The sequence below is a fragment of the Gibbsiella greigii genome (assembly GCF_039540155.1).
Lineage (GTDB): Bacteria > Pseudomonadota > Gammaproteobacteria > Enterobacterales > Enterobacteriaceae > Gibbsiella > Gibbsiella quercinecans.
Genome location: NZ_BAABEM010000003.1, coordinates 115,344 through 173,014 on the forward strand (window position 1 = coordinate 115,344; position 57,671 = coordinate 173,014).

The 57,671-nt window shown below is 56.3% G+C and carries 47 protein-coding genes, 6 tRNA genes, 1 other RNA gene and 2 pseudogenes; 25 read left to right on the top strand and 31 right to left on the bottom strand.

The window, feature by feature from the left end:
* Positions 1 to 165 precede the first annotated feature (165 nt).
* Entirely contained in the window at positions 166 to 1,482 is a 1,317-nt protein-coding gene (gene gntT / locus AC559G_RS00565; RefSeq protein WP_498910476.1) for a gluconate transporter, read from the top strand.
* A gap of 98 nt (positions 1,483 to 1,580) precedes the next feature.
* Here the strand turns inward: gntT and AC559G_RS00570 are convergent, their stop codons facing one another.
* On the bottom strand, positions 1,581 to 2,174 hold the full coding sequence (locus AC559G_RS00570) for a YhgN family NAAT transporter (protein ID WP_165907083.1): 594 nt from the start codon (positions 2,172 to 2,174) through the stop codon (positions 1,581 to 1,583).
* Positions 2,175 to 2,346: 172 nt separating this feature from the next.
* Here AC559G_RS00570 and asd point away from each other — a divergent pair, with 172 nt between their 5' ends.
* From asd to glgP, 6 genes are all read left to right on the top strand, one after another.
* Positions 2,347 to 3,453 (top strand): aspartate-semialdehyde dehydrogenase, encoded by a 1,107-nt coding sequence (gene asd, locus AC559G_RS00575; protein WP_279028148.1) that lies wholly within the window; start codon positions 2,347 to 2,349, stop codon positions 3,451 to 3,453.
* Positions 3,454 to 3,944: 491 nt separating this feature from the next.
* A complete protein-coding gene (glgB, locus tag AC559G_RS00580) occupies positions 3,945 to 6,131 on the top strand; it encodes a 1,4-alpha-glucan-branching protein (protein WP_498910479.1) in 2,187 nt (728 codons plus the stop codon).
* A complete protein-coding gene (gene glgX / locus AC559G_RS00585; protein WP_498910481.1) occupies positions 6,131 to 8,110 on the top strand; it encodes a glycogen-debranching protein in 1,980 nt (659 codons plus the stop codon). The genes glgB and glgX overlap by 1 nt, the downstream gene beginning before the upstream one ends.
* Positions 8,111 to 8,123: 13 nt before the next feature.
* Positions 8,124 to 9,401: a glucose-1-phosphate adenylyltransferase gene (glgC, locus tag AC559G_RS00590; protein ID WP_095846696.1), complete on the top strand. Its 1,278-nt coding sequence runs from the start codon at positions 8,124 to 8,126 to the stop codon at positions 9,399 to 9,401.
* Between the two features lie 62 nt (positions 9,402 to 9,463).
* Positions 9,464 to 10,897: a glycogen synthase GlgA gene (gene glgA, locus AC559G_RS00595; protein ID WP_095846695.1), complete on the top strand. Its 1,434-nt coding sequence runs from the start codon at positions 9,464 to 9,466 to the stop codon at positions 10,895 to 10,897.
* 25 nt (positions 10,898 to 10,922) lie between these two features.
* Positions 10,923 to 13,370 (top strand): glycogen phosphorylase, encoded by a 2,448-nt coding sequence (gene glgP, locus AC559G_RS00600; protein ID WP_095846694.1) that lies wholly within the window; start codon positions 10,923 to 10,925, stop codon positions 13,368 to 13,370.
* A 51-nt stretch (positions 13,371 to 13,421) separates the two neighbouring features.
* Here glgP and glpD read toward each other — a convergent pair whose 3' ends face one another.
* Positions 13,422 to 14,930 carry a glycerol-3-phosphate dehydrogenase gene (gene glpD / locus AC559G_RS00605; protein WP_498910484.1) on the bottom strand — a complete coding sequence of 503 codons (1,509 nt, stop codon included), beginning with the start codon at positions 14,928 to 14,930 and terminating at the stop codon, positions 13,422 to 13,424.
* Positions 14,931 to 15,247: 317 nt separating this feature from the next.
* Between glpD and AC559G_RS00610 the strand changes: the two are divergent.
* A pseudogene (locus AC559G_RS00610) lies at positions 15,248 to 15,472 on the top strand (HTH-type transcriptional regulator UlaR); the annotation flags it as partial.
* A 43-nt stretch (positions 15,473 to 15,515) separates the two neighbouring features.
* Here the strand turns inward: AC559G_RS00610 and AC559G_RS00615 are convergent.
* Positions 15,516 to 16,478 (bottom strand): Rpn family recombination-promoting nuclease/putative transposase, encoded by a 963-nt coding sequence (locus AC559G_RS00615; protein WP_498910486.1) that lies wholly within the window; start codon positions 16,476 to 16,478, stop codon positions 15,516 to 15,518.
* Positions 16,479 to 16,712: 234 nt separating this feature from the next.
* Here AC559G_RS00615 and glpE point away from each other — a divergent pair, with 234 nt between their 5' ends.
* Complete coding sequence (glpE, locus tag AC559G_RS00620) at positions 16,713 to 17,039, top strand: thiosulfate sulfurtransferase GlpE (protein WP_438596990.1); 327 nt, start codon at positions 16,713 to 16,715, stop codon at positions 17,037 to 17,039.
* Between the two features lie 33 nt (positions 17,040 to 17,072).
* Here the strand turns inward: glpE and AC559G_RS00625 are convergent, their stop codons facing one another.
* The 4 genes from AC559G_RS00625 to rbsK all read right to left on the bottom strand — a co-directional run bounded on the left by AC559G_RS00625 (position 17,073) and on the right by rbsK (position 21,130).
* Positions 17,073 to 18,380 carry an MFS transporter gene (locus AC559G_RS00625; RefSeq protein WP_498910544.1) on the bottom strand — a complete coding sequence of 436 codons (1,308 nt, stop codon included), beginning with the start codon at positions 18,378 to 18,380 and terminating at the stop codon, positions 17,073 to 17,075.
* Positions 18,380 to 18,859 (bottom strand): NanQ anomerase/TabA/YiaL family protein, encoded by a 480-nt coding sequence (locus tag AC559G_RS00630; protein WP_095846683.1) that lies wholly within the window; start codon positions 18,857 to 18,859, stop codon positions 18,380 to 18,382. Before AC559G_RS00630 ends, AC559G_RS00625 begins: the two co-directional genes overlap by 1 nt.
* A gap of 85 nt (positions 18,860 to 18,944) precedes the next feature.
* On the bottom strand, positions 18,945 to 19,868 hold the full coding sequence (locus AC559G_RS00635) for a dihydrodipicolinate synthase family protein (RefSeq protein ID WP_498910489.1): 924 nt from the start codon (positions 19,866 to 19,868) through the stop codon (positions 18,945 to 18,947).
* Between the two features lie 50 nt (positions 19,869 to 19,918).
* Positions 19,919 to 21,130, bottom strand: coding sequence for a PfkB family carbohydrate kinase (gene rbsK / locus AC559G_RS00640; protein ID WP_498910491.1), 1,212 nt, complete (start codon positions 21,128 to 21,130; stop codon positions 19,919 to 19,921).
* Positions 21,131 to 21,425: 295 nt separating this feature from the next.
* Between rbsK and glpG the strand changes: the two genes are divergently transcribed.
* On the top strand, positions 21,426 to 22,262 hold the full coding sequence (gene glpG, locus AC559G_RS00645; protein WP_462614736.1) for a rhomboid family intramembrane serine protease GlpG: 837 nt from the start codon (positions 21,426 to 21,428) through the stop codon (positions 22,260 to 22,262).
* Between the two features lie 59 nt (positions 22,263 to 22,321).
* A complete protein-coding gene (locus AC559G_RS00650) occupies positions 22,322 to 23,080 on the top strand; it encodes a DeoR/GlpR family transcriptional regulator (protein WP_095846680.1) in 759 nt (252 codons plus the stop codon).
* Between the two features lie 39 nt (positions 23,081 to 23,119).
* Here AC559G_RS00650 and rsmJ read toward each other — a convergent pair whose 3' ends face one another.
* The 3 genes from rsmJ to AC559G_RS00665 form a co-directional block, all read right to left on the bottom strand.
* A complete protein-coding gene (gene rsmJ / locus AC559G_RS00655; protein ID WP_416261227.1) occupies positions 23,120 to 23,866 on the bottom strand; it encodes a 16S rRNA (guanine(1516)-N(2))-methyltransferase RsmJ in 747 nt (248 codons plus the stop codon).
* Between the two features lie 8 nt (positions 23,867 to 23,874).
* A complete protein-coding gene (gene prlC, locus AC559G_RS00660) occupies positions 23,875 to 25,917 on the bottom strand; it encodes a M3 family metallopeptidase (protein WP_498910494.1) in 2,043 nt (680 codons plus the stop codon).
* 115 nt (positions 25,918 to 26,032) lie between these two features.
* Positions 26,033 to 26,497, bottom strand: coding sequence for an HIT family protein (locus AC559G_RS00665; protein ID WP_438596985.1), 465 nt, complete (start codon positions 26,495 to 26,497; stop codon positions 26,033 to 26,035).
* A 121-nt stretch (positions 26,498 to 26,618) separates the two neighbouring features.
* Between AC559G_RS00665 and AC559G_RS00670 the strand changes: the two genes are divergently transcribed.
* The 5 genes from AC559G_RS00670 to AC559G_RS00690 all read left to right on the top strand — a co-directional run bounded on the left by AC559G_RS00670 (position 26,619) and on the right by AC559G_RS00690 (position 32,516).
* Entirely contained in the window at positions 26,619 to 27,461 is an 843-nt protein-coding gene (locus AC559G_RS00670; RefSeq protein WP_438596984.1) for a 23S rRNA (adenine(2030)-N(6))-methyltransferase RlmJ, read from the top strand.
* A 159-nt stretch (positions 27,462 to 27,620) separates the two neighbouring features.
* Positions 27,621 to 28,973: a glutathione-disulfide reductase gene (gene gorA / locus AC559G_RS00675; RefSeq protein ID WP_462614737.1), complete on the top strand. Its 1,353-nt coding sequence runs from the start codon at positions 27,621 to 27,623 to the stop codon at positions 28,971 to 28,973.
* Between the two features lie 227 nt (positions 28,974 to 29,200).
* On the top strand, positions 29,201 to 30,244 hold the full coding sequence (locus tag AC559G_RS00680; RefSeq protein ID WP_498910497.1) for a glycosyltransferase family 9 protein: 1,044 nt from the start codon (positions 29,201 to 29,203) through the stop codon (positions 30,242 to 30,244).
* Positions 30,244 to 30,738, top strand: coding sequence for a putative pterin-binding protein (locus AC559G_RS00685; RefSeq protein WP_279025427.1), 495 nt, complete (start codon positions 30,244 to 30,246; stop codon positions 30,736 to 30,738). Before AC559G_RS00680 ends, AC559G_RS00685 begins: the two co-directional genes overlap by 1 nt.
* Positions 30,735 to 32,516 (top strand): ATP-binding response regulator, encoded by a 1,782-nt coding sequence (locus tag AC559G_RS00690; protein WP_498910499.1) that lies wholly within the window; start codon positions 30,735 to 30,737, stop codon positions 32,514 to 32,516. Before AC559G_RS00685 ends, AC559G_RS00690 begins: the two co-directional genes overlap by 4 nt.
* Here the strand turns inward: AC559G_RS00690 and AC559G_RS00695 are convergent.
* Complete coding sequence (locus tag AC559G_RS00695; RefSeq protein ID WP_498910501.1) at positions 32,506 to 33,360, bottom strand: helix-turn-helix domain-containing protein; 855 nt, start codon at positions 33,358 to 33,360, stop codon at positions 32,506 to 32,508. The two genes, AC559G_RS00690 and AC559G_RS00695, sit on opposite strands and share 11 nt — an antisense overlap.
* 453 nt (positions 33,361 to 33,813) lie before the next feature.
* Positions 33,814 to 34,356, bottom strand: coding sequence for a TetR/AcrR family transcriptional regulator (locus AC559G_RS00700; protein WP_498910546.1), 543 nt, complete (start codon positions 34,354 to 34,356; stop codon positions 33,814 to 33,816).
* Positions 34,357 to 34,740: 384 nt separating this feature from the next.
* On the opposite strand from AC559G_RS00700, the gene AC559G_RS00705 reads away from it, so the two are divergent.
* On the top strand, positions 34,741 to 35,958 hold the full coding sequence (locus tag AC559G_RS00705; protein ID WP_498910503.1) for a Tm-1-like ATP-binding domain-containing protein: 1,218 nt from the start codon (positions 34,741 to 34,743) through the stop codon (positions 35,956 to 35,958).
* A gap of 65 nt (positions 35,959 to 36,023) precedes the next feature.
* Here the strand turns inward: AC559G_RS00705 and spy are convergent, their stop codons facing one another.
* Entirely contained in the window at positions 36,024 to 36,518 is a 495-nt protein-coding gene (spy, locus tag AC559G_RS00710) for an ATP-independent periplasmic protein-refolding chaperone (RefSeq protein WP_498910505.1), read from the bottom strand.
* 372 nt (positions 36,519 to 36,890) lie between these two features.
* Here spy and yhjD point away from each other — a divergent pair, with 372 nt between their 5' ends.
* The 5 genes from yhjD to kdgK all read left to right on the top strand — a co-directional run bounded on the left by yhjD (position 36,891) and on the right by kdgK (position 41,878).
* The gene (yhjD, locus tag AC559G_RS00715; RefSeq protein ID WP_498910507.1) at positions 36,891 to 37,898 is read left to right on the top strand and encodes a YhjD family protein; all 1,008 of its coding nucleotides are present in this window, start codon (positions 36,891 to 36,893) and stop codon (positions 37,896 to 37,898) included.
* Positions 37,899 to 38,227: 329 nt separating this feature from the next.
* On the top strand, positions 38,228 to 39,550 hold the full coding sequence (locus AC559G_RS00720) for an MFS transporter (RefSeq protein WP_498910509.1): 1,323 nt from the start codon (positions 38,228 to 38,230) through the stop codon (positions 39,548 to 39,550).
* A 163-nt stretch (positions 39,551 to 39,713) separates the two neighbouring features.
* Positions 39,714 to 40,481 carry a CDP-diacylglycerol pyrophosphatase gene (locus tag AC559G_RS00725; RefSeq protein WP_498910511.1) on the top strand — a complete coding sequence of 256 codons (768 nt, stop codon included), beginning with the start codon at positions 39,714 to 39,716 and terminating at the stop codon, positions 40,479 to 40,481.
* An 86-nt stretch (positions 40,482 to 40,567) separates the two neighbouring features.
* Positions 40,568 to 40,780, top strand: coding sequence for a tautomerase family protein (locus AC559G_RS00730; protein ID WP_498910513.1), 213 nt, complete (start codon positions 40,568 to 40,570; stop codon positions 40,778 to 40,780).
* A gap of 150 nt (positions 40,781 to 40,930) precedes the next feature.
* Entirely contained in the window at positions 40,931 to 41,878 is a 948-nt protein-coding gene (kdgK, locus tag AC559G_RS00735; RefSeq protein WP_498910515.1) for a sugar kinase, read from the top strand.
* Positions 41,879 to 41,926: 48 nt separating this feature from the next.
* Here the strand turns inward: kdgK and ilvC are convergent, their stop codons facing one another.
* Entirely contained in the window at positions 41,927 to 43,402 is a 1,476-nt protein-coding gene (ilvC, locus tag AC559G_RS00740) for an NADP-dependent ketol-acid reductoisomerase (RefSeq protein WP_498910517.1), read from the bottom strand.
* Between the two features lie 181 nt (positions 43,403 to 43,583).
* On the opposite strand from ilvC, the gene ilvY reads away from it, so the two are divergent.
* On the top strand, positions 43,584 to 44,471 hold the full coding sequence (gene ilvY, locus AC559G_RS00745; protein ID WP_095849019.1) for an HTH-type transcriptional activator IlvY: 888 nt from the start codon (positions 43,584 to 43,586) through the stop codon (positions 44,469 to 44,471).
* On the opposite strand, the gene AC559G_RS00750 is transcribed toward ilvY, so the two are convergent.
* From AC559G_RS00750 to AC559G_RS00785, 8 genes are all read right to left on the bottom strand, one after another.
* On the bottom strand, positions 44,466 to 45,167 hold the full coding sequence (locus AC559G_RS00750; protein WP_095846661.1) for a DUF2461 domain-containing protein: 702 nt from the start codon (positions 45,165 to 45,167) through the stop codon (positions 44,466 to 44,468). The genes ilvY and AC559G_RS00750 overlap by 6 nt on opposite strands.
* Before the next feature lie 9 nt (positions 45,168 to 45,176).
* Positions 45,177 to 46,721 carry a threonine ammonia-lyase gene (gene ilvA, locus AC559G_RS00755; RefSeq protein ID WP_498910519.1) on the bottom strand — a complete coding sequence of 515 codons (1,545 nt, stop codon included), beginning with the start codon at positions 46,719 to 46,721 and terminating at the stop codon, positions 45,177 to 45,179.
* 2 nt (positions 46,722 to 46,723) lie between these two features.
* Positions 46,724 to 48,574, bottom strand: a complete 1,851-nt coding sequence (ilvD, locus tag AC559G_RS00760; RefSeq protein WP_438597171.1) for a dihydroxy-acid dehydratase — start codon at positions 48,572 to 48,574, stop codon at positions 46,724 to 46,726.
* Between the two features lie 80 nt (positions 48,575 to 48,654).
* Complete coding sequence (locus tag AC559G_RS00765; RefSeq protein WP_498910522.1) at positions 48,655 to 49,581, bottom strand: branched-chain amino acid aminotransferase; 927 nt, start codon at positions 49,579 to 49,581, stop codon at positions 48,655 to 48,657.
* Between the two features lie 20 nt (positions 49,582 to 49,601).
* Positions 49,602 to 49,859, bottom strand: coding sequence for an acetolactate synthase 2 small subunit (ilvM, locus tag AC559G_RS00770; RefSeq protein ID WP_498910524.1), 258 nt, complete (start codon positions 49,857 to 49,859; stop codon positions 49,602 to 49,604).
* On the bottom strand, positions 49,856 to 51,502 hold the full coding sequence (ilvG, locus tag AC559G_RS00775; RefSeq protein ID WP_498910526.1) for an acetolactate synthase 2 catalytic subunit: 1,647 nt from the start codon (positions 51,500 to 51,502) through the stop codon (positions 49,856 to 49,858). Before ilvG ends, ilvM begins: the two co-directional genes overlap by 4 nt.
* A gap of 143 nt (positions 51,503 to 51,645) precedes the next feature.
* Entirely contained in the window at positions 51,646 to 51,744 is a 99-nt protein-coding gene (ilvL, locus tag AC559G_RS00780; RefSeq protein WP_095849018.1) for an ilv operon leader peptide, read from the bottom strand.
* 133 nt (positions 51,745 to 51,877) lie between these two features.
* Positions 51,878 to 53,110, bottom strand: coding sequence for an MFS transporter (locus tag AC559G_RS00785; protein ID WP_121555827.1), 1,233 nt, complete (start codon positions 53,108 to 53,110; stop codon positions 51,878 to 51,880).
* A 348-nt stretch (positions 53,111 to 53,458) separates the two neighbouring features.
* Between AC559G_RS00785 and AC559G_RS00790 the strand changes: the two genes are divergently transcribed.
* Entirely contained in the window at positions 53,459 to 54,982 is a 1,524-nt protein-coding gene (locus AC559G_RS00790; protein WP_498910528.1) for a YifB family Mg chelatase-like AAA ATPase, read from the top strand.
* 25 nt (positions 54,983 to 55,007) lie between these two features.
* On the opposite strand, the gene AC559G_RS00795 is transcribed toward AC559G_RS00790, so the two are convergent.
* Complete coding sequence (locus AC559G_RS00795; RefSeq protein WP_438597166.1) at positions 55,008 to 55,346, bottom strand: MaoP family protein; 339 nt, start codon at positions 55,344 to 55,346, stop codon at positions 55,008 to 55,010.
* 119 nt (positions 55,347 to 55,465) lie between these two features.
* Here AC559G_RS00795 and hdfR point away from each other — a divergent pair, with 119 nt between their 5' ends.
* Positions 55,466 to 56,296, top strand: a complete 831-nt coding sequence (gene hdfR / locus AC559G_RS00800) for an HTH-type transcriptional regulator HdfR (RefSeq protein ID WP_462616383.1) — start codon at positions 55,466 to 55,468, stop codon at positions 56,294 to 56,296.
* Positions 56,297 to 56,515: 219 nt separating this feature from the next.
* On the opposite strand, the gene AC559G_RS00805 is transcribed toward hdfR, so the two are convergent.
* From AC559G_RS00805 to AC559G_RS00840, 8 genes and pseudogenes are all read right to left on the bottom strand, one after another.
* Positions 56,516 to 56,591 (bottom strand) — tRNA-Trp (locus AC559G_RS00805).
* Between the two features lie 8 nt (positions 56,592 to 56,599).
* Positions 56,600 to 56,676 (bottom strand) — tRNA-Asp (locus AC559G_RS00810).
* Between the two features lie 48 nt (positions 56,677 to 56,724).
* Positions 56,725 to 56,826: pseudogene (locus tag AC559G_RS00815) on the bottom strand (GTP-binding protein); the annotation flags it as partial.
* A 110-nt stretch (positions 56,827 to 56,936) separates the two neighbouring features.
* Positions 56,937 to 57,012, bottom strand: a tRNA-Thr gene (locus tag AC559G_RS00820).
* Between the two features lie 6 nt (positions 57,013 to 57,018).
* Positions 57,019 to 57,093: transfer RNA gene (locus tag AC559G_RS00825), tRNA-Gly, on the bottom strand.
* A 196-nt stretch (positions 57,094 to 57,289) separates the two neighbouring features.
* Positions 57,290 to 57,414: non-coding RNA, RtT sRNA (locus AC559G_RS00830), on the bottom strand.
* A 41-nt stretch (positions 57,415 to 57,455) separates the two neighbouring features.
* Positions 57,456 to 57,540, bottom strand: a tRNA-Tyr gene (locus AC559G_RS00835).
* Between the two features lie 26 nt (positions 57,541 to 57,566).
* Positions 57,567 to 57,642, bottom strand: a tRNA-Thr gene (locus AC559G_RS00840).
* Between the last annotated feature and the right edge of the window lie 29 nt (positions 57,643 to 57,671).

Sequence of the window (57,671 nt, forward strand, 5' to 3'; positions counted from 1 at the left end):
GGAGATGTGATTATTGTCACAAAGGATAGATCACCCGAGATAAGAATTTTGTACCCCATCGCCCTCATGCTCTCTTGGCATCAGATGAGGGCGCCAATATAGAGCAAACACCCTGTTCGCCACAGTATCGCAAACAGGCTAAGCAGTAAAAATTGGAGAAAAATTATGCCATTAGTGATTGTTGCCGTCGGCGTAGCGCTACTGTTACTGCTGATGATCCGCTTTAAGCTGAACGGCTTTATCTCTTTGGTACTGGTTGCCCTGGCGGTTGGTATCATGCAAGGCATGCCGGTAGACAAAGTCATTGCCTCCATTAAGGCCGGCGTTGGCGGCACGCTTGGGAGCCTGGCATTGATCATGGGCTTCGGCGCCATGCTCGGCAAGCTGTTGGCGGACTGCGGCGGCGCGCAACGCATCGCCACCACGTTGATCGATAAGTTCGGCAAAAAAAATATTCAGTGGGCAGTGGTGCTGACCGGTTTCACCGTCGGCTTTGCGCTGTTCTATGAAGTGGGTTTTGTGCTGCTGCTACCGCTGGTGTTTACCATTGCCGCTTCCGCCCGTATCCCGCTGCTGTATGTTGGGGTGCCGATGGCCGCCGCCCTGTCCGTGACCCACGGCTTTCTGCCGCCGCACCCAGGGCCAACGGCCATCGCCACCATCTTCCACGCGGACATGGGGCTAACCCTGTTGTACGGCACCATATTGGCGATCCCCACCGTTATTCTGGCCGGGCCGGTTTATGCCCGTTTCCTGAAAGGAATTGATAAACCGGTACCGGAAGGTCTGTATAACCCGAAAACCTTCACCGAAGAAGAGATGCCGAGCTTTGGCGTCAGCGTGGCAACCGCGCTGGTGCCGGTCATCCTGATGGCAATGCGCGCCATCGCGGAGATGGTGTTGCCGAAGGGCCATGCGGTGCTGCCTTACGCCGAGTTTTTTGGCGATCCGGTGATGGCAACGTTGATCTCGGTGCTGATTGCCATCTTTACCTTTGGCCTGAACCGTGGCCGCACCATGGATGAAGTGATGGGCACCATTACCGATTCGATAAAAATCATTGCCATGATGCTGTTGATCATCGGCGGTGGCGGCGCCTTCAAACAGGTGCTGGTCGATAGCGGCGTGGAGCAATACATTGCCGGCATGATGCACGGCAGCAATGTATCGCCGCTGCTGATGGCCTGGTCGATTGCCGCGGTGTTGCGTATTGCGCTGGGCTCGGCGACCGTGGCGGCGATTACCGCCGGCGGCATTGCCGCCCCGCTGATCGCTACCACCGGCGTAAGTCCGGAGCTGATGGTGATTGCGGTCGGTTCCGGCAGCGTGATTTTCTCGCACGTGAACGATCCGGGCTTCTGGCTGTTCAAGGAGTATTTCAACCTGACCATTGTTGAAACCATCAAATCCTGGTCAGCGCTGGAAACCATTATCTCCGTCTGCGGCCTGATCGGCTGCCTGCTGCTGGAAAGGCTGATCTAACCCCAAACAGGCGAGTGTACCGGCAACCTCGCCTGAACATCACATGACTCTGCACGCCAAGGCGCGGTATGCCGCGCCTGTTTTCACATTGGCTACCGCTACAGCTTGAGGTAGGCGCGCACCCCATCCAGAAACATTTGGGTGGACAGCATCACCAGAATCAACCCCATCAGCCTTTCCAGGGCGCTCACGCCCTTGCTGCCCAACAAACGCAAAAACAGGTTCGACAGCAGCAGAATGGTGGCTGAAATCCCCCAGGCAATCAGCAATGCCGCCACCAGGTGCGGCAATTGGTTCGGATACTGGTGTGAAAGCAACATCAACGCCGCCAAAATAGAAGGCCCGGCCACCAGCGGGATCGCCAACGGCACCAAAAAAGGCTCTTCACCGGCTGAAAGCCCGGTGCTGCTGCCCTCCTTGGTAGGAAAAATCATTTTGATGGCAATCAGGAACAAGATGATGCCGCCGGAGATCGAGACGGTTTCAGTGCGTAGGTTGAGGAACGCCAAAATCTTCTCGCCGGCGAACAGGAACACCAACATCAGCAGCAGAGCGATCAACAGTTCGCGGATCAGTACCACCCGACGGCGGCGCGGCTCCAGGTGTTTGAGCACCGACATAAAAATGGGCAGGTTGCCAAGCGGATCCATAATTAAAAACAACAGCACCGTGGCTGAAATCATCTCAGTCATGCATTACCTCAGATTGTCATTGTGGCGCCAGTGTTCCTTCCGGCACCTTGATGCTTATAAGCAAGATTGCTGAGAATTCCCCGGCAATCGAATAAATTCACTTTGCGCCCGTGCCTACATTTTGTAAGGTGAAGGGATAATTTAGTCGTCACTTTGCAGGCAGGACAGTAATATGAAAAATGTTGGTCTCATCGGTTGGCGCGGTATGGTTGGCTCCGTGCTCATGCAACGCATGGCCCAGGAGCGTGATTTCGACGCCATCCGCCCGGTATTCTTTTCCACCTCGCAGCACGGTGCTGCCGCGCCGGCCATCGGCGGCCAGCCGCAGGGCACGCTGCAGGATGCCTATGATATTGAAGCGCTGCGTGCGCTGGATATCATTATTACCTGCCAGGGCGGCGATTATACCAACGAAATTTACCCAAAGCTGCGTGAAAGCGGCTGGCAAGGCTATTGGATCGACGCAGCATCGTCTCTGCGTATGGAAAAAGACGCGATTATCATCTTGGATCCGGTTAACCATGCGGTGATTCAACAAGGCCTGGATAAAGGCATCAAGACCTTCGTCGGCGGTAACTGTACCGTCAGCCTGATGCTGATGTCGCTGGGCGGCCTGTTCGCCAACGATCTGGTGGAGTGGGCCTCTGTCGCCACTTACCAGGCCGCCTCTGGCGGCGGCGCGCGCCACATGCGCGAACTGCTGACGCAGATGGGGATGCTGCATGCCGAAGTGGCGAAAGAGCTGCAGGATCCGGCCTCTGCCATTTTGGATATTGAACGCAAAGTCACCGAAGCGACCCGCTCCGGCAAACTGCCTACCGACAACTTCGGCGTGCCGCTGGCCGGCAGCCTGATCCCGTGGATCGACAAGCAGCTGGATAATGGCCAAAGCCGTGAAGAGTGGAAAGGCCAGGCGGAAACCAACAAGATTTTGAACACCACCAGCGTGATCCCGGTCGATGGCCTGTGCGTACGCGTCGGCGCCTTGCGCTGCCACAGCCAGGCATTCACCCTGAAGTTGAAAAAAGACGTTTCCCTGCCGGAAATCGAGCAACTGCTGGCGACCCATAACGACTGGGTGCGGGTGATCCCGAACGACCGCGAACTGTCGATGCGCGAACTGACGCCAGCGGCAGTCACCGGCACGCTGAACACGCCGGTTGGCCGCCTGCGCAAGCTGAATATGGGGCCACAGTACCTGTCTGCGTTTACCGTGGGCGATCAGTTGCTGTGGGGTGCGGCCGAACCGCTGCGCCGTATGCTGCGTATTCTGCTGTAACTCTGGCGCCGCCGTCAGCCTGCGGCGGGGTTTCAATCAGGCAGGCATAGTGTGACAACGCGCTATGCCTGGCCGTAAAAACGCATTTGCTGCCAATTCCGGGCGCGCAACGTATCTGATAATTCACGGCTATCGCTATTAGCGCCATACAAACAACGGATTACCTGCTGCCCCACCCACTGTTTGGGTTTACCCACACCCACCGTGTTTTTGCTTTCTCCCGGCGATAAAAAAATTCCTTGTGCTTACCCCACTGTTTTCTACAGACATTGACTATGCTTACAAAACACACTGACCAAATTATAACCAGTGTGAAAATGATCTATTAATAAGCCAAAAAGCGCAATTTAGGGCGGAAATGTAAAGATTAATCAATAACCGACCGCAATCACGCTTTAGAGAGTGAATGAATTGCATGATAAACGCACAGGCAATGACTTGTGCGTTTTAGTCCCTCTTCAAGATCATGCTATTAAGCAAAGGAAGAAACTATGTCAGTACTTCCCGATCGTGACGTGATTAATCAACTCATTTCCGGTCATTATGCCGATCCTTTCGCCCTGTTGGGCATGCATGCCACCGAGAGCGGCCTGCAGGTGTGCGCATTGTTGCCTGATGCGAACGAGGTTTGGGTGCAGGAAGCCAGTACCGGCCGCCGCCTGGTTCAGCTTAATTGTGACGATCCGCGCGGTTTTTTCAGCGCTACCATCCCGCGGCGAAAAAACGCCTTTCGTTATCAACTACGGGTTAACTGGCACGATCACCAACAGATCGTGGAAGATCCCTATCGATTCGGCCCCTTATTGCAAGACATCGACAGCTGGCTGCTGGCCGAAGGCACGCATTTGCGCCCATACGAGCGGCTGGGGGCGCACCTGGCCACGCTGGACGATGTTCCCGGCGTCAGCTTCGCTGTCTGGGCCCCCAACGCCCAGCGCGTTTCCGTGGTTGGCGAGTTCAACTTCTGGGATGGGCGCCGCCACCCAATGCGGCTGCGCAAGGAGAACGGCATCTGGGAACTGTTTTTGCCGGGGGTGCAAAGCGGGCAACTGTACAAATACGAAATCATCGATTGCTATGGCAATACCCAGTTAAAGGCCGATCCTTATGCGTTTGAAGCACAAATGCGGCCGGATACCGCTTCGCTGATCACCCCGCTACCTGACGTGGTGTACAACGCCCCGGAGCGCCAGCTTGCCAATGGCTTCGATCGCCCAATCTCCATTTACGAGGTGCATCTCGGCTCCTGGCGCCGCCACAGCGACAACAACTTCTGGCTCAGCTACCAGGAACTGGCGGAACAGCTGATCCCTTACGCGCAGGAAATGGGCTTCACCCATATCGAACTGCTGCCGATCAACGAGCACCCGTTCGACGGCAGTTGGGGCTACCAGCCGTTGGGCATGTATGCGCCCACCCGGCGCTTCGGCTCGCCGGCGGAATTCAAGGCCTTCGTCGACGTGGCGCATGCAGCGGGGATTAACGTCATCCTCGACTGGGTGCCGGGGCACTTTCCCAGCGATGCCTACGGCCTGGCCAACTTTGACGGCACGGCGCTGTATGAATACGCCGATCCGCGGGAAGGCTTCCACCAGGACTGGAACACCCTGATTTACAACTATGGCCGCCATGAAGTGCGTAACTATCTGGCGGGGAATGCCTTTTACTGGCTGGAACGCTTTGGCATCGATGCCCTGCGGGTGGATGCGGTTGCTTCGATGATCTATCGCGATTACAGCCGTGCCGAAGGGGAATGGGTGCCAAACTGCTATGGCGGCAACGAGAACCTGGAGGCGATCGCCTTTCTGCGCTACACCAACCAGACCATCGGCCAGGCCAGGCCGGGAGCGGTCACGCTGGCGGAGGAATCCACCGACTACCCCGGGGTGACGCTGCCGCCGGATGCCAACGGGCTGGGCTTCCACTACAAATGGAACCTGGGCTGGATGCACGACACGCTGGATTATATGCAGCTCGATCCGGTGTACCGCAAATATCACCACGGTAAGCTCACTTTCGGCATGCTGTATGCCTATACCGAAAACTTTGTGCTGCCGCTTTCGCACGATGAAGTGGTGCACGGCAAACGCTCGCTGCTCGATCGCATGCCGGGCGACGCCTGGCAAAAATTTGCCAACCTGCGCGCTTACTACGGCTTTATGTGGGCGCACCCCGGCAAAAAACTGTTGTTTATGGGCGGCGAGTTCGCCCAGGGCCGCGAGTGGAATTTTGACGCCAGCCTGGACTGGCACCTGCTGGAAGGTGCGGATAACTGGCACCACGGCGTGCAGCGCCTGGTGCGCGATCTCAACCACTGCTATCGCCGCCATGCGCCGCTGTATGAACGGGACTATTTCCCCGATGGATTCGAATGGCTGGTGGTCGACGATCACGAAAACTCGGTGTTCAGCTTTGCCCGCTACGATGCACAGGGCAATACGCTGATCGTCATCAGCAATTTCACCCCGGTGCCGCGCTATCACTACCGCATCGGCATCGCGCTGCCGGGCGAATACCTGGAAATCCTCAATACCGATTCGCACCATTACCACGGCGGTAATATCGGCAACCAGGGCGCCGTCATCTCAGAGCCGATCGCCAGCCACGGCCGCGCGCACTCAATCAGCGTGACTGTCCCGCCGCTGGCGACGGTTTACCTATTGCAGGGGGCGCGCTAATGGCGATGGAATCCGGCTTTGCCGCACCGCTGGGCGCACACTACGACGGCAACGGCATCAATTTTGCGCTCTATTCCGCGCACGCCGAACGGGTAGAACTGTGCCTGTTCGACAGCGCGGGGACGGAAACGCGCCTGCCGTTGCCGATGCACAGCGGCGATGTTTGGCATGGCTACCTACCGGGCGGCAAACCCGGCCAGCGTTACGGCTACCGGGTCTATGGGCCGTACGATCTGGCGCAGGGCCTGCGTTTTAACCCGGCGAAGCTACTGCTGGACCCGGCGGCGCGCGCGGTGGAAGGGCCAGTGACGGACGATCCTCGCCTGCACGGCGGCTATGCGCTGCCGGATCCGCACGACAGCGCGGCGCTGGTGCCCAAATGCATCGTGATTGATGAACCCTATGATTGGGAAGACGATCGCCCGCCCGCCATCCCATGGGGGGAAACGGTCATTTATGAAGCCCACGTGCGCGGCCTGACCCAGCAACACCCGGCCATCCCCGCGGCACTGCGCGGCACGTTTGCCGCGCTTGGCCACCCAGCCATGATCGCCCATTTCCGCAGGCTGGGCATCACCGCGCTTGAGCTGTTGCCGGTTCAGCAACACACCACGGAACCACGGCTGCAGCGCCTTGGCCTGAGCAATTACTGGGGCTACAACGTGCTGGCGCCCTACGCGCCGGACAACCGCTTCGGCTCCCAGCGCCCCGGCATGACGCCGCTGCATGAGCTGCGCGATGCGGTAAAAGCGCTGCATAAAGCCGGTATTGAAGTGATCCTGGACGTGGTGTTCAACCACAGCGCCGAGCTGGATCGCGACGGGCCGATGCTCTCGTTCAGCGGCATCGATAACCCGGCGTACTACTGGCTGACGCCGCAAGGGGACTATGTCAACCATACCGGCTGCGGCAATACCGTGCGCCTAGATCTGCCGGGCGGCGTGGCCTGGGTGCTGGACTGCCTGCATTTTTGGGTGCGGGAATGCCACGTTGACGGCTTTCGCTTCGATTTGGGCACGGTGCTGGGGCGCACACCGGCATTTGACCGCGATGCGCCGTTGATGCAGGCCATCCTGGCCGACGATACGCTTTCGCGCTGCAAGCTGATCGCCGAGCCGTGGGACATAGGCCCCGGCGGCTACCAGGTGGGGGCGTTCCCCGGACGCTTCGCCGAATGGAACGACCATTTTCGTGATGATATGCGGCGCTTCTGGCTATGGGGGGATCTGCCCCTTGCCCTGTTCGCCCGGCGGTTCGCCGCCTCCAGCGATCTGTTCAACCAGCGTGGGCGAGCCCCTTACGCCAGCATCAACATGCTGACCGCCCACGACGGTTTTACCCTGAAGGACGTCGTGAGCTACAACCAAAAACACAACCTGCCAAACGGAGAGGAAAACCGCGACGGCAGCGAACGTAACTTTAGCCACAACCACGGTGTGGAAGGCCCGGTGGCCGATGATGCCGTGATACAACGGCGCAGAGCCAGCCAGCGGGTAATGCTGGCGACGCTGCTGCTTTCTCAGGGCACACCGATGTTGCTGGCCGGTGATGAGCATGGACATAGCCAGCAAGGCAACAACAATGCCTACTGCCAGGATAACGCCATTACCTGGCTGGATTGGGCCGCTGCCGATGATTCCCTTACCGCCTACACCGCCGCGCTGATCCGCCTGCGCCGCCAAATCCCCGCCTTGCGCGAGGATCGCTGGTGGCAGCAGGGCGACGGCAGCGTGGCCTGGCTGGATGCCAGCGGGAACCCGCTCAGCGCCCAGCAGTGGGAACACGGTGAAAGGCAACTGCAGATCCGGCTGTCGCAACGCTGGTTGGTGGTGATCAACGCCACCGCGCTGGCGGTGCAGATGACGTTACCTGAAGGCGATTGGCGCATTGTGGCCCCTTTTAATCAGGAAGACTCGCGGGCGGCTTTACCCGCCTGGCGCCAGGCCGCGCACTCGCTTTGCGTGCTGGCAAAGCAATAATAAGGAGTCCGCTATGGTTAGGTTTGAAAATAACGACCCCCTGATGTTGGCACGCCAACTACCGATTAAATCCGTCGCGCTTATCCTGGCCGGTGGCCGCGGTTCGCGTTTGAAAAATTTAACTTCAAACCGCGCCAAGCCTGCCGTTCACTTTGGCGGCAAGTTCCGCATCATCGATTTTGCCTTATCCAACTGCCTAAACTCCGGCATTCGCCGGATCGGCGTGATCACCCAATATCAGTCCCATACTCTGGTGCAGCATATTCAACGCGGCTGGTCGTTTCTGAACGAAGAAATGAACGAGTTTGTCGACCTGCTCCCCGCCCAACAGCGCCTGAGCACCGAGCATTGGTACAAGGGAACCGCCGACGCGGTTTATCAGAACCTGGATATCATCCGCCGCTATAACGCGGAATATGTGGTCATCCTGGCCGGCGATCACATCTATAAAATGGATTATTCGCGCATGCTGATCGACCACGTGGAAAAAGGTGCCCTGTGTACCGTGGCCTGCATTCCGGTGCCGCGCGGCGAAGCGTCTGAGTTCGGCGTGATGAGCGTCGATGACCAAGGGCGCATCATGGCGTTTCTGGAAAAACCGGCCGATCCGCCGGCCATGCCGGACAACCCCGATATGGCGCTGGCCAGCATGGGGATTTACATTTTTGACGCCGAATATCTGTTCCAACTGCTGGAAGAAGATATGTCAGTGCTGTCGTCCAGCCACGACTTCGGCAAAGACCTGATCCCGAAAATCACCGCCCAGCAGGCCGCCTGGGCGCACCCTTTCACGCTGTCCTGCGTAACCAGCAACCCCGACCTGCCGCCGTACTGGCGGGACGTGGGCACGCTGGACGCCTATTGGCGTGCCAATCTGGATCTGGCTTCGGTGACCCCGGAGCTGGATATGTACGATCGCGCCTGGCCCATCCGCACGCATATGGAGCCCCTGCCGCCGGCCAAGTTTGTGCAGGATCGCTCCGGCAGCCACGGCATGACCATGAACTCGCTGGTTTCCGGCGGCTGCATCGTTTCGGGTTCCGTGGTGGTGCACTCGGTGCTGTTCCCGCGCGTGCGGGTGAACTCTTTTTGCCATATTGATTCGGCGATATTGCTCCCCGACGTGAACGTGGGCCGCTCTTGCCGCCTGCGGCGCTGCGTTATCGATCGGGCCTGCCAGATCCCGGAAGGGATGGTGATAGGCGAGAACGCCGACGAAGACAGCAAACGCTTTTACCGCTCCGAAGGCGGGATTGTGCTGGTAACGCGCGACATGTTGTCGAAATTGTAGGGAAAGCCCGCTGCTCCCCTATATCTCTCTCAAAGGAATTAAGCCGAATTTCAGGAGTGATAATGCAGGTATTACACGTATGCTCTGAGATGTTCCCCCTGCTGAAAACAGGAGGGCTTGCAGACGTTGTAGGGGCATTGCCGGCAGCGGAAATTGCCGAGGGTGCTGATGTCCGGGTGCTGTTGCCGGGCTTTACCGACGTCTTCAAAGGTATCCCCGACACGGCGATGGTGGCCGAGATTGACTCGTTTGCCGGCCGCGTCGGGCTGCGTTACGGCGTTTATCAGGGGGTTGGCGTTTACCTGATTGATGCCCCCTGGCTGTACGATCGCCCAGGCAGCCCGTATCACGATCAGTCAATGTACGCCTATGCCGATAACCACCTGCGCTTCGCGCTGCTGGGCTGGATGGCCTGCGAGCTGGCCAAGGGGCTGGATCGCTACTGGCGGCCGGAGTTGGTGCATGCGCACGACTGGCATGCGGGCCTGGCCTGCGCCTATCTGGCGGCCAACGGCTACCCGGCGCGCGCGATTTTCACCGTGCATAACCTGGCTTATCAGGGGCTGTTCTCCGCCCACCACGTGAGCGAACTGTGGTTGCCGCCGGCGTTTTACAACGTCTACGGCCTGGAGTTCCACGGCCAAATGTCCTACCTGAAGGCCGGTTTGTTCTATGCTGACCATATTACCGCCGTCAGCCCGACCTATGCCCGCGAGATCACCCGGCCGGAGTTTGGCTACGGGATGGAAGGGTTATTGCAGGAACGGCATCGGCAGGGGCGGCTGAGCGGCATCCTCAACGGCGTGGATGAAAAAATTTGGGATCCGGCGCATGACGTGCGCCTGAGCGCCCGCTATGACGCCGACAATCTGAAAGAAAAGGCCAGAAACAAGGTGTACCTGCAACGGGCCATGGGGCTGAAGGCGGACGAATCGCTGCCGGTATTCGCTGTGGTCAGCCGGCTCACCAGCCAGAAAGGGTTGGATCTGGTGCTGGAAGCCCTGCCCGCGCTGCTGGATCAGGGGGGGCAGTTGGTGCTGCTCGGCGCCGGGGATGCGGTGCTACAGCAGGCCTTTCTGGCGGCAGCGGCCGATTACCCCGAGCAGGTGGGGGTGCAGATTGGTTATCACGAGGCGTTTTCGCATCGCATCATCGGCGGCGCGGACGTGATCATGGTGCCAAGCCGTTTTGAGCCCTGTGGGCTGACCCAGCTCTACGGGCTGAAATACGGCACGCTGCCGTTGGTGCGCCGCACCGGCGGCCTGGCGGATACGGTGGTTGACTGCGCGCTGGAAAACCTGGCCGACGGCACCGCCAGTGGGTTTGTGTTTGATGATAGTGACGCCAAAGCGCTGGGGAATGCTATCCGGCGCGCCATGGTGCTGTGGAGCCGGCAGAAACACTGGCGCCATGTGCAACGCTACGCCATGGGGCTGGACTTTGGCTGGCACGTTGCGGCCAAGGCGTATCTGTCGCTTTATCAACGCTTGTTGTAATCACGCTACATGGGATCTCACAGCTATGACTTCACCGTTTAGTTACACCTCACCCACGGTCAGTGTGGAAGCGCTGAAACATTCCATCGCCTATAAACTGATGTTTATTGTCGGCAAGGACCCGGCCATTGCCACTAAGCACGATTGGCTGAACGCCACGCTGTTTGCGGTGCGCGATCGTATGGTGGAGCGCTGGTTGCGCTCCAGCCGCGCCCAGCTGTCGCAGGATGTGCGGCAGGTCTATTACCTGTCGATGGAGTTCCTGATTGGCCGGACGCTATCGAACGCGCTGCTGTCGATGGGGATTTATCACGACATCGATAAAGCGCTCAATGATATGGGGCTGGATCTGAGCGAACTGCTGGAGGAAGAGAACGATCCCGGTCTTGGCAACGGCGGGCTGGGGCGCCTGGCCGCCTGTTTCCTGGATTCACTGGCGACGCTGGCGCTGCCGGGCTGCGGTTACGGCATCCGTTATGAATACGGCATGTTCAAGCAGAATATTGTTAACGGCCAGCAGATGGAATCGCCGGATTACTGGCTGGAATACGGCAACCCATGGGAATTCCCGCGCCATAACACCCGCTACAAAGTGCGCTTTGGCGGCCGTATTCAGCAGGAGGGGCTGAAAACCCGCTGGCTGGAGACCGAAGAAGTCTTGGCGATTGCTTATGACCAGGTGATACCCGGCTTTGATACCGCCGCCACCAACACGCTGCGGTTGTGGAGCGCGCAAGCGAGTAATGAAATCAACCTGGGTAAGTTTAACCAGGGGGATTATTTTGCGGCGGTTGAGGATAAAAACCACTCGGAGAACGTGTCACGCGTGCTCTACCCAGACGATTCCACCTATTCCGGCCGCGAGCTGCGCCTGCGCCAGGAGTATTTTCTGGTGTCGGCCACGGTGCAGGATATCCTCAACCGCCACTGGTGGATGCATAAAAGCTTCGACAACCTGGCCGACAAAATCGCCATTCACCTGAATGATACGCACCCGGTATTGTCGATCCCCGAGCTGATGCGGCTATTGATTGATGAGCACAAATACAGTTGGCAAGACGCCTGGGCGGTAACGGCGCAAGTCTTCTCCTATACCAACCACACATTGATGAGCGAAGCGCTGGAAACCTGGCCGGTGGACATGCTGGGCAAGATCCTGCCGCGCCATCTGCAACTGATCTTCGAGATCAACGATCACTTTCTGAAGCACGTGCAGGAACTGGTGCCCGGCGATAACGAGCTGCTGGCGCGGGTTTCCATCATTGACGAGGCCCACGGCCGGCAGGTGCGTATGGCCTGGCTGGCGGTGGTGGCCAGCCATAAGGTGAACGGGGTTTCCGCGCTGCACTCCGAACTGATGGTGCAATCGCTGTTTGCCGATTTCGCCCGTATCTTCCCCACGCGCTTTTGTAATAAGACTAACGGGGTCACGCCGCGCCGCTGGCTGGGGCTGGCTAACCCACCGCTTTCCACGGTGCTGGACGATGCCATCGGCCAGCACTGGCGTACCAACCTGAGCCAACTGAGCGAAATCAAAGCGAACGTGGATTACCCCAGCTTTCTGCAGTTGATCCACGATGCCAAGCAGCAAAACAAACGGCGGCTGGCGATTTGGATCGCCCGCAACCTTAACGTGGTGCTCAACCCGGACGCGCTGTTCGACGTGCAGATCAAGCGCATTCACGAGTACAAACGGCAGTTACTCAACGTGCTGCACGTGATCACCCGCTATAATCGCCTGCTGCAGGATCCGGATGCCGAAAGCGTGCCGCGCGTGGTGATTTTCGCCGGCAAAGCAGCTTCCGCTTACTATGCGGCAAAACAGATCATCCGCTTGATCAACGACGTGGCGCAGGTGATCAACAACGATCCGCGCATGCACGATCATCTCAAGGTGGTGTTTATCCCCAACTACAGCGTTAGCCTGGCGCAGTTGATCATCCCGGCGGCGGATCTTTCCGAACAGATATCGTTGGCCGGCACCGAAGCCTCCGGCACCAGTAATATGAAGTTCGCGCTCAACGGTGCGCTGACCATCGGCACGCTGGACGGCGCCAACGTGGAAATGCTGGAACACGTGGGCGAAGACAACATCTTTATTTTCGGCAATACCGCTGAGCAAGTGGAGGCGCTGCGGGCGAACGGCTATAACCCGCGCAGCTATTACGAGCAGGATGCCGAATTGCACCAGGCGCTGACGCAGATTGCCACCGGCACGTTCAGCCCGGGCGAGCCAAACCGCTATAGCAACCTGTTTGATTCACTGGTGAATTTGGGCGATCACTACCAGTTGCTGGCAGATTACCGCAGCTATGTGGACATGCAGGATCGGGTGGATGAGGTCTACAGCAACCAGGATGACTGGACGCGGCGTACAGTGCTGAACATCGCCAATATGGGGTATTTCTCTTCCGATCGCACCATTCAGGAGTACGCGGACGAAATCTGGCACATCGAGCCGATCAAGCTGTAATGCCGGGGCAGGCCACAGGGGCGGTTGCCCCTGTGGTGTTAGCGCGCGGGCTTACGAGGCCAACGACAGCGTTTTCGGTTTACTGTGCTGGGCCAGCCATTCTTTAACGCGCGCCTGCTGCGCTTCGTCCAGCCACATGCCCAGTTTGGTGCGGCGCCAGATAGCATCGTCGAGTTCCACCACCCACTCTTTCGCCACCAGATAGCGCAGCTCCGCCTCATACAGCCCGTGGCCAAACGCTTCACCCAGATCGGCCAGGCCGTTGGCGCCGGCCAGGATCTGTTCGCTGTGGCTACCGTAGGTGCGCGCATAGCGGCGGGCCAGCGCCTCCGGCAGCCAGCCGTGCTTGCGGCGCAGTTTGGCGGCATAGCTGTCGCGATCGCCGCCGATATCGCTGCCGGGCAGGGCGCCGTTTTTAGTCCAGGCCGGGCCGGCTTTCGGGTAGTAGCGCGCCAGTTTTTCCAACGCGTGCTCCGCCAGCTTGCGGTAGGTGGTGAGCTTGCCGCCGAACACTGACAGCAGCGGCGCCTTGCCCTGATCGTCATGCACGTCCAGCGTGTAATCGCGGGTGATGGCCTGCGGCGAATCAGATTCGTCATCGCACAGCGGGCGCACACCGGAATAAGTCCAGACGATATCGTTACGGCCCAGCTGCTTCTTGAAGTGATCGTTGTAGACCTTCAGCAGGTAGTCGATTTCGCTATCGTCAATCTTCACGTCTTTGGGATCGCCGTGGTATTCCACATCCGTGGTGCCGATGATGGAGAATTCATCCAGCCACGGGATGACGAACACAATGCGGTGGTCTTCATTCTGCAGGATATACGCCTGCGGCTGGTTATGCGCCTTCGGCACCACGATGTGACTGCCCTTGATCAGGCGGATACCGTAAGGCGATTTCAACTGCAGGCCATCGTCGAAGAAGTGTTTGACCCACGGGCCGGTGGCGTTGACCAGACCTTTGGCGTGCCAGCTAAGGGTTTTGCCGCTGTCGACGTCCGTGGCTTCGACCACCCATACGCCATCTTCCCGCCAGGCGCGGGTAACCCTGGTGCGGGTGCGCACTTCGCCGCCGCGTTCGACCACTTCCTGCGCGTTCAACACCACCAGGCGCGCATCATCAACCCAGCAGTCGGAATATTCGAAACCGCGCGTTAACGAAGGTTTTAACACCGAGTCAGAGCCAAAGCGCAAGCCCTTGCTGCCCGGCAGGCTGGTGCGTTTGCCCAGATGGTCGTACAGGAACAGCCCGGTGCGGATCATCCACGCCGGGCGCAAATGCGGCTGGTGCGGCAGACGGAAACGCATGGGAAAAGCAATGTGCGGCGCCAGTCTCAACAGCACCTCACGCTCGGCCAGCGCCTCGCTCACCAGGCGGAATTCGTAGTGTTCCAGATAACGCAGGCCACCGTGAATCAGTTTGGAACTGGCGGAAGACGTAGCGCAGGCCAAGTCTTGCGCTTCCAGTAGCAGTACGGACAGCCCGCGGCCGGCAGCATCCGCCGCGATGCCGGCACCGTTAATGCCACCACCGATAACGATCAAGTCTTTGGTTTCCACGTCGATTCCCTCCAAATGTTCGAAATAGCTCTAACATGTTCGTTTTCGCTCATGATTGTAATCAAAAACCAACAAACAAGCCAAGAGTTAACCAAACAAAAACATTTATGCGTGATAGAGGTAACAGTTTGGTGATGATTACACGACGAATTGCGTATTTTTGCCGTATCGTCATCCTCGCAAAACAGTTTGAGCACAGGCTATTCATAACCCGCTTCTTTTATATGGGCATTGTGGGGAAATGGAGCACGTGGGTTGAAGCCATTGAAGGCGCCGAACGGCGGATTAGCCTATGCGTAGTAGCACCGTGAGGGCAGCCGGGTGAAAGCGTGGTGATTAACTGTAACTTCACCGCTTTCCTGCTGGGCCGAGAGATGTGTGGCAAAGAGGTGCAGGTGATTACCAACTATCTGCCGCTGGCCAGTTATCTGATTGAACGCGAGCACGACAGTATCGTTATCATGGGCGGCCAGTACAATAAAACGCAATCGATCACCCTGGCGCCACAGGATGGCGATACTACGCTGTACGCGGGCCACTACCAGCGGTATCGGCCTGATAGAGAGTTTCGGGACGGAATGAAGATCAGTGGCGAATCTTCGCCAAATCGTCGTCGGTAAGACCGGTCATTTTTTTGACGGTGTGGTGATCGAGACCGTTCTGCAGCATAGTGCGGGCAATTTTCAGCGTAGCTTCGCGCTCACCTTCTGAACGGCCTTCTTGTCTACCAAGCTGGATACCTTGCTCAATGCCCTTCTCAATACCCTTTTGTTCAAGCTGTTGCGCGATGGTCATCAGTTCGTCCTCATGTTGCGGTACCCGTTTTGCCAGTTCACGTACAAAGGCCTCTGCGTCTGAAGTTTCGCCCGCCTGTACGAGGTAGTTTATCAGTGAAACCAGCTGCTGTCCTGTCATGTGTTCCGTCAGCAACAGGGTGGCCAGATTGTCCAGCAGGTCAGCCAAATCCCGCCGGTGAATATGTTTCTGCAGCAGCGTCAGAGCTGCCATACTGCGGTGGCCCATTATCTCGTCATCGGGAATCACCGTCACATCAACCAAAGGGAAACTCCCGCAGTAAAGGCTTTCAGCCAGATCAGGGGTAGCAAATTCGTCCAGCCACCGGGTTGAGTACGGATAGGGGCTGCGCCTGCCCGTATAGAACAGCACCGATATCACCAATGGCAGCTGTTTATGCCCAGCGTCCAGGTGGCGCTGCATGGCCGCCACCGCGTAACGAAGAAGCCTGAACGCCATATGCTTGTCAGGAGATGACTGGTGTTCAATGAGCACGTGAATATAGCCGTCATCGCCAGCCGTGGTTTTCAGGCTGTAGAGGATGTCACTGAAGTAAGGGCGCAGATTCTCTTCGACAAAGCTACCGGACTCCAGCTTAAGGGTACTGAAGTCACAGATTGCCTGCAGTTCTGCTGGCAGATGCAGTTGCATGAAATCCCGGGCGGTATCGGGATGGGCCAGAAACTGTTTGAATGCCAGATCGTGTGGGGTTGGGTTGCGATTCCTGCCGCCCTTCGCTTTCCTGTCAGTCATGCCTTCTCCTTTGCCCTTATGGCGGCATTTTGCATGGACGGATTGTATCGAAACGCTGGCTTGCGTACCCGCTGGTTGTGGCGTCCGATAGGGGGCGTTACTGTTGCTATTTACGAATATCCAGGGAAATGTCGTCTATCTTGAGAAATAAAAACCACAAGTTTGCCCCGGTCTTAAACAGCGCAGAATTCGCTACACTATCCGCGTCCCCCAATCACAAGGCAGTTATTCGTTATGGAACAGTTTGAAGCGATCAACGTAGAGCAGGCCTATGCCCGCTGGAAAGATGGCAGCGCTGTGCTGGTTGATATCCGCGATCCGCAAAGCTTTCAGGCCGGGCATACGCCGGGCGCTTTTCATCTTACTAACGACAGCCTGCACGCTTTTATGCAGCAGAATGATTTCGATCGGCCGGTGATGGTGATGTGCTATCACGGCAATAGCAGCCGCGGCGCCGCACAGTACCTGCTGACCCAAGGCTTTGACGCCGTCTACAGCATCGACGGCGGTTTTGAAGCCTGGCTGCGCCAGTTCCCGCAGGATGTCGAAACGTCCGTTTAGCCTGTAAGGGCGCGTCCGCTGCGCCCTACTCCCTTATGATTGCGCCAGTACCATCGGCCGTTTCACAAACAGGCCGTAACTCAGCGCGCCCAGCATCAGTAAGCCTGCACCCAGCAGGAACACGTTGGTGAACTGGCCGGTCAGATCGAGGATCACACCGGTGACGATCGGCGCCATCGCCGCCCCGAGGAAACCACCAAAGTTCTGAATTGCCCCCAATGACGCCACCTGTTCCTTCGGCGCGATATCGGTCGCCAGCGTCCAGATCACCCCGGAAGGGAGCTGCGAGCAGAAATATCCCAGCGTCAGCAGCAGAATGCACAATGGCGTGCTATCCACAAAGGGGATCGGCGCTACAAAGCAAGCCGCCAACGCCGCGCCGCAAACGATCGGGACCTTGCGCGCCGCGATCGCTTTGGCACCGCGGCGGATCATCCAATCAGACAACGCACCGCCGCAAAGCACCCCGAGGATCCCGGCAAAGAACGGGATCGAGGCGATCCAGCCGGTCTGCTTGAGGCTGAACCCCAGCGAAGTTTCCAGGTAGCTCGGCAGCCAGGTCAGGTACACCCAAATGGTGAACATGATCGAGAAGTTGCCCACAATCATGAACCAGGTGGTTTTATGCCTGAATAATGAGCCCCAGCTGGCCTTGACCGCCGCCTGGCCCGCCGGTTGCTCAACCGGACGTTTGCCGGCGTGGATCAACGCTTCTTCGCGCGCATCCGGATCGCGGTAGAACTTCAACCAGGCCAGCAACAGCGGAATGCCTGCCAGGCCGATGACGATAAACATGCCGCGCCAGCCCAGGGTCAACAGTAAGACCGTCAGGATCGGCGGCGCCACGGCGTTGGCAATTTGCGAACCGGTATTGATGATGGATGTCGGCAGCCCACGTTCCTTCTCCGAGAACCACCGATGGGTGATTTTGATCCCGGAGGTAAAGAACGGCGATTCAGACACCCCTAGCATCATGCGCAAGCCGTAAAACAGCGAATAGCTGTTCACAAAGGCCGCCATCGCGGTAAAGGCCGACCACAGCCCCAACGCCCAGGCAAACATTTTCTTCGGCCCCAGCTTATCCACCAGCCAGCCCGCAGGCAGGTTAGCCAGCGCATACGGCCACAGAAAAGCGGAAAGCAGCATGCCCATTTCAGTAGATGAGAAGCCAAACTCCCTGGCGATGGTGGTATTGGCGATGCTCAGGTTGGCCCGATCAAGGTAGTTTACGATCGCCGCCAACAGCAGGATCAAAATGATCCCCCAGCGCAAGCGCGTGATGGGCGTTGCCTGCGTCTGGGGCATTGCCGCCGGGTTGATAGCCGTGGTTACGTTTTTCATCATTCACCCCCGGTAAACAAACTGAGGTGAATTTTGATTACCGCTTTGCGGATCAACGCTTCACCATGGCTCTGGCAGCAAGGCCGGTGCAGATCGTGTGGGAAAAACACCGCGAACATGCCGGGCTGTAAAGTGACCGCTATCTCGTTATGCGTCTGCTGATAAAACACGATGTCGTGTTCCAGGCGCTGTTCCGTAATCGTCTCATCGCCCTGGCGGCGGGCAACGCCGATGGTCTCTTCGCCCTGCAGCAGATATTGAATATCGACAAAGTCAAAATGCGACTCTGCGCGCATCTGTTCTGCCGGTACGGTGTGCATTTCCTGTAACAGGCAAAACAGCTTGCCGGGAATAATGTCGATCTTCCCGAGCGGCAACGCGCTGAAGTCGGTGCGTTGAATAAACGCAATGGCCTGGTGAATGATGGGATGGAACGCGTGTTTCTCCTGCGCCCAATCCTGGAGATCGCAAATCATCATAATGTAGTGCCCCGTATAGTGGTTGTTTTAGCGGGTTTAGGTACAAAAGTGGGGTTTGCAGCGGGGCGCAACGCCCCGCAATGGCTTAGCCAGCCACCTTCTTCTGGTAAAACGCCGTGCCGGTGTGGATTTGTTCCAGCAGCACGCCGAGCCCCCAGAATTTTTCCAGCACGTTGTCTTTATTCACCCGGCAAAATTCGCTGCTAAAGGTGCCAAGACGCTGGTGATAGATTTTGGCGTTCTTCGGGTAACCCAGAGTTTCGGTCACCGCCGCCAGCGACAGGAAGATGGACAGCTCCTGTGCGAGCGCCGGTTGCTTCGCTCCGTGGTGATACAGCCAGTGGTAGAGCTCTGGGTGGAAATTGGTGAACACGCCGCTAAAACCTTTAGAACCGGCCTGCATGGCCGGATAGGCGATGGCGGCATTGGCGTTGATGATGTTCAACGGCGTGCCGGCAACCAGTTTTACCCGGCGGGTGACGGTCGGCAGATCGCAACTGACGTCCTTCAGTACCACAAAGCGGCCACTGTTGGCGCAATAGGTCAGCTCTTCGTCGGTCAACAGGCGGCGATAGGGCGCCGGGCATTCATACAGCCCCAGCGGCATCTCGGCCGGCAGCGCCGCCAGCAGTTGTTCCAGCGTGCTGAAAAACGCCGCGCTGCCCTGTTGTTTGGGATCGAGGTGGTTGGTCACCAGCACCAGCGCATCGATGCCGGTTTGCGCCATCGCCTGCAGTTCTTCAACCTGCTGGCCCAGCTCATCGCTGATATGGCCGGAGGCGATCACCGGCACACGGCCATCCACCTGTTGCACCACAAAACGCGCCAGTTCAACGCGCTCCGCCAGGCTGAGGTATTGCATCTCGCTTGACTGGCACACCGCAAACAGCGCATCGACGCCGCGCGCAAGATACCAGTCGATCAGCCGCGCCAGGCCGGGGTAATCAATCTCGTTTTGTTCGGTGAACGGCGTTAACATCACAGGAACAATGCCATCAATGCTTTTCATTTATCACTCCTCGCGCCGCATCTGCGGCTACTCTTATCGGGTGTATCGGATTAGCGCTGGCTCAAGCGAACCACCACCTGTTCGTGTTGCGGCATGTTGGAAGCGCCCTCTCGCTCAACCGCCAAAGAGGCAAACGCCGCGGCGTAAGTCGCCGCCTGAACCAGCGTTTGCCCGCTCGCCACGGCTGCCGCCAGGGCGCCGTTGAACGCATCGCCCGCACCGGTGGTATCAACGCTCAATGCCGGGAACGCCGGAATATGCTGGAACTGGCCGCCGTCCAGGATCAGCGCCCCGCGCGATCCCATGGTGATAATCACCCGCCGGGCTCCCAGCCCAATGATGCGCAGCGCCGCTTCTTTGGCGCTGGCCAAATCCGTTACTTCAATACCGGAAAGCAAAGAGGCTTCGGTTTCATTCGGGGTAATCACGTCGACAAATTCCAGGCTCTGCAACGCATCGCTGGAATAAGGGGCGGGGTTTAGAATGACTTTTATTCCCAACGCATTAGCCAGCTTCATGGCATTTAGCGTGGCATCAAAATTATTTTCCAACTGCAGCAGCAAAACGTCGGCATTCGACAACTCCGGGGTAATTGCCGCTACTTCTTCATCGGTAATAGTTTTATTGGCGCCGGAATAAATGGCAATCATATTTTCGCCATCCTGCTGCGACACATAAATAATCGCGTTACCGGTGGGTTCGGTTTCCGACTGATATAAATTAAAGGAATGTATTTCTGATGAAGAAAGATGATCAAAAGCGAATTGGCTGAACTGATCCTTGCCCACCTTCGACACAAAATGCACGCAGGCGCCGGCGCGGCTGGCCGCGGTGGCCTGATTAGCCCCTTTGCCGCCAGGGCCAAGCGTGCTACCCAGCGCCAGCAAAGACTCGCCGCCGCGAGGGAAACGGGCCACCTTCGCCACGATATCGACATTAAACGAACCTAATATACACACCTTAGCCTGCATTTTTTTTCCCCTGCCTTTTTCCGGCGTTTTCTTTCTCTGGTTTTCCAGGCGTTTTAATAACACTTCGAAATTCCCGCCAGTTTCAGTAATTAATTTGGCCTGGAGGCTGCGGCGAATCACAATCGCGCCGCCGTAGCAACGCTGCGCGAATCCCTGCCGGGTTAATTCATTTAAATCACTGCGAATAGTCTCTTTGGACACGGCAAACGCCGTGGATAAATATGCCACGCTAACGCGCTCATATTTATCCAAATATTCCAAGATCTTATTGCGTCGTTCTTCAAGAAACATAATCACCTCAGCACCTGTTTTTGAGAGTACGGGAGCGCCTGTGGCTAAAAAGTGACTGGGATCATATGTTGCGGGGCAAAACGGAAGTAAACAGAAATCACGGTAAGAATCGCAATTCGCTTGGTTTTGAGGAGTGGCTCACATTTTCTTAAGCGACCAAACGGCTGGGCTGCCGGCGGCTCGCATAGGTTTTTTTCAATCCTTTGCCTGTGTTCAGGATTTCGACGTTATAATCAGCCGTTATCTCCGCCGCTGATAACCGGCGGCCAAAATCATTCAATTAGACGGAAAAGCTATGGTTCGCGTGATCGCCGTTTCCAATCCACGCCTGGCGCAGGCCTTCATTGATTATATGGCGACCCAGGGTATTCAATTAACGGCACGCCACACCGAAGAAGCGGCGGAAATCTGGCTGGAGGATGAAGCCCGGCTGGAACAGGTGCAGCACGAGCTGCAACAGTTCCTGCACGATCCGCTCAACCGCCGCTACCAGGCCGCCAGTTGGCAAACCGGCACCACCGATGCCGGCCTGCATTATCAGCGCGCCTCTTATTGGCAGATCATCCGCAGCAAGGCCGGCCCGCTGACGCTCAGCGTGATGGCGCTGTGCATCCTGGTATATATCCTGATGCAGATCATGGGCGCAGACAATGTGATGTACTGGCTCTCCTGGCCGCAGAACAGCAGCCAATATTCGCAGCTGTGGCGCTGGGTCAGCCACGCCTTCCTGCACTTTTCACTGCTGCACATTGTCTTCAACCTGATGTGGTGGTGGTATCTTGGCGGCCCATTGGAAAAGCGCCTTGGCGCCGGCAAGCTATTCGTCCTGGCTGTGGTATCCGCATTTTTCAGCGGCTGGGCGCAGTCTCTGTTCAGCGGCGCCCTGTTCGGCGGCCTTTCCGGCGTGGTCTATGCGCTGATGGGCTACGTGTGGCTCAGCGGCGAACGCGCCCCAGAACGCGGCCTGATGCTGCCGCGTGGCCTGATGGCCTTTGCCGCCCTGTGGCTGGTTGCCGGCTATTTCGATATTTTAGGCATGTCGATCGCCAACGCAGCACACGTGGCCGGTTTAGTGTTAGGGTTAATGATGGCATATTGGGACACGCGTCATCGTGCGCACAGCGGACAATAACAGTCACGGCCATACCCGCGGCTATGGGCATGGCTTGGCGTATAAGGTAGAGGAATATCGTGAAGCAAACACAGCGTCATGACGCAATTATTGAGCTGGTGCGGCAACAAGGATATGTCAGTACCGAGGAGCTGGTCGAACATTTTGCCGTCAGCCCGCAGACCATCCGCCGCGATCTCAACGATCTGGCCGATCAGAACAAAATCCAGCGCCACCACGGCGGCGCCGCTCTGCCCTCCAGCTCGGTGAACGCCGCCTATCACGACCGCAAGGTGATGTGGTCGGAAGAGAAAGCGCGCATCGCCCAGCGCGTCGCCAGCCAGATCCCCGATGGCGCCACGCTGTTTATCGATATCGGCACCACGCCCGAAGCGGTGGCCCATGCGCTGATGAATCACAAGAACCTGCGCGTGGTGACCAATAACCTTAACGTCGCTACGCTACTGACCGCCAAAGAGGATTTCCGGCTGATCCTGGCCGGGGGCGAAGTACGCACCCGCGACGGCGGCATCATGGGCGAAGCCACGCTGGATTTCATCTCCCAGTTCCGTCTTGACTATGGCATTCTCGGCATCAGCGGTATTGATATGGACGGTTCGCTGCTCGAATTCGATTATCACGAAGTGCGCACCAAGCGCGCGATTATCGAAAACTCACGCTGCGTGATGCTAGTGACCGACCATTCCAAGTTTGGCCGCAATGCGATGGTGAACCTTGGCAATATGAACCTGATTGATTACCTGTTTACCGATCAGTTGCCGCCACCCAGCGTGATGAAAATCATCGAGCAGTACGATGTGCAACTGGAACTGTGCTGATACGCCCACGCCTTCTGATGTGCGCGAGGGCGAACGCACCTACAGCGGCATATATATATCGAAACGGTGGTTTTTGGTCAGGGTTGCGGCATGCGCCGCCACGTTAGCCAGCGGTGGCGCATAGTCCGGGCGCTTTACCACAATGCGCTTGGTCGCCAGGCGGCGCGCCGGCTCCAGCAGGCCGTCGGCATCATCGTCGCTGCCCACCAGCGACTGAAACACCCGCATTTCTTTCTTCACCAGCGCGCTTTTCTGCCGGTGCGGATACATAGGATCGAGATACACCACCTCCGGGCGCGGTTCAATCTGCGCCAGCGCCGTCAGGCTGGAGGCGTGCAGCAGCGACATGCGCTCGCGCAGCCAGGGGCCGATATCCGCATCCTGATAGCCACGCTGCAAGCCATCGTCCAGCAACGCGGCCACGACAGGGTTGCGTTCCAGCATGCGCACGCGGCAACCCAGCGCCGCCAGCACATACGCATCGCGCCCCAGGCCGGCGGTCGCATCCACCACGTCCGGCAGATAGCTGCCCTTGATGCCTACGGCTTTGGCCACCGCCTCGCCGCGGCCGCCGCCAAAACGCCGACGGTGCGCCATGGCGCCCGACACGAAATCGACGTAAATCGCCCCTAGCTTTGGCTCGTCGCGCTTGCGCAGTTCCAGCCGCTCGGGGGTTAACACCAGAGCCATTAGCGCATCATCATCGGAAACGAGCCGCCAACGCTCAGCCAAAATAGACAAGGCGCCGGGATCGGCGCCTGCTTCACACAATAAACACACGCTCACGTGTTTGGTTACCCTTTGATACCGTAATGGCGCAGCATAGCATCCAGCTGCGGTTCGCGGCCACGGAAGCGTTTGAACAGATCCATCGGCGCTTCCGAACCCCCACGCGACAGGATGTTATCAAGGAACGACTTCCCGGTTTCCGGGTTAAAGATGCCCTCTTCCTCAAAGCGTGAGAAAGCGTCTGCCGACAGCACTTCCGCCCACAGATAGCTGTAATAGCCCGCCGCATAACCGCCAGCAAAGATATGGCTGAAGGCATGCGGGAAGCGGTTCCAGCTTGGCGATGGCACCACGGCGACCATTTTCTTCACTTCCGCCAGCGTTGGCAGCACCTGCGCGCCTTTTTCCGGGCTGTATTCCACGTGCATACGGAAATCGAACAGGCCGAACTCCAACTGACGCAGGATGAACATTGCCGCCTGGTAATTTTTCGCCTCCAGCAGCTTATCGAGCAGCGCTTTCGGCAACGGCTCACCGGTCTGATAGTGGCCAGAGATAAACGCCAGCGCTTCCGGCTCCCAGCACCAGTTTTCCATAAACTGGCTCGGCAGCTCCACCGCATCCCATGGCACCCCGCTGATACCGGCAACGCCGGCGGTGTCGATCTGGGTCAGCATATGGTGCAAACCATGGCCGAACTCATGGAACAGCGTGGTCACTTCATTGTGGGTGAACAGCGCAGGCTTGTCGCCCAACGGGCGGTTGAAGTTACACACCAGGAAGGCCACCGGCTTTTGCAGTTCGCCATTGGCTTTACGCAGGCTGCAGACGCAATCGTCCATCCAGGCGCCGCCGCGTTTGTGTTCGCGGGCGTACAGATCCAGATAGAAACTGCCGCGCAGTTCGTCGCTGGCGTCGAACAGATCGAAGAAGCGCACCTCTGGATGCCAGGTGTCCACATCCTTGCGCTCTTTGGCGGTGATGCCATAAATACGCTTCACCACCTCAAACAACCCTTCCACTACGCGCTGTTCCGGGAAATAGGGGCGCAGTTGCTCATCGCTGATCGAGAACAGATGCTGTTTCTGTTTTTCGCTGTAGTAGGCGATATCCCACGGCGCCAACGTTTCCACGCCGTAATTCTCTTCGGCGAAGGCGCGCAACTGCGCCAGCTCTTGTTCGGCCTGTGGGCGCGCACGTTTGGCCAGATCGGTCAGGAAGCCGATCACCTGCTCTGGGCTTTCCGCCATTTTGGTCGCCAGCGATTTGTGCGCATAGGAGGCAAAACCCAGCAGTTGCGCCTGTTCGTGACGCAGCGCCAGCTTTTCCGCCATCACTTCGCTGTTGTCCCATTTGCCGGCGTTCGGCCCCTGATCGGAAGCACGGGTGCTGAACGCGCGATACATTTCTTCACGCAGCGCCGGATTATCGGCATAGGTCATTACCGGCAGATAGCTCGGCATATCCAGCGTCAGCAGCCAGCCTTCCTGCTCTTTGGCCTGCGCCATGGCTTGCGCCGCCGCCAACGCGCTTTCCGGCAGACCGCTCAGCTCGTCCACATTGGTAATCAGCTTGCTCCAGCCCATGGTGGCATCCAGCACGTTATTGCTGAACGTTGAGCTTAGCTCAGACAGACGCGCGGAAATTTCGCCGTAGCGTTTCTGTTTTTCTGGGGAAAGGCCGATACCGGACAGCTCAAAATCACGCAGCGCATTTTCCACCGCTTTGCGCTGCGCAACGCTCAATTGCTGGAAACCTTCCCCTTCCTTAAGGCTGCAATAGGCCTGGTACAGCCCGGCATGCTGACCAACCCAGGTGCCATATTCCGACAGCAGCGGCAGCGCCTGCTCATAGGCCGAACGCAGCTCCGGGCTGTTCTTGACGGCATTCAGGTGGCCAATCGGCGACCAGATACGCGACAGGCGATCGTCCACCTCCGCCAGCGGTTGGCAAAGGTTATCCCAGGTAAATGGCCCCGGCTGCGCGACCACACGTTCCACCGTGGCACGGCAATCAGCCAATGCTGACTGCACTGCAGGCACAATGTGTTCAGGGCGAATGGCGGAAAACGGCGGTAGGGAAAATGGGGTCAGCAACGGATTTGTCATAGAGCAGTCCTGAAGTTGGGGCCCGGGATAAATACCCGGCCTTAAAATGCGTTTGAATAACTAACATGGAGGCAAGCTGCTTGAAAATCAATGGCTGGCGTTGATAGTTCGTGCCTTAGGCGCTGCCCACTTGACGGATCCTGGCCGCCAGCGCGGCCAAATGCCGATCGTCGGCACGGTTGGCATCATGGGAAGACAGATAGCCTTCGTAACGATCAAAAAACTTTTCCGAATGCGATTCTATCGGCTGCCATTTATCCAGTTCCGCAGTGCCGTGCATCGGGATCAGTTTGGCATGGACATGATCGACGCCGAAACCTTCAAACACCATGCCGCAGCGCCCCACATCATCAAATGCGCGATCGAGCAATTGGGCAACCTGTTTGGTCGCCAATATAAGTTGGCCCAGCGCTTCATCCGGCAGGGCGAAAGCATAGCTTGGGTAGTGTGCTTTCGGGATCACCACCGTGAAGCCTTCGGTATTCGGGTAAATCGACAGGAACGCCAGATGATTATCGTCTTGCCAAATGGTGTGGCATGGCGCCCGCCCCGCCACCATTTCACAAAATATGCAGCTCATTGCCCCTCCTTGCCGTCACGGCGATGCATTTCACTTTTTCTGACCTGAACAGTTTATACTGTCCCGGTATTGCACCTTTTTAATCCCGCTCCGGTAGGAGCACAAGGAATTACCAAACGCCATGCTTAGTTACCGCCACAGTTTTCACGCCGGCAACCATGCCGATGTGCTCAAGCACACCGTGCAAAGCCTGATCATTGAATCATTGAAAGAAAAAGAAAAACCCTTCCTGTACCTGGATACCCATTCCGGCGCCGGGCGTTACCAACTGAGCGGGGAACACGCCGAGCGCACCGGGGAATACCTGGAAGGCATCGGCCAACTTTGGCAACGTGACGATCTGCCGCAGGAACTGGCGGCCTACATGAGCGTGGTGCACAATTTCAACCGTAGCGGCCAACTACGCTACTATCCCGGCTCACCGCTGATTGCCCGCCAACTGCTGCGCCCACAGGACAAAATCCACCTGACGGAGCTACACCCGAGCGATTATCCGCTGTTGCGCGGTGAGTTCCAGAAGGATGAACGCGCCAAAGTGCTCCGCGCCGACGGGTATCAGCAACTCAAATCGCAGTTGCCGCCCCCTTCGCGCCGCGGCCTCATCCTGATGGATCCGCCGTATGAAATGAAGACCGATTACCAGGACGTGGTCAAAGGCATACAGGAAGGCTATAAGCGTTTTGCTACCGGCACCTATGCACTGTGGTACCCGGTCGTCCTGCGCCAGCAGATCAAGCGCATGCTCAAGGAACTGGAAGCGACCGGGATCCGCCGCATCCTGCAAATTGAATTGGCAGTCAAACCCGACAGCGATCACCGCGGTATGACCGCCTCCGGCATGATCGTGATTAACCCGCCATGGAAGCTGGAGCAACAGATGAATAACGTGCTGCCCTGGCTGCACAAGGCGCTGGTCCCCACCGGGATCGGCCATCATCTGGTGCATTGGGTAGTGCCGGAATGATTCCCGCCAGGCCCGGCAACCCAGTTGCCTGGGCCGCCACGGCGTCTGCGGCGCATTCCGCCGCAACCTATTACAATCATTGATGCAATCTTTGCGACAAACGGCGCTCAGGCGTTAAACTCTTAGCCTCTTCAAATAACACAACGCATGGAACCCCAAATGACGAAACATTACGATTATCTTGCAATTGGCGGCGGCAGCGGTGGGATCGCATCGATCAACCGGGCAGCCATGTATGGCCAGAAATGCGCGCTGATCGAAGCTAAAGAACTGGGTGGTACTTGCGTCAATGTGGGCTGTGTTCCCAAGAAAGTTATGTGGCACGCGGCGCAGATCGCCGAGGCCATCCACCAGTACGGGCCGGACTATGGCTTCGACACCACGGTTAACGCGTTTAACTGGAAAACGCTTATCGCCAACCGCAGTGCTTATATTGACCGCATCCATAACTCTTATGACAACGTGCTGGGCAAAAATAAGGTTGACGTCATTAAAGGGTTCGCCCGCTTTGTCGATGCGCATACAGTAGAAGTGAACGGCGAGAAGATCACCGCCGATCACATTCTGATCGCCACCGGCGGGCGCCCAAGCCACCCCGACATTCCCGGTGCCGAATACGGTATCGATTCCGACGGTTTCTTCGCGCTGGATGACATGCCAAAGCGCGTTGCCATTATCGGCGCAGGCTACATTGCGGTAGAGATTGCCGGCGTGCTGAACGCGCTGGGCGCAGAGACCCATTTGTTTGTGCGCAAACACGCGCCGCTGCGCACTTTTGACCCGCTGATTGTCGACACATTGGTGGAAGTGATGAACACCGAAGGGCCGAATCTGCACACCGAATCCACGCCGAAGGCCATCACCAAGAATGCCGACGGCAGCCTGACGCTGCAGTTAGAAAACGGCCAAACTTTCACCGTCGACAGCCTGATTTGGGCCATCGGCCGTGAGCCGGCAACCGACAACCTGAACCTGGGCGTAACCGGGGTAAAAACCAACGACAAAGGCTATATCGAAGTCGATAAATTCCAGAACACCAACGTGCAAGGCATTTACGCCGTGGGCGACAACACCGGTGCGGTGGAGCTGACGCCCGTGGCCGTTGCGGCAGGCCGCCGCCTGTCCGAACGTCTGTTCAACAACAAACCCGATGAGCATCTGGACTACAGCAACATTCCGACCGTGGTCTTCAGCCACCCGCCGATCGGCACCATCGGCCTGACCGAACCACAGGCAAAAGAAAAATACGGTGACGATCAGGTGAAGGTTTACACCTCTTCGTTCACCGCCATGTATACCGCAGTCACCCAGCACCGCCAGCCGTGCCGGATGAAACTGGTTTGCGTGGGTAAAGACGAAAAAGTCGTTGGCCTGCACGGTATCGGCTTCGGGATGGATGAGATCCTGCAGGGCTTTGCCGTGGCGGTGAAAATGGGTGCCACCAAGAAAGACTTCGACAACACCGTCGCCATCCACCCAACGGCTTCGGAAGAGTTCGTTACCATGCGCTAAACGCCGGTGGCTTGAACGCCGGGCCCCGGCGTTCAAGTTTCTGAAGCATTCAATAGGCCTCACATGAGCCGCGCTAATGAAACCGCACTATTTTTATTAAAATTTCATCAACGCTTGCTGACTACGGGGCCTGCTTCTCACCTGCATAATCCGTTATTATCTGCCATCCTTTTCTTATTAAAAAAATAGATCCCTTACCTCCGCCTCTATTAGCAACGGGAATAAAAATGGTTGTGTTAACAAAGGATGAAGTGCTGTACCACCAGGGGAGCCTGCTGACGCCGGAAGGCCAGATTGTGGCTTCCTACGATATTGAACAACAAAACACTTTTTCCAGCGATTATTACAGCCTGGCAGGCCGGGAAGGCATTTTGAATGCCGCCATGGCGCCTTTCCAGATTGACTATCGCGAGGTGGCGCAGGTACACATTATTAACGGCATGGGCGTGACATTGGGCGATTCCATCATCGGCCTGACCGCCGTAGAAGCGCTGCGCACGATCAACCCGCAGTTACGCAGCCTGATTTACCGGCCGGGGCGATCGCCCCACTATGTCGACACGCTATACCACCTGGCCGCCGGCGTGGTGGCTGAGATGCGCTGGCTGCCCTGGCCGCTGGCCCGCCTGCCGCGGCGGGAACTGCGTATTGATGCCGGCAACCAGCTGTTCTGGCCCGCGTTCACGGCACTGCCCATGATCGATTTTTTCCTGCAGGCGCTAGGCGTTGATCCCACCGCCGTGCCCCAGGAAGCGAAAACCAACCGCTGGCTGCAGCAGCTTTGTCTGCCCAACCTGCCGGCGCATGAACAATACCCGCAATACGTGTTGTTTTGCCCAATGGCGAGTACGCCGCTACGCAGCATCCCGGCCATCATACATAGCCGCCTGGTTGACTGGCTTTGGGAAACATTCCGCTGCCCGGTATTGGGCTTTGGCGTGGTTAATCACCCGCACTACACCAATATTCAGGCGCTGTCGCCGGACACCGCCAGTTTTCTTGCCTGGGTGAAGCAAGCCCGGTACGTACTAACCGCAGATACCGCTGCCGTACACATCGCCGCAGGGTATGATGTACCGACTACTGCCTTTTTCACATCAATTGCGCCGCAACTGCGGGTGCGGGATTATGCACATTGCCGGCCAGTATGGCTGGATATTCCGGCAATCAGTAATGTGCAGGCCAGCGCTCGCCCACAGGATCTGGCGCTGGTCGGGCAGGCTTACAACAATGTCGATCTGGCTGCTTTGCCTATTGCGGAGAAATTCTGATGATAATGCCCCTGTTAAAGCGCGTGATGTTTGCCCTATTGGCTTTGGTGATGATCCAATCCAGCGCTTATAGCTTTACCCTGGAAGTCAGCGGGAAAATTAAAAATACCAACGACGATACCCATACCCGTTATATTTTTACCGATAAACAGTTGTATGCCATGCCGGTAAGCAGCATTATTACGTCGACATCATGGACGCCGAAGAAAAACTTTGAAGGTGTATTACTGTCGCAAATTTTGGAAACCGTCGGTGCCGAAGGCAGTACGATGACTTTCTATGCTCTGAACGATTATACCATCGATGTGCCGGTTTCCGACGTTGCCAAATATCAAATGATACTGGCTTACAGAATGGATGGTATTCCACTGCAAGTGAAAAACTTTGGCCCGCTGTTCTTGATTTATCCGCGTGACAGCGGCGACACAGAGCTCAACTCACCGCTGTATAACTCGCGTTTTATCTGGCAGATCAACAGGGTTGTGATTAAATGATATTTCTATTGTTTAAAAACCGCGGCAAATTGGTAATCCCGGCTATTTTCGCCATGCTGTTTCTGCTCGCTTCCACAGTCACGCTATATTACTACAGCGCCACCCTGTCGAAAAAAGGGCTGTATGCGGTCGCCGGTACGCAGGAAAACTATTCCTGGGCAACGGCCAAATTCGCCATCAAACTGGCAGAGTTTGAAACGCTGATTGAGCAACAAAAACATATCGAGCAGCCCAATACGGATGAGATCCGGATGAAATTCGACATCCTGTATTCGCGTTTCTTTGTATTGGAGGCCCCTTCAGAATCCACGGCGCCATTATATAACGAGCCAGGCTACCCGGAAGTTATTGATAAAATACGGTTTGAAATCAGCAATATTGAGCAGCTGGTTTCCGGCGCGCAAATTGATTTGCCGCGCGTCTCTCAGGCCATGCACCAGCTAAAACCGCTGGCGATCGAAATGGCGAACCTGGCGGATCACGCAGAGGTAAAACAGCGTACCGATGCCTATCAGGACTTTATCGGCAAGCGCATGATCATTTTCTATGGCTTGGCGATTATCATGTTCTCGGTGATTGCCCTGATCGCCATTACGCTGATCGTTATCCGCCAGCAGCGCCAAACCATCAGCCAACAGTCAAAAGCCATTCTGGCGGAACAGAAGGCCATTCGTACCAAGAATGCGTTCCTGGGCGCCATCGGCCACGAACTGCGCACGTCGCTGCAGAGCATCATGTCGGCCATTGATGTTCTAACCCATACGCGCCTTTCTGCCGAGCACACAGACACCTTCCAACGTCTGGAAACGGCCGCACAACAGATTGAAAGCCAAATGCGCGATCTGACTGACTACGCCCGCCTCGATAGCGGCATGATGGAGTTGCGCATCGTTTCCTTCAACGCCCAAAAGCTGATTGAGGAAACCGCCGGCGAGATCGCGGTATTGGCGCAAAAAGACGGTGTGCGGTTAACCACCGAGATGGAGTTCACCCATACGCAAATCTATTCCGATCCGCTACGCATCCAACAGATTGTCACCAACCTGCTGACCAATGCCTTTAAATACACCGATAACGGCACCATTTCGCTATTTAGCTGTTTGCGCCGGCAGCCGAGCGGCAGCGCATTGATTATCGAAGTGACCGATACCGGCATCGGCATTGAAAAGAAAATGTTGAACCAGATATTTGAGCCTTTTACCCAGATTGATCAGTCACATACCCGCCAACACAGTGGCGTTGGCATGGGGCTGGCGATTGTTCACGGCCTGGTGGAATTGCTCAACGGCACCATCACGGTGTACAGCGAAGTGAATAAGGGCACCACCTTTATTATCAGCATCCCGGTGGAGATTAATGAAGAGCCGGAGGCGCCACAAACGCCAGCGGCAAACGAAAGCACGCTGAAAAAACAGCAATATATCCTGGTGGTGGATGACAACAAAGCGGCTGGCGATGCATTCAGCTCGCTGCTGGGCAAGCTAGGGTATGAACATGAGCTGTGCGATTCACCGGAGCGTGCGCTGCAAAAGCTGCTGCGCAAACCCTATGACGCCTTGCTGTTGGATCTGCAGATGCCGGGCCTGGACGGCGCCGCTGTCGCGAAGCACTTGCGCAGCCAGCGCGGGCCGAACCGGGATATCCCGATTATTGGCATCAGCGCCTATACACCGGAACTGTTGCCTGTGGAACAGCGAGCCATGTTTGACGACTACCTGATGAAGCCCGTTCGGCTCAACGCGCTGTCTATAACGTTAACCGCACTGTTTACAGATTAAAACAGCGCTGCAATGCGGCTTCAATGACATGGAGCCGCACCGGTTTCTCATAGGGGCCCAACACGTCATAATCGCGCATTGCCCTGGCGATTTCCGACTCCCGCAGATCGGTGCCCAGTTGGCCGGTCAGCACCAGCACCGGCGCATCTGGGTTATCAGAGGCGCGAATCGCCCCAATGCATTGCTCGGCCGTTTCCTGCCCGATCAACCAATCAACCACGTAGCCATCAAACAACCCTTTGCTCAGCGCTTCGCAAAAGCTCTCCACATCGTAAAACGCCAGCGCGTTGAACCCTTGGGCGTTCAAATACTTGGTCAGTTCATCGGCCACCTGGCGCGAATCATCAAGCACCGCAATGCTCAGCCGGTCGTCTTCCGTGGCTGAAGGCCTGATCTCAATCAGTTCCACGCTGTAGCGTTTCCCGGTGGGCTTCTCTTGCGCACGATAAATAAACCAGCGTTCATCCTGCTGTAATGCCACAAACTCTGACGAACGCGCGCCAGAAAGTTCATGGCCGATATAGGCTTCGCAGGGGATGTCCACGCCGCCCACGGAAAAGATGGCATCACATGCCATAGCCTGCGGCAATGTGGCGTCGTGTTCAGCGCTAAGATCAACAATCGCCGCCGCCGGTTCGCCCAGCGCCGCAGCCACCCCGTTGATTTGTTCCAACGTCCATGGGCTTTGCCCTTTCAGCTTGCGATGCGCATGCGAAAAACTCAGCGCTAAAATACGGCTAAGTTCCTTGGCATGCTGGCGCTTGCCGATCCCATGGTGCAAAAAGAGTTCCCTTACCCGGTTCGCTATCGACTGTGAATCGAATTTTTGGTGATTGTTACCCATTGGTCCCTTCGATTATCCTGATTTATCAGTCGCTTTGACGCTTCACTGCATAAAAATGCTATCCAAAACTGGTATAGCATGCAACCTTACACTTAAACATTGCTTGACATACCATGTTGTATAGTAAAACATGGTATCAAAAGCTACACACAGCAGCACACAATAAAAATAATAGTCAATGACTTTACCGAATAACCATAACAACACCAGGGATACTCATCTTCGGTTGCAGACTTTTAAAACAGTAGTTGCCAAATAAGCTGCAATTTCCCCGAAGTGAGATCATTAACGCTAGTCGCGTATCCGGCCGGTGCCTGTAAAAGGCCCGGTTTTTTTATTCTCTTCGCCCCCAAAATTTCATCAGGCCAGGCGCTTTTCTGCCGAAGCGGGGATAGCGATGGGGAATGTGGCTCGCCGTCATTTACCCTGAACAGGGCACGGTGGCACCAGAGGTTAACCCTCCTGGCGCGCCTTTTCGTCTTCGTTTGCCTGGCGCAATATCGCTTTCGCCATCCATTGCGTCACATCTTGAATGGCTGCGAGATCCAGGCCCCAGATATCTTTCAGCACCAGGAAAACCTCCGAACCATAAATTAATGAAAAAGCGTGGATCACGCGCTGCAGCGAATCGGGCGATAGCTTGCCATCCAGCGGCTCCACGGCCATTTTCAGCAGGCGTTTACGGTTGCCCCGGACAAATTTCTCGCCCGGCGTCGCATTCGCCCACTGCTGTAAGGAAAGCTGCAGGGCCGCGCGCAGGGCGCCTTCATGCTGCTCCATTTGCGGATAGGCAAACGCCAACAGCTGTTGGATACGCTTGAGAGCATCGTCGTCCTGCGGTTGCCATTCAAGGATTGGCCCCAGGCTTTCCACCACCACGGCGGCAATCAGGGCGCTTTGGGTAGGAAAATAACGGTAGGCGGTAGCACGGGAAACCTGCGCATGCGCCGCCAGTTCAGTCACTGAAGGGAATTTGCCATCGTCATAAAGCGCCATGGCGCTGGCCAACAATAGATTACGGGTTTTAGCACGAGTGTGCGTCAAAGACGTCTCCGACGTAACAGGAAATACGGATATTGGCACGGCAACCTCAAAAATTTCGTCACATCGTCCGGCCCCGGAACAGACATGATAAGCGCTCTTGCCGGGTAAAATACTAGCTTCCCGGCCGCAAGAAAAAGCATGTTTATGCTATGCGTGAGACGATAGTCTCACTTTGTGTTAAATTTAACTTGCATAAATGAGATTACAGTCTCATTATGTACACAAAATCATCGGCTGTGCCATATTGTCCAACACCAGGGTTCCAAACCTTACTATAGCTTTATCACTAGAAAAATTTGTTCGGATATTTACCGAACGTCGTTTCAGGAACAGGCGATGATGAATATCCCGGCTTTTGTCTATATTGCTACCACAGCAGATACCAAAGGACAAGAGTTGGACTATGTGCGTAGCCTGATTGCCAGCTTTGGTTTATCCCCCCTTACGATTGATCTTTCCACTCTCGGCGCATCGCACGATCAAACCGATATCTCCGCACTGGACGTTGCCCGCTACCACCCCAATGGCCCAGAGGCAGTATTCTGCGCCCATCGTGGCCAGGCCACTGCGGCAATGGCGGTGGCCTTCGAACGTTTTATCCTGACACGCACAGATATTGCCGCATTGCTTGGCCTGGGCGGCTCAAGCGGCACCGCCATGATCACGCCGGCGATGCAGCAGCTTCCCATTGGTTTGCCAAAACTTATGGTTTCCAGCATGGCCGCCGGCGATATCTCTGGCTACATCGGCGCCAGTGATATCAGCATGATGTATTCCGTGACGGATATCGCCGGCCTGAACCGTATTTCACGGAAGGTGCTGGGCAATGCCGCCCGCCAGATTGCCGGCGCCGTACGATTCTCTGGCGCTGACGATAGCGGCTGCAAGCCGGCCACCGGGTTGACCATGTTCGGCGTCACCACGCCCTGCATCAAAGCGATCACCCGTGCCATTGAGCCGCAATGGGATTGCCTGGTGTTCCACGCCACCGGCAGCGGCGGCCGGGCAATGGAGAAATTGATCGACAGCCACCTGCTGGATGTGGTGCTTGATCTGACCACCACAGAGGTCTGCGACTATCTGTTTGATGGCGTGCTGGCCTGCAATGAAGACCGCTTCGGCGCCATTGCTCGCACCAAAGTGCCCTGCGTGATGTCCTGCGGCGCACTGGACATGATTAACTTCGGCTCGCCCAAAACCGTTCCAGCCCGCTATGCCAACCGCCAATTTTACCATCACAACGCGCAGGTGACGCTAATGCGCACCACGCCGGAAGAAAATGCCCATATGGGCCGTTGGATTGGCGAAAAGCTCAATGCCTGTGAGGGGGAAGTCCGCTTTATCATACCGGAAGGGGGAATTTCCGCGCTGGATGCCCCCGGGCAGCCCTTCTGGGATCCGGCCGCGTTATCCGCGTTCATCCGCGCCCTGGAAAGCACGCTGCAGCCTACGGCAACACGGCGCATCGTCAAAGTGCCTTACCATATCAACGATCCGGGCTTTGCTCTGGCCATCATCGAACAGTTTCGGCTGATTGCACCTATTGCCAAATGATATTGGCAGACATAAAAAAAGCCCGATAAGCATCGGGCCTTGTAACGGATTAACACATGGAGAACTTACTCTTCAGGAGTGTGATGTTCCTGCATTTTTTTCATGTGTTCTTCCATTTTCTTTTCATGCTTCTGGTAGTTCTCGTTGTATTGCTTTTTCTGCTCAGGGGTCAGCAGGTTATACACTTTATTTTCGGCTTTAACGCGTGCCAGCATACGTTCGGCCTGGGCCTTGCTGAAAGCATCAATTTGTTCTTTGGCTTTTGCTTCATCAAAGCTGTCGGCAGCAACCAGGTTATGCAGCGCCTGGCGATCATTTCTACCGGCAAAGCCGTCTTTCGGGTGCGATTCTTTCATAATATCGCGAATTTGCTGGCGCTGTTGTTCCGTCAGGTTCAAACCGGCAAATGGGCCGCCTTTCTTATCAGGGCCTTTGTGATGATGCATCATTTTTGTGGGTGGTGCATCCGGCGCGCTTGCAGAGGTATCCGCTGCAAATGCCATAGAAGCAGAACCCAGTGCCAAAGTCGAAGCAACAAATAAAGCGGTCAGTTTACGCATAATAAATTCCTTAAAAATTATTGTTCGTTATAAGCGCTGAAAACTTACAGGCTTATCGTGTCATCGGGGATAATAATAAGCTAATTAACTTATAGTAATGCGTGGGAGTGTAAACTTTTTAAAAATCAAAAGGGTATTAATTGAAAAATATGTAAGAATTGTGGAGATAGCGTTTAGCATGTGGAAAGTTTAATTTCAGATGGCAGGAATAAGTTAAAAACGGGAGGCCCTTCACACATCTTTATTTTTATTTAAACACGTCATAAGGCAACAACCCCTTAATCGTACACCAAGCGTTCCCCCAAACCATGGCCAGATTTGGCTATAATCAGCGCTGAGACATTCGCTTATCATTAAGGAAATCACAACGTAATGCCTACAGGATCAGATAAAGAACCCCAGCAGCCCCAGGGAGCGGCAGCCCAAAAAACGCCGCTTGCCATTAAAACCGGCAATCACAATATTGATAAGGGCATCAGCGGCACTGTCCGCCTGGTGGAGCGGATCAAAGCCTGGCCAAGCGTCGCCCATATGCTGCGTGCAACGAATCGGTTTAACGATCGCTTGGGCAGCCAGTTCGGCGCGGCGATTACCTACTTCTCTTTCCTGTCGCTCATTCCGATTCTGATGGTGTCATTCGCCGCGGTGGGTTTTGTGCTGGCTTCCAACCCCGATCTGCTCGCCAGCCTGATTAACCGGATAGTCAACAGCATCAGCGATCCTGCGCTGGCCAGTACGCTGAAAAACACCGTCAACACGGCCATCCAGCAGCGCACCACCGTCGGCTTAACCGGGTTAGCGCTGGCGCTTTATTCCGGCGTCAGTTGGATGGGTAACCTGCGCGAAGCCATCCGGGCACAGTCCCGCGATGTCTGGGAGCGCAATCCGCAGGATCAGGAGAAAATTTACTTCCGCTATACCCGGGACTTTATCTCGCTCACCGGCCTGGTGGTTGCACTGATTGTTACCCTCTCGCTGACTTCTATCGCGGGCGCTGCCCAGGCCGCCATCGTGCAGGCGTTGGGGCTGGACGACATAGAATGGCTACGCCCGGCGATGACGCTGATCGCGATGGCCATTTCCATCTTTGCCAACTATCTCCTGTTCCTGTGGATTTTCTGGATGCTGCCGCGCCATAAACCAAAGAAAAAGGCGTTGCTGCGCGGCACGCTCCTGGCGGCGATAGGTTTTGAAGTGATCAAATTCATCATGACCATGACACTGCCCCAACTGGCGAAGTCCCCTTCGGGCGCCGCGTTTGGTTCAGTGATTGGCCTGATGGCTTTTTTCTACTTCTTCGCCCGTTTGACGCTGTTTTGCGCCGCCTGGATCGCCACGGCGCAATATAAGGAAGACGAACCCCTGCCGCCCCGCCGTTAAGCGCGATGCAATCATGCCGGTCATAACCTTATGATCGGCATTTTATTCTAGAAAATCGATTCCAAATCAGCATATAACCCCAAAACATAAACACCCCAAAACCAATAACCAGCATAACAAACTACCCGATAACTTTTATTCGTCATTTTCTTAGCATCTACATCTGCACCATGTTAAATAAATGGCATTTATAACCACAAAATATAACCATACCAATACATTAATCTATTTACTGATTTGCCGCGGCGCTGCACAAAGTTTCGCCGTTGAAAAGGCCATTTGCTGTGTCTAAGATGGCCCTTTACAAAAGGAAAACATAAGAAATAAATATGCAAGCTTCCATCGCAACACCCATCGACGCTGAAGAAACGTCAACCCCCATTAACTCCCGCGGAAAAGTCATCGTCGCTTCACTGGTCGGCACCGCTATCGAGTTTTTTGATTTTTATATCTACGCCACGGCAGCAGTGATCGTCTTTCCACACATTTTCTTTCCACAGGGCGATCCCACTACGGCTACCTTGCAGTCACTGGCGACTTTCGCCGTCGCCTTTATCGCCCGCCCGATCGGCTCTGCGCTATTCGGCCACTTTGGCGATCGCGTCGGGCGTAAAGTGACGCTGGTCGCTTCGCTGCTTACCATGGGTATCTCCACCGTGCTGATTGGCCTACTGCCAGGGTACGAAACCATCGGCGTCTTTGCGCCTATGCTGCTGGCGCTGGCACGCTTTGGCCAAGGGCTGGGGTTAGGGGGCGAATGGGGCGGCGCCGCCCTGCTGGCGACGGAAAACGCACCGGCGCGCAAGCGTGCGCTGTATGGCTCATTCCCGCAACTGGGCGCGCCTATCGGCTTCTTCTTCGCCAACGGCACCTTCTTGCTGCTCTCTTGGCTGCTGACCGACCAACAGTTCATGGAGTGGGGCTGGCGCGTGCCGTTTATCCTGTCCGCCGCGCTGGTGCTGATCGGCCTGTACGTTCGCGTATCGCTGCATGAAACCCCGGTGTTCACCAAGGTGGCCAAAGCCGGTAAACAGGTAAAAGTGCCGCTCGGTACGCTGCTCAGCAAGCACCTGAAAGCCACCATCCTCGGCACGTTCATCATGCTGGCGACCTATACACTGTTCTACCTGATGACGGTGTATTCTATGACCTACGGCACCACGGCACAGCCGTTAGGGCTGGGGTATTCCCGCAACAGCTTCCTGTGGATGCTGATGGTGGCCGTTATCGGCTTTGGTATTACGATCCCGCTTGCGGGTATGCTGGCAGACGCCTTCGGGCGCCGGCGCACCATGATCGTCGTAACCCTGGTGATGATCGCCTTCGCCTTTATCTTCCCAAGCCTGTTGGGCTCCGGTAATCAGGTATTGGTAATGGGCTTCCTGCTGTGCGGCCTGAGCATCATGGGCCTGACCTTCGGCCCGATGGGCGCCCTGCTGCCGGAGCTGTTCCCAACTGAGGTGCGTTATACCGGGGCATCGTTCTCGTATAACGTAGCATCGATCCTGGGAGCTTCCGTCGCACCCTATATCGCGACCTGGCTCGCAGCCAATTACGGCCTGTTCTACGTCGGGATTTATCTGGCAGTGATGTCAACGCTCACGCTGCTTGCCCTGTTGGCAATGAAAGAAACCCGCCACCAATCGCTGTAAGCACCACGGCGGCCCTTATCATCGGGCCGCCGATTTCCTGTCATAAATCCGGTGTATACCCAAATAGCTCGCGTTGCAGAACCCAAATGCCAATCGCGCCCTGGCTCTGCCAATTGAAGATGACGGATATCTTATTATTTTAAATCATTAACGGATTACCATAATGACGTTGCGCCGTATATTGACCGTGCTCATTACTCTCTTAGTATTAGCTGCAATCATATACGCAGGCTATGCCTGGCTAAAACCCTCCCACCCTGATGCCTTGTGGCATATCGTCAGCCAGCAGTGCCTGCCCAATCAGCAAAAAAACCATAGCCCAGCACCCTGCGCCCAGGCGGATGAACAACAAGGCGTTGTGCTGCTGAAGGATCGCAACGGCCCGCTCCAATATTTGCTGATCCCCATTCGCAAAATCACCGGAATCGAAAGCCCACTTCTGCTGGAGCCGAACGCGCCAAACTTCTTTGCTCTGGCATGGCAGGCCCGCCACTTGATGGCCGATAAGTACGGCAAGCCAATTGATGACGGGAATATCTCGCTGGCGATAAATTCTGAATATGGCCGCACGCAGAACCAGCTGCATATCCATATTTCCTGCTTACAACCCGAGGTAAAAACCCAGCTGGCGCAGGTGGCGGGCAATGTCGGCAAGCAATGGCAACCGCTGCCGGGCGGGCTCATGGGGCACGATTACCTGATGCGCCGCGTCAGCCCCAGTGAGCTGGCGCAGGCAGGGGCGTTTCATCTGTTGGCCCAGGGCGTTGAAGGCGCACGTGACAACATGGGCCACTACGGCCTGGCCATGACGGAACTGCCAGGCGGTGATTTTCTGCTGTTGGCAACCCATTTGAGCCTGTTGCCATATACGCTCGCTTCCGCCGAAGAGATTCAAGACCACCGTTGCACCGTGCTGAACCCGGCGCCATAAGTTTCAATGATTCATTCAGGGCGCCTGGCACACAGAAAAACCGCTACAGTTAATAGCAACACCAATAATCAATGCGGAGAAATACCATGCCCTACGTCAACATCAAGATCACCCGCGAAGGCGCCACGCCCGAACAAAAAAAACAGCTGATCGCCGGCGTAACGCAGCTTTTGGTTGATACCCTGGGGAAAAACCCCGCAACCACGGTCGTGGTCATTGACGAGGTAGAAACCGATAACTGGGGAATTAGTGGGCAGGCCGTCACCGATCTGCGCGCCGCAGCCAAAGCCGCCAAATAAGCCCCCCCTAGCTTAATTAACGGGAAATCGTGCATTTCCCGCTCCCAATATAAAAATAAAACAACGTTTTATTTTTATTGACTCGCCGCGACCCAGTGTTGAGACTAGACGATATTTCATCCATCACTTTTCTTCACACCAGGGGTTATCATGACGCGCAAAAAGCTCGCCATCATCGGCGAATGCATGATTGAACTGTCACAAAGCGGTACGGTTCTGCACCGTGGCTTTGGTGGCGACACGCTCAATACCGCCGTATACACGGCCCGGCAGGTGCCAGAACAGGCATTGGCGGTGCATTATGTCACCGCCCTTGGCACCGACAGTTTCAGCAATGACATGCTGCGGGCCTGGCAGCAAGAAAAGGTGGACACCACGCTGATTCAACGGCTGGAAAACAAACTGCCGGGGTTATACGTGATCGAAACCGACGCCACGGGTGAGCGCACGTTCTATTATTGGCGTAACGATGCCGCAGCGCGTTACTGGCTGGACAGCCCAACGGCAGAGGCGTTGTGCGACACGCTGGCGCAATTCGATTACCTTTATCTGAGCGGCATTAGCATTGCGATCCTCGCACCGGCCAGCCGCCAGAAGCTGTTCAACATGCTGCGGCAATGCCGCGCCAATGGCGGCAAGGTGATCTTTGACAATAACTACCGCCCGCGCCTGTGGGCCAACAAGGCAGAGGCCCAAGACGCCTACCAGAGCGTACTTTCCTGTACCGATATCGCCTTCCTGACGTTGGATGATGAAGACCTTCTATGGGGCAAACAGCCTGTGCAACAGGTGGTGGCGCGCACCCAGGGTTACGGTGTCAACGAAATCGTCATCAAACGCGGCGCAGAGTCTTGCCTGATATTCACCGGCGACGGGGCGACCTATGACGTGCCGGCAGTAAAACTCCCGGCAGAGAAAGTGGTGGATACCACGGCGGCAGGCGATTCCTTCGGCGCGGGCTATCTGGCAGTGCGTCTGGCCGGCGGCAGCGCGGAAGCCGCGGCGCAACGTGGCCACCTCACCGCCAGCGCGGTCATCCAGCATCGTGGCGCCATTATCCCGCAGGCCGCCATGCCGGTATCACCCACAGTAAAATAGAGATAAAAAAAGGGCCCAGCATGCTGGGCCCTGTTGGTATGGCGGGTATTAACCTGCCACGGCGATACGTTTCATGTCCGTCATGTAGCCACGCAGTTTGCGGCCAATGGCTTCGATTGGGTGATTACGCACCGCTTCATTCACATCACGCAGTTGCGCATTGTCAACGGCGGTAGCCGCAACGGCCTTGCCCAGATCGCCCGCCTGCAGGGTATTCATGAAATCTTTCAGCAACGGCACCGCAGCGTTGGCAAACAGGTAGTTACCGTATTCCGCCGTATCAGAGATAACCACGTTCATCTCATACAGGCGTTTACGCGCGATGGTGTTGGCAATCAGCGGCAGCTCGTGCAGCGATTCATAGTAAGCGGATTCTTCGATAATGCCGGAAGACACCATGGTTTCGAAGGCCAGTTCAACGCCCGCTTTCACCATTGCAATCATCAGCACGCCGTTGTCGAAGTATTCCTGCTCACCGATTTTTCCTTCGAACTGCGGCGCATTTTCAAACGCGGTTTTACCGGTTTCTTCACGCCAGGTCAGCAGTTTCACATCGTCTTCCGCCCAGTCGGCCATCATGCCGCTGGAGAAGGCGCCAGAGATAATGTCGTCCATGTGTTTTTGGAACAGCGGCGCCATAATGCCTTTCAGCTGTTCAGACAGCGCGTAAGCGCGCAGCTTGGCCGGGTTGGACAGGCGATCCATCATCAGGGTGATACCGCCCTGTTTCAGCGCTTCGGTCACGGTTTCCCAACCGTACTGAATCAGTTTTTCCGCATAGGCCGGATCGGTGCCTTCAGCCACCAGCTTGTCAAAGCACAGCAGAGAACCCGCCTGCAGCATACCGCACAGAATCGTCTGCTCACCCATCAGGTCAGACTTCACTTCAGCCACGAAGGAGGATTCCAGAACGCCGGCACGGTGGCCGCCGGTGGCTGCCGCCCATGCTTTGGCGATTGCCATACCTTCACCCTGCGGATCGTTTTCCGGGTGAACCGCGATCAGGGTCGGCACGCCGAAACCACGTTTGTATTCTTCACGCACTTCAGTACCAGGACATTTTGGCGCCACCATGACCACCGTAATGTCTTTACGAATCTGCTCGCCAACTTCAACGATGTTGAAACCGTGGGAATAGCCCAGCGCAGAACCTTTTTTCATCAGCGGTTGTACCGCACGCACGACCGCAGAGTGCTGTTTGTCCGGCGTCAGGTTAACCACCAGATCCGCCTGCGGGATCAGGTCTTCATAGGTGCCGACGGTGAAACCATTCTCGGTCGCTTTGCGCCATGAAGGGCGTTTTTCTTCGATCGCTGCTTTACGCAGGGCGTAGGAGATATCCAGGCCCGAATCGCGCATGTTCAGCCCTTGGTTCAGGCCCTGGGCGCCACAGCCGACAATCACCACTTTTTTACCTTTCAGGTAGTTTGCCTCATCCGCAAATTCTTCACGCGCCATAAAGCGACACTTACCCAATTGCGCCAACTGCTGGCGCAGGTTCAATGTGTTGAAATAATTAGCCATGGTGGTACTCCAGTTTTAATGTTGTGTCGATACGAGAGATCGATGTTATTTTCACTATCCCGTCCTGTCTGTACGGAGATACGTTGAGCTCAATGTATAACAGGAAATGCGTTGCTTAAATTGATATATTAAGAACGCTATATTGCAATTTCTGCAACATACCTGCTGCGAGCATACCGATATGGATTTGCGTGATTTAAAGCTGTTCTTACATCTTGCCGAAAGCCATCACTTCGGCCGCACCGCCAAGGCGACGCACGTCAGCCCATCCACGCTTTCCCGGCAGATCCAACGGTTGGAGGAAGGCCTCGGGCAACCGTTATTTCTGCGCGATAACCGCACCGTGCAATTAACCGACGCGGGCGAACAGCTGAAAACCTTTGCCCAGCAAACGCTGTTGCAGTATCAACAGTTGAAGCACGCGATCGGCCAACACGGCCCCTCACTCAGCGGCGAGCTGCGGGTATTTTGTTCGGTGACGGCCGCTTATAGCCACCTGCCGCCGATTCTTGACCGCTTCCGCGCGCAGCATCCGCTGGTCGAAATTAAACTGACCACCGGCGATGCCGCCGATGCGGTCGATAAAGTCCAGTCCAGCGAAGCCGATCTCGGCCTGGCTGGCCGCCCGGAAACCCTGCCCGGCAGCATCGAGTTCACCAAAATCGGCGATATTCCGATGGAGCTTATCGTGCCGGCGCTCCCCTGCACCGCGCGCACCCAGGCGCTGGCCGAACAGCCCGACTGGGCCAGCATTCCCTTTATCCTGCCGGAGTATGGCCCGTCGCGAAAACGCGTTGATCTGTGGTTCCGCCGCCAGCGCATCAGTAACCCGCTGATTTACGCTACGGTCAGCGGCCACGAGGCGATCGTTTCCATGGTGGCGCTCGGCTGCGGCATCGCACTAATCCCAAGCGTGGTGCTGGAACACAGCCCGGAACCGGTGCGCAACCGCGTGTCGCAGTTGGATCACGTACCGATGGTCGAGCCGTTCGATCTGGGCGTTTGCGTGCAGAAAAAACGCCTTAACGATCCGCTGATCGACGCCTTCTGGCATGTGTTGCTGTCATAGGTCGGCCGGATCGATCTGCTTCATGGCTTCAACCTGCATCAGCCAGTCATAAAGCGGAGCAAGCTGTTGGAAGCCCTGCGCCAGGCTGGCCGGCAGCGTGGCGCTGAACGCTTTCTCAACCTGGGGATCCGTCACCATCACGGCAAAAGACTTGCGGTGATACCAGGTTGACAGCTCCTCGGCCAAATCCTTCACCAGCAGGCGTTTATAACGCTCGCCAACCAGCTCAAACGGCGGCTGGCAGCATTGCGCCACCGCCAGAAACTGCTGCGGCCGGCGTTGCAACGTATGGCGGAACAGATCCATCGTGGCCTTGTTGGCGCTGTAATACCCCAGCCCATAGCGCAACATGTCGGGGCCGATTTCAAAAAAGTACGCCGGCGCATCCTTCCAGTCCTTGCTTGGCCGCTTAAACGTCAGCCACAGGCGGCTGCGGTAGCGCGACTTATCGTGTGAAAAACGCGTATCGCGATGAATACGCGACAGCGTTTTCCCGATGGCGGGCCGCGTTTCAAACTGCGGATCAATCGCCAACATCGCCGGCGCCAGTTGATCCACCAGCGCACGGAACGGCGCCAGCAATTCACGTTCATACACGCCACGGTTGGCCTCAAACCACTCCTTGTCGTTTTCGCGGCATACCTGCTGCAAAAAGGTCAACCCTTGCTGGCTGAAACCGGTAAACTGCTGCGCCATTGCCTTGCCTTATCCTTGCAGGAAGAAACGGAACGCCGGGTTATTTGTTTCATCGTGACACTCATAACCCAATGCCGTCAGGTGTTTTTCAAACTCCGGCTCACTCTGCGTCAACTCAAACCCGGCCAACACGCGGCCGAAGTCCGTGCCGTGGCTGCGATAATGGAACAGCGAGATATTCCAGTGCGTGCCCAGCGTGTTCAAGAAGTTAAGCAGTGCACCGGGGGATTCCGGGAACTCAAAGCTATACAGGCGTTCATGCAACGGCTTGGTCGGCCGCCCGCCCACCATATAACGCACATGCAGCTTGGCCATTTCATCATCAGACAAATCCACAACCTGATAGCCGCCCGCGCCCAGCTCGGTGATGATTTCCTGGCGTTCGGCATAGCCGCGCGTCAGGCGCACGCCAACAAAAATGCAGGCGTTGTCCGCATCGGCATAGCGGTAGTTGAATTCGGTCACCGCACGCCCACCCAGCAGGTGGCAGAACTTGAGGAAGCTGCCCTTGCGTTCAGGGATAGTCACCGCCAGTAAGGCTTCACGGTGTTCCCCAAGCTCGCAACGTTCGGAAACGTAACGCAGGCCGTGGAAGTTGACGTTGGCCCCTGACAGCACGTGCGCCAGACGCTCGCCCTGAATCCCGTGCTGCTGGATGTATTTTTTCATCCCGGCCAGCGCCAGTGCGCCGGACGGTTCAGCAATGGCGCGCACATCTTCAAACAGATCTTTGACCGCCGCGCAGATGGCGTCGCTGTCAACCGTGATCACATCATCCAGGTATTCACGGCACAGGCGGAAGGTTTCATCGCCAATGCGTTTCACCGCCACGCCTTCGGCAAACAGCCCGACGCGAGCCAGATCCACCGGTTCGCCGGCGTCCAACGCCGCCCGCAGGCAGGCGGAGTCTTCCGCTTCCACGCCGATCACTTTAATTTGCGGCATCAGTTGTTTGATCAACACCGCAACGCCGGCCGCCAAGCCGCCGCCGCCAACCGGAACGAACACCCGGTCCAGGTGCGAATCCTGCTGCAGCAGTTCCATCGCCAGGGTACCCTGCCCGGCGATCACCGCCGGGTGATCAAACGGCGGGACGAAAGTCATGCCCTGCTGTTGGGAAAGTTCGATCGCCTTGGCTTTGGCCTCATCGAAATTGGCGCCGTGCAGCAGCACTTCACCGCCAAAACCGCGCACCGCATCCACTTTGATATCCGCCGTGGCGACCGGCATCACGATCAGGGTTTTAATGCCCAGACGGCTGCCCGACATCGCCACGCCCTGGGCATGGTTGCCGGCGGATGCGGTGATCACACCGCGCGAGCGCTGTTCTTCATCCAGGCCGGCGATCATGGCGTACGCCCCGCGCAGCTTGAAACTGTGCACCGGCTGCCGATCTTCCCGTTTGACCAGGATGGTGTTGCCCAAGCGTGAAGAAAGCTTGTCCATGGTTTGTAACGGGGTGACCTGGGCCACCTCGTAAACCGGCGAGCGGAGCACCGCTCGCAAATACTCCGCGCCACACGGGGCTGCGGGTAGAGGTTGTGACGCCGCCATGATTAGCCTCCCAGCTTGCTTTTGTCACGTACTGCGCCTTTATCGGCACTGGTCGCCAATGAGGCATAGGCACGCAGCGCGAAAGAAACCTGGCGCTGACGGGTTTTCGGCGTCCAGGCCGCGCTGCCGCGCGCCAGTTCGGCTTCACGGCGGGCGGCCAGTTCCTGCTCATCAACCGCCAGTGAAATACCCCGGTTGGGAATGTCGATCTCGATGGTGTCGCCATCCTGCACCAAACCAATCAAACCGCCGTTGGCCGCTTCTGGGGAGGCATGGCCAATCGACAGGCCGGAAGTGCCGCCGGAGAAACGCCCATCCGTGATCAACGCGCAGGCTTTACCCAGCCCCATTGATTTCAGATAGGTGGTCGGATAGAGCATTTCCTGCATGCCTGGCCCGCCTTTCGGCCCTTCATAGCGGATCACAACCACATCACCCGCTACGACTTTTCCGCCGAGGATCGCGTCTACCGCGTCTTCCTGGCTTTCGTACACTTTTGCCGGGCCGCTGAAGGTGAGGATCTCTTTATCCACACCGGCCGTTTTAACGATACAACCATCTTCCGCCAGGTTGCCGTACAGTACCGCCAAACCACCGTCCTGGCTGTAAGCGTGCTCACGCGTACGGATACAGCCTTCCTGGCGATCGGTATCCAACGAGTCCCAGCGGCAATCTTGCGAGAATGCCTGGGTGGTACGGATGCCCGCCGGGCCCGCGGCATACATTTTTTTCACTGCCTCATCGCTGGTTTGCATCACGTCATAACGCTCCAGCGTTTGCGGCAACGACAGCCCCAATACGTTGCACACGTCGCGGTGCAGCAACCCGGCACGGTCCAGCTCGCCGAGGATGCCGATCACGCCGCCGGCACGGTGAACATCTTCCATATGGTATTTCTGGGTGCTTGGCGCCACTTTGCACAGATGCGGAACTTTGCGCGACAGGCGGTCGATATCGGCCATGGTGAAATCGATTTCCCCTTCCTGCGCCGAAGCCAGCAGGTGGAGCACGGTATTGGTCGAACCGCCCATGGCGATATCCAGCGTCATGGCGTTTTCAAATGCGGCCTTGGTGGCGATATTACGCGGCAGCGCGCTTTCATCATCCTGCTCGTAGTAGCGCTTGGTCAGCTCAACAATGCGTTTACCGGCATTCAGGAACAGCGCCTTGCGATCGGCATGCGTCGCCAGCAGGGAGCCATTGCCCGGCTGCGACAGCCCCAGGGCTTCCGTCAGGCAGTTCATTGAGTTGGCGGTAAACATGCCGGAGCAGGAACCACAGGTTGGGCAAGCCGAACGTTCGATCTGTTCGCTATCGGCGTCGCTCACTTTCGGGTTTGCCCCCTGGATCATGGCGTCGACCAGATCGAGCTTGATCAGTTGGTTGGAAAGCTTGGTTTTTCCGGCTTCCATTGGGCCACCGGAAACGAAAATGACCGGGATATTCAGGCGCAGCGACGCCATCAGCATCCCCGGGGTGATTTTGTCACAGTTGGAGATACACACCATCGCATCGGCGCAGTGGGCATTCACCATGTATTCCACGGAATCGGCAATCAGTTCGCGCGACGGCAGAGAATAGAGCATGCCGCCGTGCCCCATGGCGATACCATCATCCACCGCGATGGTATTGAACTCTTTCGCGACACCGCCGGAGGCTTCGATCTGTTCGGCTACCAGTTTACCCAAATCGCGCAGGTGTACATGGCCCGGCACAAACTGGGTAAACGAGTTGACCACCGCGATAATCGGCTTGCCGAAATCGGCGTCGGTCATCCCAGTGGCGCGCCACAATGCGCGTGCACCCGCCATATTACGGCCGTGGGTGGTGGTGGCGGAACGGTACTTAGGCATGCTCTTTTCACTCCAATGTATTCTGCTTGTCGGGCGGCGAACGAACCGCCCGCTTATCTGTTTCTGTCTTATTGAATCTGTTACGGATTAACCGGATCCAACCAGCCATATTTGTCTTCGGTCTGGCCAGTGAACAGGCCAAAGAACGCCTGCTGAATTTGTTTGGTGATTGGGCCGCACTTGCCGATGCCAACCTGGATGCCGTCAACGCTGCGTACCGGGGTGATTTCCGCTGCAGTGCCGGACATAAACACTTCATCGGCCAGGTAGAGCGATTCGCGTGACAGAACCTGCTCACGGATTTCAAAGCCCAGGTCTTTCGCCAGTTTGATAATCGCGTCGCGGGTAATCCCCGGCAGCGCGGAAGAGGTAAACGGCGGGGTAAACAACACGCCGTCTTTCACCTGGAACAGGTTTTCCCCTGCGCCTTCGGAGATATAACCGTGAACGTCCAGCGCAATGCCTTCCTGGTAGCCGTGGCGGCGCGCTTCGCTGCCCACCAGCAGAGAGGAAAGGTAGTTACCACCGGCCTTGGCAGCCGTTGGGATGGTGTTTGGCGCCGCGCGGTGCCAAGAAGAGACCATCGCATCAATGCCCTGATCCAGCGCGTCTTCGCCCAGGTAGGCGCCCCACGGGAACGCTGCGATAATCACGTCGGTTTTGTAACCTTCCGGCGGGTTAACGCCCATGCCGACATCACCAACAAACACCAGGGGACGAATATAGGCGCTGACCAGATTATTTTTACGCAGCGTAGCGCGGCAAGCTTCCATCAGCTCATCCACGCTTTGCGCCAGCGGCATACGGTAGATTTTGGCGGAATCATGCAGGCGCTGCATATGTTCACGGTGACGGAACACCACTGGGCCTCTGTGGGAGTCGTAGCAGCGCACCCCTTCAAACACTGAGGTACCGTAATGCAGCGCGTGCGACATGACGTGCACTTTCGCATCAGCCCAGGGAACCATCTCGCCATTGAACCATATATAATCGGCTTTACTCGTCATTGTTTTTTCCTTCTCGCGCATCAGGCGCGTATTTGTTGTGATGTTTGTTGCTGTATTTCAACGCAGGAGACATCCATCAGCTTTTTTAATTGCGATGACAGGAGATCCACTGGGCGTTGGCTGGCAACGGTCAATTCTATATTGATGTTGTCGGTATTCGCCGCTGAAACCATGTTCATGGCGCAGACCTGAAAACCGCGATGGCGCACCACGCGTAACACGCGTTCTAACATTTCAGGGCGGAAGCGGGCCTGGATCGAGAGTTGATGCTGCATCATGATACTTTCTCCAACATGGTTTCGTTGCCCGCGCCCGGGGGTACTAACGGCCAAACGTTTTCAAGTTCATCAATGGCGACCTGCAACAGATAAGGGCCTTCGCTGTTGAGTAAAGCATCGAGTGCTTCTGCGACCTGGTCTTTGCGGGTAATGCGTTGGCCGGGAATGCCGAAGGCAGAGGCCAATATCAAGAAGTCGGGGTTATCGGAGAGGTTGGTTTCGCTGTAACGGCCATCAAAAAACAGTTGTTGCCACTGGCGAACCATCCCTAAACGCTGGTTGTCCAGTAAAACGATTTTCAACGGTAACCGTTTTCGTTTTATGGTGCCCAGCTCTTGAATATTCATCATAAACGACCCGTCGCCCGACACGCAGATAACCATATCCTCCGGCCGCGCCATTTGCGCCCCTACCGCTGCCGGAACGCCAAAGCCCATCGTGCCAAGGCCGCTGGAGGTGATGAAGTTCTCCGGGCGGTCGAAGGTCATATGCTGGGCAGTCCACATCTGGTGCTGACCCACATCGGTCGTCACAACGGTATCGGCAGGCATACGCTCGGAAAGCTGCTTCAGAAACAGCGGGGCATAAATGGGTTGGCCGGGATGATCATAACGCCAAGTATGGGTTTCTTTCAATTCAGCGATCTGCCGTTGCCAGGGCGCAATATTCAGCGGCTGTTGCAAGGCCGGCAGAATGGCCTTCAGATCGCCCTGCAGCGCAACATGCGCCTGGCGCAATTTGTTCATTTCCGCAGGATCGATATCCATGTGGATCACTTTGGCGTTCGGCGCAAAAGCATTCAGTTTGCCGGTCACGCGGTCGTCAAAACGCGCGCCGACGGCAACCAGCAAATCGCACGCCTGCACGGCCAGGTTCGCCGCCTTGGTGCCGTGCATACCCAGCATGCCGAGATAATACGGGTGATCGGCCTCCGGTGCACCTAATCCTTTCAAGGTAACAACGCTTGGGATCTGAGTCGCAGCGATGAATTCACGCAGCGCCGGCACCGCCCGGGCCATCCCCACGCCGCCGCCGATGTATAACATCGGTTTCTGCGCCTGCGCCAGCAGGGCTTTGGCTTCGGCCAACGCTTCTGCCGGGCATTCCGGTTCGCTTTCCACCGGCAACAGCTGCGGGAGCAAATCCCCCTGCGCCAATTGGATGTCTTTCGGGATATCAATCAGTACCGGGCCAGGACGGCCGCTGCTGGCGATGGCAAAGGCTTCGGCGATAATGCCGGGCAACGCCTCCAACGACTCCACCAGAAAACTGTGTTTGGTACAGGCCAAAGACAGGCCAAGAACATCGATCTCCTGAAAAGCATCTGTGCCAATAAGCTGTGACCCTACCTGACCTGTAATGGCAACCACGGGAACCGAATCCAACAAGGCATCAGCCAGCCCGGTGATCAGGTTAGTGGCGCCGGGCCCGGAAGTGGCGATGCATACGCCGACTTTCCCAGTCGCGCGAGCATAACCAATGGCCGCCATGGCAGCGCCCTGTTCATGGCGGCACAGCAGGTGCTCCACACCACCATCATATAACGCATCGTATACCGGCATAATCGCGCCACCCGGATATCCAAACACGGTATCCACATTCTGCGCACGCAACGCTTGTACTACCCACTGAGCGCCCGTCATGATTACTTCCCCGTCTTACTTCGATAGCTGAAGGATTTTGGTGTATTTTTCATTTTTTTGTCTTCCTCAGTACATTTTCTCTTGCCAATAAAAAACCCCCAGACCTTTCGGTGCGGGGGTTCTTTTGCGACTTCGGCTTGGTTTTAAGCCATTTTTCGTCCAAATGCAGCCCCGCACGGTGGGATAATAATCACCACCACGCTAATCACGACTAGGCTAATCACTTGGGCAAACGCTTTCATAATTGGGTTGTTCGTTGTGTTTACTTTGAACTGATGCATACAGAGTTATCATAGTCAGCTATGGCATGACAACTCTTTTTTTACGAAACTATTAGGCATCTAGCGAACAATTTTCACACAAAGAATATCTATTTCAGTAAGTTGCACGCATTCCCGGCGAACTGACAGTGCCCGAGATGGTTTTACCGCGCGTATCCTTGCCAAAAAAGACCAGCACCGCAATCACGATCGCTACCGTTCCCGCAACCAGCGCCATTGCTAACCCATAGTTATGCCCATGGCTTTCGGCAATCGCCGCCTGCAAGGTGGCATTCACCGACGCAAGCAAATTCCCCAGTTGATAGACAAAGCCCGGCAGTACCGCCCGGGTATTCGCCGGCACCAGCTCGTTGAGATAAGTCGGTATCACCCCCCATGCCCCCTGCACCATGAACTGCATCAGGAAAGCCCCGACCCCCAACGTCAGCGATCCGCTGGAAAAGGCCCACAGCGGTATCACCGGCAACGCCAACAGGGCCGCAATGATAATCGCCTTCTTGCGCCCAATTTTTTCCGACAGCGTGCCAAAGAAAATCCCACCGATGATTGAGGCAACGTTGTAGCTGACGGCAATGATGCTCACGACTTTAGGCTCAAAACCGTGCTGGATTTTCAGAAACGCCGGATAAAGATCCTGCGTGCCATGGGAAAAGAAATTGAAGGCGGCCATCAGCAGCACCAGATAAATACACAGCTTCCAATGGCTCTTCAGAACGGGCAACAACGCCGTGCTTTCCTTGCGTTCACGCGCCGCCAGCCACACCGGCGACTCCTGTACGCAGTAGTAGATAAACGGCAACAGCAGAATGGGTGCCGCGCCAATCACAAACATGCCGCGCCACCCGACCACATCGAACAACAGGCCATAGGCGACTGCCGCCAGCAGATAGCCAAACGGATAACCGGCCTGAAAAATCCCTGACATCAATCCGCGCGAGCGATCCGGTATGGTTTCCATCGCCAGTGACGACGCCACCCCCCAGATCCCCCCCATGGCGATGCCGTACAGCACCCGCAGCGCTAAAAACACCATCAGCGAAGGGGCCGCGGCGGAGAGTAACTCAAACATCGAGAAGAACACGATATTCAGCATCAATATCGGTTTGCGGCCATACTTTTCCGCTGCGCGGCCAAAAAGCAATGCGCCGATTGGCCGTACTGCCAACGTCAGCAAAATAGCCAACGTCACTTCTTCCATACCAACCTGGAAAGCCTGCGCAATATCGCTAAGCAGAAAGACCAGGACGAAAAAATCAAAGGCATCCAGCGTCCAGCTTAAAAAACTGGCGACGGCAGCATTACGTTGTAGTGGGCTCCAACCAAACATAACGTTATCCCTATCGTAGAGTACGAGGTAGTGAGGTTTGGGCGGCTGCCGCACAGGAAAACGCACGGCCACCGCCGCACTTATGTTAATTAACTGATTTTTATTTTAACCATTTGTTAAATACACCCATTAACCTTCCGGTTGCAACTTGATTAGCCGGCTAATTTGTTGCGGCGTTTGCGTAATTGTTAGGAGGTATTGCCGGGTAGGCCGAGCCTGTGCGCAGAAAAAATACAACGGGTTGAAATCATGTGTGTTAACTGCGATACACCACGCAGGATGGCTAACCGTTGCTCGTATCGCTCGCTCTCCAGCGCCATCATGTGGCCCCCAAGCAAGGAGGTCACCATGTCATTGGCCGTCACCTATACCCGCGCCTCAATCGGCGTTCAGGCGCCGCTAGTCACCATTGAAGTGCATATCAGCAACGGGTTGCCCGGCCTGGTGTTGGTCGGGTTGCCGGAAACCGCCGTCAAGGAAGCGCGCGATCGGGTGCGCAGCGCCTTGCTGAATAACGGTTTCACCTTCCCGGCCAAGCGCATTACCGTCAACCTGGCGCCGGCCGATCTCCCCAAAGAAGGGGGCCGCTATGATTTGCCGATCGCACTGGCGATACTCGCCGCTTCGTCACAGATCCCCGGCGATACGCTGGCGCGCTACGAGTTCCTGGGTGAATTGGCATTGTCCGGGGGCATACGCGGGGTAAACGGCGCCATACCGGCCGCCCTGGCATCCGCCGCCGCCAAGCGTGAACTGGTATTGTCGGAGGATAACGGTAATGAGGTTGGGCTCATTCCACAGGGTGGAGCGCGCATTGCCAGGCATTTGCTGGAAGTCTGCGCATTTTTGCAGGGCAAGGGCGAACTTCCTGTCGCTATCCCTGCGGCGGCTGGCGATATGCCGGAAGAAAAAGCGGATATGCGGGAAATCATCGGCCAGGAGCAAGCCAAACGCGCGCTGGAGATCGCCGCGGCCGGCGGGCATAACCTGTTGCTGCTGGGCCCCCCTGGCACCGGTAAGACCATGCTCGCCAGCCGTCTCAACGGCCTGCTGCCGCCCCTGACCGATCAGGAAGCACTGGAAAGCATCGCCGTCGCCAGCCTATCGGCACATTCAGACAGTGCGCTGCCGTGGCGCCAGCGGCCGTTTCGCGCCCCGCACCATAGCGCCTCAATGGTGGCGCTGGTCGGCGGGGGATCGCTGCCGCGGCCAGGTGAAATCTCTATGGCGCACAATGGCGTGCTGTTCCTGGACGAACTGCCGGAATTTGAACGCCGGGTGCTGGACGCCCTTCGCGAACCGCTGGAGTCGGGTGAAATTATCATCTCGCGTGCTAACGCCAAGGTGCGCTTTCCTGCACGCGTCCAATTGATTGCCGCCATGAACCCCAGCCCTACCGGACACTATCAGGGGATACACAACCGAACGCCGCCGCAGCAGATCCTACGCTATCTCAGCAGGCTCTCCGGGCCGTTTCTCGATCGCTTTGATCTATCGATTGAAATGCCGCTGTTGCCACCCGGTATGTTAAGCAAGCAACCAAGTTCCGGCGAAAGCAGCAGGCAAATCAGGCAACGGGTGCTCACGGCGCGTGAAAGGCAACTTAACCGGGCAGGCAAGGTTAATGCGTTACTGAATAATCGTGAAGTGGAGCAACACTGCCGGCTCAGTGACGAAGACGCCCAGTATCTGGAAGACACGCTGAGCAAACTGGGGCTTTCCGTGCGTGCGTGGCAGCGGCTCCTGAAAGTGGCCCGCACCTTGGCAGATCTGGCTAATGCAGAAGCGATTAGCAGACCGCACCTGAGCGAGGCACTAAGCTACCGCCGGATGGATCGCCTACTGCAGCAATTGCATAACAGCATGGAATGAAAATGGGGCCAAAGGCCCCATCGGATTAATCGTCGCTTTCGGTGTAGTCTTCCACCACATCCGCCTGCGGTTTACCTCCTGAAAGGGTATGGAATTTTTTCGGGCGGCGAGTACGCGCCAGATATTTAGACCAGACTCTTTCCTGCTCAGTCGCCGGTTCACGCTCCCCACGGCATACCGCCACAAACAGCTGTTCTTCTTCTGTGGCAGGCTGGCGTTTCCCCGAGTCCAACTCGTTGAACGCATACCCGAAGCGCTCTAGCAATTGCGCTTCTTTAATGGTGAAATCGCCGTGACGGGAAAACCCGCGAGGATAGTGTTTGTTATCAAAAAAACGATTGCTCGTAGTGAAGCTTTCCGCCATCTGACACGCTCCTAATTCTCTTATGGCCGTGCTGTTTATGGCGCGGAGTATTAGATAGGCTTGACATTGTGTAAAACAAAACATTTAAATCTTAACGACAAAAATTTTTGGAGATGGGTGTGGATACCGAATTACTGAAAACCTTTTTGGAGGTCAGTAGAACGCGTCACTTTGGCCGGGCCGCCGAATCCCTGTACCTGACACAGTCTGCGGTCAGTTTCCGTATCCGTCAGTTGGAAAATCAACTAGGTGCAAATTTATTCACTCGGCATCGCAACAATATTCGCCTAACCTCGGCCGGAGAGCGACTACTGCCCTATGCAGAGAACCTGATCAATACGTGGCAACTGGCCAAAAAAGAGGTGGTGCGTTCACTGCAGCATACGGAGCTCTCTATTGGCGCAACCGCATCGCTGTGGGAGGCCTACCTGACGCCCTGGCTACAAACGCTATACCAGCAGCAGGGAACCCTCCAGTTGGAGGCCCGGGTGGCTTTAAGACAGTCGTTGGTCAAACAGTTGCATGAGAGGCAGTTGGATTTATTGATCACCACCGAGCCCCCAAAGATGGACGAACTGGCCAGCCAACTGCTCGGCAGCTTTTCCCTGCGGTTATTTTCCAGCGCTCAGAGCGGTAGCGACTCCCCACGCCCATATATCAAGCTGGAATGGGGCGCGGATTTTCATCAGCAGGAGAGCCGCATGTTGGGGGAAGATAATGTTCCTATCCTCACCACGACATCAGCACATTTGACGCGGCAGCTTCTGGAAACCACCGGCGGCTGCGCTTTTCTGCCTGATCAATGGGAAAAAGACTACCCCCAGTTGGCTGTGGATGCAGATATACCGGCAATCGTCCGCCCCTTGTATGCCGTTTGGCTACAAAACAGCGATCATCAACCGTTGATCCGTCAGTTGCTGAAAATACCTTTAAATACCGTCGACGCATAACGCTGTAACCGGTTTTTAAGCTCACGGTAAAGTATTGCTATAATCTGCGCTTAAAACGTCTGTATCCACTTCTGGCGGGTATAGCGCTCGCTGTAAACCTATTCAAAAAAACCATGTGGCGAGGATTAGCGAGGCGCTGATTGCCAGTATTTTGGTAGGGGAAAAAGATCGGAATGCAGAAAGCAAAAAACCCTTTGCTTGCGCAAAGGGTTTTTAATTTGGCAGGGGCGGAGAGACTCGAACTCCCAACACCCGGTTTTGGAGACCGGTGCTCTACCAATTGAACTACGCCCCTAAATAGGGTGGCGGAACGGACGGGGCTCGAACCCGCGACCCCCTGCGTGACAGGCAGGTATTCTAACCAACTGAACTACCGCTCCACCGATTCTTTCACGCGGTATCTTTCGATACCTGCAAAACTGCTTATCGCNAGTGATAGCGGCGGTCAGCGTTGTTTTACCATGGTCAACGTGGCCGATAGTACCGACGTTAACGTGCGGTTTTGTACGTTCAAACTTTTCTTTAGACATCGATTGTCCCTCTAAGACACGGATAAATCGGTGGTATCACCACATCAACCAAGCATATGCTTGCTGAATCCAGAACAGAAAGAAAATCAGGGGGCGAGAAAACAAGGAAGTGGTGCTGATAGGCAGATTCGAACTGCCGACCTCACCCTTACCAAGGGTGCGCTCTACCAACTGAGCTATATCAGCACATCTTGGAGCGGGCAGTGGGAATCGAACCCACATCATCAGCTTGGAAGGCTGAGGTAATAGCCATTATACGATGCCCGCATCCTGGAACTCGGCTACCTGATTTTTCTGTAAAACGAGAGGCTGGAGAAGGACGGTATACGCTTTGCTCCACGCCTTTCATGCCGAACAGCGTAGAATATTTTACACCGTTTTGCATGTGCCGAAGACTTTCGCCTCCGCCAAAGTGAACAATGCAGCAACCCACTTTGGTGTAACGTTATCGCTAACGTTGAATTGGTGGTGGGGGAAGGATTATTCGTCGCTTCGCTCCTCACCCTTCGGGCCGTGCTGCGCACGTTGTCTCGCGCTGCTCGACTCGAACCTTGTCGAAGGTTCTCACCTTCCCCAAAGTGGACAATGTAGCAATCCGCTTTGGTGTAACGTTATCGCTAACGTTGAATTGGTGGTGGGGGAAGGATTCGAACCTTCGAAGTCTGTGACGGCAGATTTACAGTCTGCTCCCTTTGGCCGCTCGGGAACCCCACCAGATTTTTTTGTTGCTTAAACTTGAATGGTGCCGGCACCAAGAGTCGAACTCGGGACCTACTGATTACAAGTCAGTTGCTCTACCAACTGAGCTATGCCGGCATCAAGTGCAGCGCATTCTAGGTAGAGCG

Bases quoted from the DNA above. Each gene is read 5' to 3' on its own strand.
- glgA (WP_095846695.1), top strand. From the start codon at position 9,464: ATGCAGGTATTACACGTATGCTCTGAGATGTTCCCCCTGCTGAAAACA.
- ilvA (WP_498910519.1), bottom strand. From the start codon at position 46,721: ATGGCGGCGTCACAACCTCTACCCGCAGCCCCGTGTGGCGCGGAGTAT.
- AC559G_RS00690 (WP_498910499.1), top strand. From the start codon at position 30,735: ATGATATTTCTATTGTTTAAAAACCGCGGCAAATTGGTAATCCCGGCT.
- asd (WP_279028148.1), top strand. From the start codon at position 2,347: ATGAAAAATGTTGGTCTCATCGGTTGGCGCGGTATGGTTGGCTCCGTG.
- AC559G_RS00670 (WP_438596984.1), top strand. From the start codon at position 26,619: ATGCTTAGTTACCGCCACAGTTTTCACGCCGGCAACCATGCCGATGTG.
- glgC (WP_095846696.1), top strand. From the start codon at position 8,124: ATGGTTAGGTTTGAAAATAACGACCCCCTGATGTTGGCACGCCAACTA.
- AC559G_RS00765 (WP_498910522.1), bottom strand. From the start codon at position 49,581: ATGACGAGTAAAGCCGATTATATATGGTTCAATGGCGAGATGGTTCCC.
- AC559G_RS00665 (WP_438596985.1), bottom strand. From the start codon at position 26,497: ATGAGCTGCATATTTTGTGAAATGGTGGCGGGGCGGGCGCCATGCCAC.
- glpG (WP_462614736.1), top strand. From the start codon at position 21,426: ATGGTTCGCGTGATCGCCGTTTCCAATCCACGCCTGGCGCAGGCCTTC.
- ilvC (WP_498910517.1), bottom strand. From the start codon at position 43,402: ATGGCTAATTATTTCAACACATTGAACCTGCGCCAGCAGTTGGCGCAA.
- glgP (WP_095846694.1), top strand. From the start codon at position 10,923: ATGACTTCACCGTTTAGTTACACCTCACCCACGGTCAGTGTGGAAGCG.
- AC559G_RS00635 (WP_498910489.1), bottom strand. From the start codon at position 19,868: ATGAAAAGCATTGATGGCATTGTTCCTGTGATGTTAACGCCGTTCACC.
- ilvL (WP_095849018.1), bottom strand. From the start codon at position 51,744: ATGAAAGCGTTTGCCCAAGTGATTAGCCTAGTCGTGATTAGCGTGGTG.
- ilvY (WP_095849019.1), top strand. From the start codon at position 43,584: ATGGATTTGCGTGATTTAAAGCTGTTCTTACATCTTGCCGAAAGCCAT.
- AC559G_RS00625 (WP_498910544.1), bottom strand. From the start codon at position 18,380: ATGAAAAACGTAACCACGGCTATCAACCCGGCGGCAATGCCCCAGACG.
- AC559G_RS00685 (WP_279025427.1), top strand. From the start codon at position 30,244: ATGATAATGCCCCTGTTAAAGCGCGTGATGTTTGCCCTATTGGCTTTG.
- AC559G_RS00750 (WP_095846661.1), bottom strand. From the start codon at position 45,167: ATGGCGCAGCAGTTTACCGGTTTCAGCCAGCAAGGGTTGACCTTTTTG.
- kdgK (WP_498910515.1), top strand. From the start codon at position 40,931: ATGACGCGCAAAAAGCTCGCCATCATCGGCGAATGCATGATTGAACTG.
- ilvG (WP_498910526.1), bottom strand. From the start codon at position 51,502: ATGACGGGCGCTCAGTGGGTAGTACAAGCGTTGCGTGCGCAGAATGTG.
- ilvD (WP_438597171.1), bottom strand. From the start codon at position 48,574: ATGCCTAAGTACCGTTCCGCCACCACCACCCACGGCCGTAATATGGCG.
- AC559G_RS00720 (WP_498910509.1), top strand. From the start codon at position 38,228: ATGCAAGCTTCCATCGCAACACCCATCGACGCTGAAGAAACGTCAACC.
- spy (WP_498910505.1), bottom strand. From the start codon at position 36,518: ATGCGTAAACTGACCGCTTTATTTGTTGCTTCGACTTTGGCACTGGGT.
- rbsK (WP_498910491.1), bottom strand. From the start codon at position 21,130: ATGTTTCTTGAAGAACGACGCAATAAGATCTTGGAATATTTGGATAAA.
- AC559G_RS00695 (WP_498910501.1), bottom strand. From the start codon at position 33,360: ATGGGTAACAATCACCAAAAATTCGATTCACAGTCGATAGCGAACCGG.
- ilvM (WP_498910524.1), bottom strand. From the start codon at position 49,859: ATGATGCAGCATCAACTCTCGATCCAGGCCCGCTTCCGCCCTGAAATG.
- glgX (WP_498910481.1), top strand. From the start codon at position 6,131: ATGGCGATGGAATCCGGCTTTGCCGCACCGCTGGGCGCACACTACGAC.
- AC559G_RS00785 (WP_121555827.1), bottom strand. From the start codon at position 53,110: ATGTTTGGTTGGAGCCCACTACAACGTAATGCTGCCGTCGCCAGTTTT.
- yhjD (WP_498910507.1), top strand. From the start codon at position 36,891: ATGCCTACAGGATCAGATAAAGAACCCCAGCAGCCCCAGGGAGCGGCA.
- prlC (WP_498910494.1), bottom strand. From the start codon at position 25,917: ATGACAAATCCGTTGCTGACCCCATTTTCCCTACCGCCGTTTTCCGCC.
- AC559G_RS00615 (WP_498910486.1), bottom strand. From the start codon at position 16,478: ATGACTGACAGGAAAGCGAAGGGCGGCAGGAATCGCAACCCAACCCCA.
- AC559G_RS00700 (WP_498910546.1), bottom strand. From the start codon at position 34,356: ATGGCGCTTTATGACGATGGCAAATTCCCTTCAGTGACTGAACTGGCG.
- AC559G_RS00790 (WP_498910528.1), top strand. From the start codon at position 53,459: ATGTCATTGGCCGTCACCTATACCCGCGCCTCAATCGGCGTTCAGGCG.
- AC559G_RS00630 (WP_095846683.1), bottom strand. From the start codon at position 18,859: ATGATGATTTGCGATCTCCAGGATTGGGCGCAGGAGAAACACGCGTTC.
- glgB (WP_498910479.1), top strand. From the start codon at position 3,945: ATGTCAGTACTTCCCGATCGTGACGTGATTAATCAACTCATTTCCGGT.
- AC559G_RS00680 (WP_498910497.1), top strand. From the start codon at position 29,201: ATGGTTGTGTTAACAAAGGATGAAGTGCTGTACCACCAGGGGAGCCTG.
- AC559G_RS00795 (WP_438597166.1), bottom strand. From the start codon at position 55,346: ATGGCGGAAAGCTTCACTACGAGCAATCGTTTTTTTGATAACAAACAC.
- AC559G_RS00725 (WP_498910511.1), top strand. From the start codon at position 39,714: ATGACGTTGCGCCGTATATTGACCGTGCTCATTACTCTCTTAGTATTA.
- AC559G_RS00570 (WP_165907083.1), bottom strand. From the start codon at position 2,174: ATGACTGAGATGATTTCAGCCACGGTGCTGTTGTTTTTAATTATGGAT.
- gorA (WP_462614737.1), top strand. From the start codon at position 27,621: ATGACGAAACATTACGATTATCTTGCAATTGGCGGCGGCAGCGGTGGG.
- AC559G_RS00730 (WP_498910513.1), top strand. From the start codon at position 40,568: ATGCCCTACGTCAACATCAAGATCACCCGCGAAGGCGCCACGCCCGAA.
- glpE (WP_438596990.1), top strand. From the start codon at position 16,713: ATGGAACAGTTTGAAGCGATCAACGTAGAGCAGGCCTATGCCCGCTGG.
- gntT (WP_498910476.1), top strand. From the start codon at position 166: ATGCCATTAGTGATTGTTGCCGTCGGCGTAGCGCTACTGTTACTGCTG.
- AC559G_RS00705 (WP_498910503.1), top strand. From the start codon at position 34,741: ATGATGAATATCCCGGCTTTTGTCTATATTGCTACCACAGCAGATACC.